Genomic DNA, 47,534 nt, shown 5'->3' on the forward strand with positions numbered 1-47,534 from the left:
CGGATGAAGAACAATGGCGGCAGGTACGCTACATGGTGTTTGATTTGCCCATGAGCCTAAACCCCTTCCATGTGCGCCAACGGGAGATCACGCAGCTGCTTACGGATCTCAACCAGCCCCACCTGCAAGCGGTGCCCCAACACAAAGTGGAAGACGCTAAGCAACTGCAAGCGCTGTTTCGTCAGCATCAGTTGCAGGGGGCAGAAGGGCTTATTCTGAAACGATACGATTCGCCTTATCTGAGCGGCCGTTCGCCGCTGATGTTAAAAATGAAAGCCTACCAAGATGCCGAAGCGGTGGTTGTGGCGCACCTGCCGGGCAAGGGCAAGTATCAAGGGCTGTTGGGGGCGTTGTTGGTTAAAGACGCCAGCGGCCGTGAATTTAAACTTGGCAGCGGCTTGAGCGATCAGCTGCGGCATCATCCCCCGGCCATCGGCAGCGTGGTGACTTACCGCTATAACGGTTTCACTGACAGCGGCCTGCCGCGTTTTGCTCGCTTCGATCGCAGCTTCTCCGTGCTGTGATCCCCATCATCTCGCCCTTGGTGGATCGCCTGGCTGGCATCAGCGAGGCGGTTTACTACACTTCGGCCGACGTTAATTTTTGGAATTTAATGACGAAAAAGTGATTCGCAATTGCGTCTGGCCGAGCAAAATTGGAGAATACCGCCGCCTACAAACTCATTCTCTGTATTCAGGAGTAATAATGTCGTCCCGTAAAGAGTTAGCTAATGCCATTCGTGCGTTGTCCATGGATGCTGTGCAAAAAGCCAAATCTGGTCACCCAGGTGCCCCTATGGGCATGGCTGATATCGCTGAAGTATTATGGCGCGATTTCTTAAAGCACAACCCTGCCAACCCAGAATGGGCAGATCGTGACCGCTTTATTTTGTCTAACGGCCACGGCTCCATGCTGATCTACTCCTTGCTGCACCTGAGCGGCTACGATCTGTCGATTGAAGATCTGAAGCAGTTCCGTCAGTTGCACTCTCGCACCCCAGGTCACCCTGAGTACGGCTACGCGCCGGGCATCGAAACCACCACTGGCCCATTAGGTCAGGGCATCACCAACGGCGTTGGTATGGCGCTGGCGGAAAAGATCCTAGGCGAGCAATTTAACCGCCCAGGCCACGATGTGGTTGATCACAACACCTACGTCTTTATGGGCGACGGTTGTTTGATGGAAGGGATCTCCCACGAAGCCTGTTCTTTGGCCGGTACCTTAGGTCTGGGCAAACTGGTGGCATTTTGGGATGACAACGGCATCTCCATCGATGGCGAAGTAGAAGGTTGGTTCTCTGACGATACCCCGAAGCGTTTTGAAGCTTACGGCTGGCACGTTATCCCTGCGGTAGACGGCCACGACGCCGATGCCATCAAGGCGGCAATTGTGGCTGCGAAAGCGGAAACCAACAAGCCAACCCTGATCTGCACCAAAACCGTGATCGGTTACGGTTCGCCAAACAAGTCTGGCTCCCACGATTGTCACGGTGCCCCACTGGGTGACGAAGAGATCGCGGCAGCCCGTGACTTCTTGGGCTGGCCACACGCCCCGTTTGACGTTCCTGCCAACGTATACGAAGCGTGGGACGGCAAAGCCAAAGGCGCGGAAGTAGAAAGCGCTTGGGACCAAAAGTTTGCGGCTTACGCGGCGGAATTCCCAGAGCTGGCGGCTGAGCTGCAGCGTCGTTTGGCCGGTGACATGCCTGCTAACTGGGAAGCGCACGTTGAAGGTTACATCGCGGATCTGCAAGCGAACGCCAACAAAGTTGCAACCCGTAAAGCATCACAAGACTGCCTGAATGCCTTTGGCCCTGTGCTGCCAGAACTGCTGGGTGGCTCTGCCGATCTGACCCCATCGAACCTGACCAACTGGTCTGGCTCTAAGTCAGTAACCGCGGAAGACGCCTCTGGTAACTACCTGCACTACGGTGTTCGTGAGTTCGGCATGAGCGCCATCATGAACGGCATCACCTTGCACGGTGGCTTTAAGGCTTACGGTGCCACCTTCCTGATGTTTATGGAATACGCGCGCAACGCAATCCGCATGGCCGCGCTGATGAAGCAACCGACCATCTTTGTGTACACCCACGATTCCATCGGTTTGGGTGAAGATGGCCCGACTCACCAGCCAGTTGAGCAGGTGGCATCCTTACGCATGACCCCGAATGCCAGCACTTGGCGCCCTTGTGATGCGGTTGAATCTGCGGTTGCATGGCGTCACGCGGTCGAGCGCAAAGATGGCCCGACCTCGCTGATCTTCTCCCGTCAGGGGTTGGCCCCAATGCCACGTGATGAGCAGACCTTGGCTAACGTAGCGAAGGGCGGTTATGTCCTGAAAGACAGCGCCGGCAAGCCAGAGCTGATCTTGATCGCGACAGGGTCTGAAGTTGAGCTGGTTATGGCAGCCGCAGAGCAGTTAGAAGCGCAAGGCAAAGCGGTACGAGTGGTATCGATGCCTGCCACTGACGTATTCGACAGCCAAGATGCCGCTTACCGTGAATCGGTACTGCCTTCTGACGTAACCTCACGGGTTGCGGTTGAAGCGTTGATTGCGGATTACTGGTACAAGTACGTTGGTTTAGACGGCCGCGTTATCGGCATGACCACCTTCGGTGAGTCAGCGCCAGCGCCAGAGCTGTTCAAGCTGTTTGGCTTTACCGTTGAAAACGTGGTTGAAACCTCGCTGCAACTGCTGGACTAACATTACGGTTCGAGCATTTGCTTGCTAAAAACACCTCAAACCTCTGGTTTGGGGTGTTTTTTTTCGCCTTGAAGATCGCCTAGCGGTATATTGTCGCCACCCCATCTTGCTGTGTTGTTGCCGTGCCTAGCCTCGATCGTTTTTTCCTCTTCTTGTTGATGCTGTTTGCTGCCGCGATTGCGGTGCCAATGCAGTGGCCATTGCCGCCGCAGATCGCCGCAATGTTACCGATGATGCCGTGGGCAGTGATGGCCGCCGCCCTGTTGTTAAGCCAGATCTACCAGCAAGGGCGAATGGGCTTTGTGGTGTTGTTGTCGATGGGGAACTTTGGCGTAGCCAGCTACCTGCAGCAGGCACTGGGGGGCAGCAACATCAATGCAGACGTGCAACTGGGGTATTGGCTGTGGGGCTTAACGGCGCCGCTCTTGCTGCTGTTATTTGCGCTACTGCCTTCGCGTTTGGTGTTTCACCCGCGGGCATGGGGTCACTGGTTGCTGCTGTTAACGGTGGTGTTTGCGGCGGGGTTACTGTGGCAACAATCGGCCCTCTTGGCGCCGCTGTCGCCGTGGCTGCAAACACGACAGTTGCCGCTGTTCTCGTGGTCGCCCGCGCCGTTGCTGTTATTAGCATTGCAGCTGATCGTAACCCTGATCTGTTGGATCCGTTATTTGCAGACGAAAAGCCACGATGGCGTGGCGGTTGCCTTAGCGCAGGTGGCGTTGCTGCTGTCGAGTTTGTGGATCGGTGAAGCCCAGCAGTTGGCGTTATTGGCTACCTGCTTAGCCTCGGCCCAGCTGTTGTTGGTGCTTGGCCTTGGCCATCAATTGGCGTTTATTGATGAGTTGACCGCCATTCCTGGCCGCCGAGCACTGAACATGGCGTTGGCCCGATTAGGGCGGCGCTATACCTTGGCGATGCTGGATATTGATCACTTCAAAAAGTTTAACGATACCCACGGTCACGATGTGGGCGATGAGGTGCTGCAAATGGTGGCCCAACGGCTGACCTTGGTAACTCATGGCGGCAAGGTGTATCGCTATGGCGGCGAGGAGTTCACGGTGCTGTTTTCCGGCAAGCAACCGGCGCAAGTAAAGGCAGCCCTAGAGGCGGTGCGACAAGACATCGCCGATTACCCTTTTGTGGTGCGCAGTGCCAAACGTAAGGGGGCGGATCTGCAGCAGGGAAGGGGGCAGCGTGGTGAGGGCGGCGGCAAAACCGTCCAGGTGACCATCAGCCTTGGGGTGGCCAATCGCACCAGCAACCGCACCGACACGGATGCGGTGCTAAAAGCGGCAGATAAGGCGTTATACGTCGCGAAGAAGGCGGGGCGAAACTGTTTGCGGATCGCCCCCAAAGCGCAAGATTAGCTGCGGCTGCCTAACTTTACTTGGCTGTCGTCGATAAACCACAACGCTTCGTTGCGACGACGACCAATGATTAAGGCTTGCTCGGCGGCAAACAGAAACGCTTTCCAGTTGCGTAACAAGGTGCCGTAGCGGGTTTCAATGATGTGTTCGGCGTCGTAACAGACATACACAACGGTTTGCGGATCCCAATTGAGGTGTTCAGCCAGTGCCGTAGGCAGCTGTTGCTCGTCGCTGTCAAAGGCAAGCTCCCAGTTTGCTTGGCCGCTCCAGCGTTTGCTGTCACTCAGCCAATCCGATGCTTCTAATCGCTCTAGATCCACCGCTTCACGGCTGATGTCCCGTTGCCATACTTGGTTGGCAAAATTGGTGGTCATCGGCTTAATGGTGGCTTGGTCGGCCTCGCTGATGGCCATGTCGGCACGCTGGTAAACCCAGTGCAGCGGGTAGTCTTGCAGATCGATGTAGTTCATCTAAAAACGGCTCTAGAAAGTGAGGCGCCTACTTTAGCAGATTGAAAACCGCTTCTCAGTGTTTGCTGCAGTCAGTATGCTTACGGGCTACGCAATAATTAGGAGTAACTATGGCAATCTGGAAGCAAACGATCGATTTAGCCAGCTTGAACCGTCTTGGTGACGGCTCGTTGGTGCAGCATCTTGGCATGGAAGTGATCGGCTTTGATGATAACTCGATGTCGATGAGCATGCCGGTAGACAGCCGCACTCATCAACCGTTCGGATTGTTGCATGGTGGTGCCAGTGTGGCGCTGGCGGAAAGCGTCGGCTCGATTGCGGCTAACTATTGTGTCCCAGAGGGCTACTATTGTGTGGGCCTTGATATTAATGCCAACCATGTGCGCGCCGTGCGTAGCGGCACCGTGATTGCCACGGCCACGGCTACCCACATTGGGGCCACCACTCAGGTGTGGCAAATCGACATCAAAGATCAACGCGAGCGATTGGTGTGCACCAGTCGCCTAACCATGGCGGTATTGCGCCATAAAGGAACCAAGTGAAACTGTCCTTTTCCCAAGGCACGTTAATTGCCAACCCCCACGAGTTGATGGTGCGATTAGAAGGGCCCGCTCGGATCAGCTTTCAGGCGGCGGCTGACAACATTCAGCTGGTCGGCATTGCCAATGTGGTGACGGGCTTTGGTGGCGGCGTGAGCTGGTCGTTGCAACTGGATGATGAAAGCCAATTAACGGCATTGGCGCAAGAACTTGGGCTTGAGATCAAAGCGGCAAGGTAGTGGCCTGCATGGGCATTCGCCAGCAAAGCAAACGGCAGCCATTCGGCTGCCGTTGCTGGTTTAGACGGTCGTGATGGGGCGTTAATCTTTCTTAACGCGCACCATTTTGACCATGTTCTCGGCCACTTCCATCACTTCGATGGTGTGACCCTGCACCTGCAAGCTGGTGCCTGGCGCGGGGATATCCTCAAGCTGCTCTAGGATTAAGCCGTTTAAGGTTTTCGGGCCATCGGTCGGTAAGGCCCACGAGGTTTCGCGGTTGAAATCGCGCAGGGTGATCGAGGCATCCACTTTTAAGACGCCGCTGCCCTCTTCGGTGATGTCTTCACTTGGCGGCGTTTGCAAGCCGGTAGTGAAGTCGCCCACGATCTCTTCCAGAATGTCTTCTAAGGTCACCAACCCTTGAATGTCACCGTATTCATCCACCACCACGCCCATGCGTTCTTTCGCGCTTTGGAACTTCAGCAGTTGTACGTTCAGCGGGGTGCCCTCAGGGATAAAGTACAGCTCCTCCACCGCCCGCAGCAGGGTCGATTTGTCCAGCTCACCCTGTTCCCGGGTCATCAGTCGCAACACATCAGACAGGTGCATCATCCCCACCACATCATCGATGTTGTCGCGGTACAGCAGTACGCGGCTATGGGGGCTGCGGGTTAACTGCTTGAGGATGCTTTTGTAGTCGTTGTTGATGTCGATGGCGTACAGCTCGGCGCGGGGGATCATAATGTCTTCCACCGTCACCTTCTCCAGATCCAAAATCGACACCAGCATCTCGCGGTGACGACGGGGGATCATCGCGCCCGCTTCATGCACCACGCTACGCAGTTCTTCGGCTGAAAGGTTATCGCCACTGCCGTGTTGGGTTTTTACCCCAAACAGCATCAAGATGGCGTTGCTGAACATGTTCACTAGCCACACAAAGGGGTAGAACAGGGTCATCAACGGACGCAGGATGATGGAGTTCGGGAACGCCAGTTTTTCAGGGTGTAGGGCCGCTAAGGTTTTGGGGGTCACTTCGGCAAAAATCAGCACGACCATGGTCAGAGCACCGGTCGCGATGGCGATGCCCCAGTCGCCAAACAGGCGCTGACCCACCACGGTGGCGATGGCCGACGCCAAAATATTCACTAAGTTGTTGCCGATCAGGATCAGGCCAATCAGTCGATCTGGGCGTTGCAGCAGGGCATCGGCACGCTTAGCCCCAGGATGGCCGTTTTGGGCCATATGCCGCAAACGGTAACGATTCAGCGACATCATCGCGGTTTCGGTACCGGAGAAAAAGGCAGAGATTAAGATAAGTAGGGTGAGAGTCAGCAGTAGTGTGCTGGTGGATATGTCGTCCAATTAAGGGATCTCTTAATACTGATAGAGCGCTAATGAAACGGTGCGCGGCCCCTGCTGTCAAGCAAAAGCAGGGGCCGCTACGACTTAAGTTAAAATCAGCTCTTTAACTACGCGGCTACCGAAGTAGGCCAAGGTCAGCAATCCGGCACCGGTAAAGGTGTAGCCAACGGCGGTGCGAACTCGCACACCACGCAGGTGATGCTGTGCCAGCATCGCGGCGTAGACCAGCCATGCCAGCATCGACAAGATGGCCTTATGGCCGCGGCCATCGCCTAAGAAGTTATCTAAGAAGCCCCAACCGGTGAGCAACGCCACGGTCAGCAGCGTAAAGCCAATCCAGATAAAGTGGTACAGCTGCTTTTCTACCGTTAATAGCGGTGGCATTGGGCTGTTGAGCATTAACTGACGATCTTTGAGCTTGCGGTTGATGCTTTGCAGTTGCAATGCGTACAGCGCCGCTAGCAATAAGACTGCGTAAGCCAGCAACGAGATCAAGACGTGCGACCATACCGCCGGCTTGGTTTCAAAGTTGGTGATGTACTCAGGGGGAAGCAACCACAACCCCGCCACCGACAGCGCTGCCAATGAGTACACCGCTGGCGCAATGATGATCACCTTCAGTCGTGGCAACATCACCGTTACCGACAGCGTGATCAGCCAGATCAGCAATGATGAGGTGTTGGTTAGGCTGAAGTTCTGTCCTTGCTGCACAAAGATGGCGTCGGTCAGTACCAAGCCGTGCAGGGCGACAGCAACCCCAGCCACTATGGTGGATTTAACCCGATCTGGCCCGTCTGGGTGCAGTAGGCGGGAAGCCACCAACGACAAAACCACGACGTATCCTAGGATCGCCGGAATGGACAGAAACTCCATGATTTCCCTTAAATTGAACAATAGTGCGTGTTGAACTGAGGGGACGCACACAACCTCGTGCTGGTTAGCATACCACGGGGCTTTGGCTGCGGGCAGCGCCCACCATCGCCCAGTTGTGATCCAAGTGGCATTGTCATGGTTTCAGTTGGCCACTGCATATAATGTGCTGCACGGGAGCCGGTGCGCTTCGATTGGTTTAGTGCGCGGGGATCGCTATAATGGCGGCCTATTTCGAATTTAAGTGGTAAAGCAAGGCGATGTTTAACAACCTATCCGAGCGTTTAAACCAGACGCTAAAAAACATCAGCGGTCGCGGTCGTCTAACCGAAGACAATATTAAGGACACCCTACGCGAAGTGCGTATGGCGCTGTTGGAAGCGGATGTTGCCTTGCCAGTTGTGCGCGAATTTATCAAAAGCGTGCGCGAGCGTGCGGTTGGCGCAGAAGTAAATAAGAGCCTGTCTCCCGGCCAAGTGTTCGTCAAAATCGTCCAGTCAGAGCTGGAAAAGGCGATGGGCGAAGCCAACGAAGCATTAGATCTTTCCTGTCAGCCACCGGCCGTGGTGATGATGGCGGGTCTGCAAGGTGCCGGTAAAACCACCTCGGTGGCAAAACTGGCCAAGCACCTAAAAGAGAAACACAAGAAAAAGGTGTTGGTGGTTTCGGCCGACGTATACCGTCCAGCGGCGATCAAGCAGCTGGAGACCTTGGCCGGTGAAGTGGGCGTTGAGTTCCACCCGTCTGACATCTCGCAAAAGCCGGTTGCTATTGCGAATGGCGCCATCGACTTCGCTAAGAAGCAGTTTTTCGATGTGGTGATTGTCGATACCGCCGGCCGCTTGCACGTTGATAGCGACATGATGGACGAGATCATCGCGTTGCACGCGGCGATCAACCCAGTAGAAACCCTGTTTACCGTTGATTCCATGACCGGTCAGGATGCGGCTAACACGGCCAAAGCATTTAACGATGCGCTGCCATTAACCGGGGTGATCCTGACCAAGGTGGATGGGGATGCCCGTGGTGGTGCCGCGCTGTCGATTCGCCACATTACTGGCAAGCCAATTAAGTTCTTGGGTGTGGGTGAAAAGACCGACGCCTTAGAACCGTTCCACCCGGATCGCGTTGCCTCCCGCATTTTAGGCATGGGCGACGTGTTGTCGTTGATTGAGCAAGTCGAAGCCAAGGTTGATAAAGACCAAGCGCAGAAACTGGCGAAGAAGATCCAAAAAGGCCAAGGCTTTGACCTCACCGATTTTCGCGATCAGCTGCAACAGATGAAGAACATGGGTGGCATGATGGGCATGCTGGATAAGTTGCCCGGCATGAGCAACCTGCCGCCAGAGGCGTTAGCGCAGGTGCAAGACGATAAGCTGACCAAACAGATGGAAGCGATCATCAACTCAATGACCCCCAAAGAGCGTACGCGCCCAGAGATCATCAAAGGTGGCCGGAAGAAGCGCATTGCCGCAGGCTCGGGTACCAGCATCCAAGAGGTCAACAAGCTGCTGAAGCAGTTTACCCAGATGCAAAAGATGATGAAGAAGATGAAAGGCGGCGGCATGAAGAAAATGATGCGTGGCATGGGCGGCATGATGCCACCAGGCATGAAGATGCCGCGCTAACGGATCCTCTGCCAAAAACGACAACTATAATTGCGTTTTTTGGCCATTAAATCGCCCGCGACCTTGCATTGAGCTTAAGTTCAGGTAGAATCGCGGGGCTTTCTACCTTGGGGCCATTTTGGCCCCAATTTTATTCACCATTAGAGGATGTAAACCGTATGGTAACCATTCGTTTGGCTCGTGGCGGCGCAAAAAAGCGTCCATTCTACTCAGTAGTAGTAGCGGATTCCCGTAACGCTCGTGACGGCCGTTTCATTGAAAAAGTGGGTTTCTTCAACCCTGTAGCTCAAGGTCAATCTGAGAAGCTGCGTTTAGACCTGGACCGTGTTGAGCACTGGATCGGTCAAGGCGCGTCAGTTTCTGACCGTGTAGCTACCCTGATCAAAGACGCTCGCAAAGCGACTGCTTAATCAGGTAGTAGGTAGGGCAACTGATGACCAACACTCGTGAAATGATCGTAGTCGGCAAGCTTGGCTCCGCCTACGGGATCCGCGGTTGGCTGAAAGTAACGGCCTTTACCGACGAGCAAGAAGGTATTTTTGCTTACTCACCTTGGGTTATTGATATCCAAGGCACCAAGCGTGAAATCAAGGTGCTGGAATGGCGCCGACACGGCAGCGGTGTAGTGTGTCGCTTAGATGGGGTCGATGACCGCAACGACGCAGAACGCTTAACCAACGCAGAGATTTCCATTGGTACTGAACAGCTGCAAACACTGCCAGAGGACGAGTTCTATTGGCGTGATCTGGTTGGCTGTGAAGTGGTAAACACCCAAGGCTACAACATGGGCGCAGTTTCTGGCTTGCTGGAAACCGGTTCCAATGATGTGCTGGAAGTGAAAGCCAAGAGTAACGATGCCTTTGGCAAACGTGAACGTTTGATTCCGTTTGTCACTGGTCAATTCGTCCTTGAGGTCGATTTGGCTGGAAAACAAATTAAAGTCGATTGGGACCCAAGTTTCTGAGCAGGAGCTTCCTATGTGGTTAGGGGTAGTAACCCTTTTTCCCGAGATGTTTCGTGCTATCACAGACTTCGGGGTAACCGGTCGAGCCGTTAAAAACGGCATTCTTTCGGTGCAAACGTGGAATCCTCGTGATTTCACCCATGATAAACATCGCACAGTGGACGATCGCCCTTACGGTGGTGGCCCCGGCATGTTGATGATGGTGCAACCGTTGCGCGACGCCATCCACGCCGCCAAAGCGGCTGGTGGGGAAGGCACAAAGGTGATCTACTTATCCCCTCAGGGGCGTCGTATGACGCAAGCTGGGGTGGAGCAGTTGGCCACCAATGAGCGCATGGTGTTGGTGTGTGGTCGATACGAAGGTGTTGACGAACGCATCATCCAAGCGGAAGTGGATGAGGAGTGGTCCATTGGTGACTACGTCTTAAGTGGCGGTGAACTGCCGGCGATGAACCTAATTGATGCGGTGTCCCGTTTGGTGCCCGGCGTCTTAGGCAAAGCGGCCTCGGCAGAGCAAGATTCGTTTTCGGACGGCTTGTTGGACTGTCCCCACTACACCCGACCAGAAATTCTGGAAGGGCAGCAAGTACCGGAAGTATTGCTTAGCGGCAATCATGAACTAGTTCGAAAGTGGCGCCTCAAGCAGTCCCTAGGACGCACTTGGGAGCGACGCCCAGAACTCTTAAATAACCTAGCTCTGACTGACGAGCAAGCTAAATTGCTTGCCGAGTTTGTAACCGAGAAAAACGGTTAAGCGTTAGAGTTTTCAGTATATCTAGGATGAGTATATTATGAGCAATATCATCAAGCAGCTTGAACAAGAGCAGATGAAGAGCGACTTGCCAGCCTTTGGCCCTGGTGACACCGTCGTTGTTCAGGTACGTGTAACCGAAGGCGACAAGACTCGTCTGCAGGCTTTCGAAGGCGTTGTAATCGCCAAGCGTAACCGCGGTCTGCACTCTGCGTTCACTGTTCGTAAGATTTCCAATGGTGAAGGTGTTGAGCGTGCGTTCCAAGCACACTCTCCACTGGTAGAAAGCATCGCTGTTAAACGTCGCGGTCGCGTACGTCGTGCGAAACTGTACTACTTGCGTGAGCGCAGTGGTAAGTCTGCACGTATCCGTGAGCGTCTGAACTAAGATCAGTTTCTGATCTGACGTTACAGTCTTAAACAGGCCCGCCATTTGGCGGGCCTGTTTTTGTTTCATTGATGGATAAATTGTTTATTTCAACGCTTATTGGCTGATTTTGCAGTCAACGGGCTGTTTACATAAGTTGCTTGGCTTGGCACTCTGATTGCAGACCGTGATATTACGGCGTGATCTTAGATTCGAGGCAGTTATGCAACAGGACCGCATTAACAATATCCACATCGACTCAGAACGAGTTCTTACTTCCCCTAGCCAGCTGAAAGCTCAGCTGCCGCTGTCCGACACTGCCCGTCACTATATTCTCGACGCTCGCCAAACGGTGAGTGACATTGTGCAAAAGCGCGATCCGCGTTTGCTGGTGATCACTGGCCCTTGTTCCATCCACGACATCGATGCCGCGAAAGAGTACGCGCTGAAGCTGAAAAAACTGCACGATGAACTGCAGGGCAGCTTCTACTTGGTGATGCGGGTCTACTTTGAAAAACCGCGTACCACCGTGGGGTGGAAAGGGCTGATCAACGATCCCGACATGAACGGCTCTTTTGATGTGGAGAAGGGCTTACGCCAAGCCCGTGAATTGCTGCTGTGGTTGGCCGAGTTAGGGTTGCCGGTGGCGACCGAAGCGCTGGATCCCATCAGCCCGCAATACTTGGGCGAGCTGTTTTGCTGGTCGGCCATTGGCGCTCGTACCACGGAATCGCAAACCCACCGCGAGATGGCGTCAGGCTTGTCGATGCCGGTGGGCTTTAAAAATGGCACCGACGGCAAACTGGACGTGGCGATTAATGCGCTGCAGGCCGCGTCTCACAGTCACCGCTTTATGGGGATAAACAACGATGGTCAGGTGGCGCTGCTGACCACCGGCGGCAACCCCGATGGCCACGTGATCCTGCGCGGTGGTAAGCAACCAAACTACGATTCAGTGAATGTGGCGTTAAGCGAACAAGCACTGCATAAAGCTGGGCTGAACGCCCGTTTGGTGGTGGACTGCAGCCACGGCAACTCCAGCAAAGATCACGCCCGTCAGCCCTTGGTGGCGCAAAATGTGTTCCATCAGATTTTGGATGGCAACACCTCGATCATCGGCTTGATGCTGGAAAGCCACTTATTTGAAGGCAACCAAAGCGCCAACGGCGACAGCTTGCAATATGGGGTGTCGATCACCGATGCCTGCATCGATTGGGACGCCACCGAGTCGTTACTGCGGGTTGGGGCCGAAGCCTTAGCGCCAACCTTGCCAACCCGATTTGCGGAGGCCTAATGGCAGAGCCAAGCAGTACCGCGCTTGAAGCGTTGCGCGATCAAATCGACCAAGCGGATCAAGAGCTGTTGCAAGTGTTACGTCGTCGCCTCGATTTGGTGGCGCAAGTGGGCACCATTAAACACCAAGAAGGCTTGCCGATTTACGCTCCGAAGCGCGAAGCCACCATGCTGGCCAAGCGCCGCAGTGAAGCTGAAGCGATGGGGGTGTCGCCGCAACTGATTGAAGATCTGCTACGCAGAATGATGCGTGAATCCTATGTGTCCGAAAAGGACGTGGGCTTTAAGCGCATCAATCCGGAGCTGGGGCCGGTGGTGATCATCGGTGGCGGTGGCAAATTGGGGGGCTTATTTGCTCATCTGTTTGAGTTATCCGGTTACGAAGTGCGGATCTTTGAACAGCAAGATTGGGGCAACGCCGACGCGATTTTAGCCGGAGCGGGGGTGGTGTTGGTGAGTGTACCTATCGACGTGACCGAACAAATCATTGCTCAGCTGCCTCCGCTGCCAAGCGATTGTTTGCTGGTGGATCTGACCTCCATCAAGCAAGCGCCCCTAGCGGCCATGTTAAAGGCGCACAGCGGCCCAGTGATGGGATTGCACCCAATGTTTGGCCCGGATGTGGCGAGCCTGGCGAAGCAAGTTGTGGTGGTGTGCCATGGCCGTGGTGCTGAAAAGTATCAGTGGTTGTTAGAGCAGATCACCATTTGGGGGGCGCGCTTACACGAAGCCAGCGCCACCGAGCATGACCAAGCGATGCAGCTGGTGCAGGCGATGCGTCACTTCACCGCCTTTGTGTATGGCATGCACCTCAAGCGTGAGCATGCAGACATCGAACAACTGCTGCAGTTTTCGTCGCCAATTTATCGCTTGGAGCTGGCGATGGTGGGGCGCCTGTTTGCCCAGGATGCCAGCCTCTATGCCGACATCATCTTTAGCCAGCCCGATTCGCTGGTGCGAGCACGGCACTACCTAGAGCGCTATCAACAAGCGTTGGAGATGTTAGAAAGTGGCGATAAAGAGGGGTTTAACCGCACCTTTGCCAATGTGGCCAACTGGTTTGGTGATTTCGCTCAGCAGTTCCAGCACGAGAGTGCCAACATGCTGATGATGGCCAACGACAGCCGCAGCGGTTAATTCCGCGTCTTTATTGCTGCCGTTACCGTGATTAATGCCGTTCAGTCTGGGCGTCAGCACGCTTCGCGGTAATGAAAAAAACGGCCACCGATTGGTGGCCGTTTGTGATGGTGCGGCAGGTGCGGCTGGGGTTATTCGGCGTAGAGCGCTTTCATGAATTCACCGTAGTCGCGTTCGCTGAACTGCTGTTCACCCAGCTGGATCAGCACCCCGGACACGCCCATTGCTTGCGCGGCTTGCGCCAGCTGCGCTTGGGTGTGGGCGTCGTCTTCGGCTCGGCCTGGTTCAATCACAATCGGCAGATGAGTGAGCTGACGCAGTTTGGCGATTTGGTGCAGATCCACCCCCTCTTGATGGCGCTCTGCCAGTAGCATTACCTGTTGATTCCCCGCTTGCAGGATCTGCTCGGCGGCGGCCAACCATTGCTGGATGCTGGTGCCGTAGCCTTGGGTTAGCAACACCGGCCGTGCTTGGCTGCCCAGGGCATGCAGCAGCGTTTGGTTGTGCATCTGAGCCGCTGCAACCACCAGCAGCTGCACATGGGTGCCCAGTTGAGGCAGCTGGCTGACTTGGTTAATGCGCTGCGCCACAGGCAAGCTTTGGCTGGCTTCTGGGTGTTCGCTCAGCAGCAGGTGGCCGCCTTGTTCTTTGATCAGCCGTTCCGCTTGAGCAACGGCTTGGTTGCAGTGGGCTATGACCTGCAAGCTACCGTGACCAAATTGGCTGGAGCCGATGCGGATCTGACTGTCGGCATGTTTATGCTGGCGGCTGTACAGCGGCGCTTGCTGCTGATCGCTGGGCGCAGGATTAACGCGGGGATCGTCTGCCAGCTGTTCGGCGCTGAGCTCGGTTGGCAATATGGTGTCGCTGGGGTAGCAACCAAGCACCTTGATGAAACGGGTGATTTTGGTGAGTTGTCGCAGCGCTTGGCGCATCGGCTCGGCGTCTTGGTTGGCGGCGATGTCGAGGTAAAACATCTCTTCCCACGGATTGCCATGGATCGGCCGTGATGCCAGCTTGGTCATGGTTAACCCGTGCTGTTTGAGTACCAGCAACGCTTCCACCAAGGCACCCGCTTGCTGACTGGTGGCCATCAATAAAGTGGTTTTGGCGGGCACTTGCAGTGGCACGGTAACGGGTTTGCGTGCCACCACAATAAAGCGGCTTTCGTTGCGATCTTGATTGGCCAAGCCCTGTTCAACGGCATTGAGACCGTAGAAACTGCCGCCCCGGGCGCTGCCAATGGCGGCGGCATTGGGCTGCTGGCTGGCGCGAGCCATCGCTTCGGCGCTGCTGGCACAATATTGCTGATCCCAGTCTTTGCTGGCGAGATAGCCACTGCACTGGGCATGCACCTGGGGGTGAGCAAACACGGTGCGAACCTGATCAGACTGGCCGCCATCGGGCAGTAACAAGCAATGAGCGATGGTTTCGGTGGTTTCCCCCACCAAGGACAGGTTGGTGCTTTGCAGCAGATCGAACACTTCATTGATGGCACCGGAAGAGGTGTTCTCTACCGGTAATATTCCATAATCCGCTTGGCCATCTTCCACTGCCGCGATGATCTCATCGAAGCTGGATAGGCCCATTTCGATCAGTTGCCGATCGCGGCGTTCAAAGTAGTGATAGGCGGCGATGTGACTGTAAGAACCTTTTGCCCCTAGGTAGGCCACTTTCACGGATTCGGGTTGTTCGGGGTTGATGCGTTCTTGGAACCAAGCTTGTTGCCGCAATACGGAATCTTCGATGATGGCGTGGAACAGCCGTGATACGTATTGGCCATCCAGCCCTAAGGCGCGGCCTTGCTGCACTAAGCGGCCTAACAAGGCACTTTCTCGGTCGGGATCGCGCACGGGGCTGATGGCATCGGCCTTGGTTTGCGCTACTTGTAAGCTCAGTTCACGCCGCTGTGCCAGCAACTGCAATAGCTGTTGATCCAAGGCGGTGATCTGCGCGCGGATCGGCTCTAATGGGTTGGAATGCTGCATCGACGCTCCGTTACAAAAAAGCCTCCCGGTTGGGAGGCTTTCGATGATGAGTTGGGCTTACGCCACGCCATCGCCTCCGAGAGTTCGGATCAGCATAAAGCGGCTAAATCGGCGTGGTTGGGTAAGTTGCATACTAGGCAAAGTATTATTGCGTTGGCTTGCTGTCAAGATGTAAAAACACCCGCCGCAGCGGGTGTTTATGACTAACGAGTCTGAGGCTTATTCGACGATGTCGGCTTCCATTACCGCGGCGGTACGATCGTGGCGGCGGCTGGTTTCTTTATCAATCTGCTTATTCACTTGGCGCTCTAGGCGCTGCCCCAACTGTGTGATGGCGGTGTACAGATCCTCGCTATGTGCTTTGGCAAACAGATGGCCAACACTGCTGTTGGTGGTCGCTTCTACGTGGAACTCTTGCCCTTCCTGAGTAATGATAATGTGCGGCCCAATAAGGTCGATGTCGTGACGTGCTAATTTGTCGAAACAAGCGTCGATACGCTCTTTCATGGTTTCGGTTACAGCGACAGCTTTACTGGTGATCTCAATACGCATACTGTGTCTCCTTCGCGACCTTTCTGTTTTCTTCAACTCCAGACTAACGCCGTAAGGCACCGACAAAAAGTGATTCTTGTCACATTACAGTGCGGTTGGACGATTAAACAACGAACAGTGAGTGATGGCGTATAAATGCGGTGTTTGGTCTTGATATTCGTTCATTTTCAGCTGATATTGGATGGGATAACCGCGGCAGTATTGACACCATTTAGGGAGAAATCGAGTGTCTATTCGCGTTTGGGATCCGGTTGTGCGGATCTGTCATTGGGGCATGTCTGTGCTCTTACCCCTGTGCTGGTTCAGCGCCGAACAAGGCGAGATGGAGTGGCACCAAACCTTTGCTTATCTCTTGGCTGCGCTGCTGTTAACCCGACTTTGTTGGGCATTGGTGGGCAGCGAAACCGCCCGATTTACTCATTTTGTTCGGTCTCCGGTGCAGGTCTTTCGCTATCTGCGCCACTGGCGCACCCCGCGCCAAGCGCACCTGGGTCATAACCCTGCCGGCGGCTACATGGTGCTGTTGTTGTGGGGGTTGTTGTTGTTGCAATGGGGCAGCGGTCTCTTCAGCAGTGATGACATCCTGACCGAAGGCCCTCTGTTTGCCAGCGTCAGCGGTGCCGTATCTTCGGCACTGACTTGGTGGCACCATCTTGGTTTTAACCTCCTGCTCGGGGCCATTTCGCTGCATCTGCTGGCGATATTGCTGTACCGCTGGCGCGGGGTGGCCTTAGTGCCAGCGATGTTGCATGGCAAGCGAGAGCTGGCCACGGCACAGCCGCACCAAGCCTCGTTATGGCTGGCGTTTGGGCTGTTGCTGGGGTGGTTGCTGGGGTTTGGCTATTGGTTGATTTGGCCGCTGTGGTAGATGCCTTGCGGTAATCAATAAAGGGCCTTAGAACAAGGCCCTTGGTATGACGGTTATTCCGCCTTGAATTGGTCGTGGCACCCTTTGCAGTTTTTGCCAACGGCCCCAAACGCTTTGCCTAAGGCTTTGAGATCATCCTCTTTACTGGCAACCGCCAATGCGGTGGTTGCTTGCTGAAATTTGTTGGCGATGGCGTCAAACTCGCTGCGATGGGTCCAGATCTCCGGCAGGGCATCGGTGCTGCCATCGTCGGCGCCGCGCACATGAAAGCCGTTAAATGGAATGGGAGCCAGTAAGGCTAAATGCTGGGCTCGTTCGATAAACACCTGTTTATCCATCGGCTTCTTCTTCTTTAGCATGGCCGCCATGTCGGCGAAATTCTCTTTGATCAAACCAAATGCGGCTTGACGGTATTCGATGGCGTCTTGGCCATCGTCAAACGCGCCTTTGGCCTGTGCGCCGCTGATGCACAGCATCAGTACGCTTGCTACTGCCCACGATTTCATAGTGTTGTTCCCTGTAATGAATACTCAGATCTGCGCCATTGCTCAGCGCGATGTTGCGCTCAGATATTAACGTTGTTGCGACAATGAAAACCAGCGCCATTTTTGTGTGATTAGTCTCTCATTTCAGTTTGTTGTGGTTGTTTGTCGAAGACTGTAATGCTGTACTGGCTCAGCATTACAGCGATGGAGCAACGCAATGACAGAACAACGATGGCAAGACGTCTTACAACTGCTTGGTCAGCAGAAAGCGACGGATCAGCTCGATCAAGTGTTGGGGCTGCTGCTGAGCCACGATGAACGCCAATCCTTAGGCGGCCGACTGGCGGTGATCCGTGCTTTGCTGGATGGCGAGCTGAGCCAACGGCAGATCTCGGCGCAGTTGGAAGTGAGCATTGCCACCATTACCCGCGCATCAAACAACCTAAAAACCATGACTGACGCGGAGCGAGATGAACTTGCTGCGCGGCTACAACGCTAAAATATTTATCAAGTCGGAGTGACGTAATGTCTGACACCACAGCCACATTGAGTGCAGCTCAATCTCAAAAGAAGCCCGGAATTTTAGGCGGCGCGATGATCGTTGCCGGCACCGCCATCGGCGCAGGCATGTTTGCTCTGCCGGTGTACAGCGCGGGCATGTGGTTTAGTGTCTCTATCGCCATGTTGGTGTTTTGCTGCTTCTGTGCCTACAGCTCTGGCCTGTACCTGGCTGAATCCAGCCTTAATTACCGCGATGGCGCCAGTTTTACCACCATTGCCGCGGACACCTTAGGGCCAATCGGTAAATTGATCGCCACCGGCTCAGTGGCTTTTGTTAGCTTCATTTTGTGCTACGCCTACATCTCTGGTGGCAGCTCGGTGGTTGCCCAAACTGCCGCCAGCGTTGACATCGAGATCTCTCACAGCGCCGCGGCCATCATCTTTGCGGTGGTGTTCTCGGCGGTGGTGTTAGCCGGTTCGCGCATGGTCGATCGTGTTGCCACCATTATGCTTGGTGGCATGGTACTGACCTTCTTTAGCTCTACCGGCATGATGGTGGGTACGGTAAACACTGCCAGCCTGTTTCCGGCCATCGATCTGAGCGAGAGCGGCTCCTACGTGTGGATTGCGATCCCAATGTTGGTGACCAGCTTTGGTTACCACGGCACCGTCCCGTCGCTGGTGAAGCACTACCAAAAAGACATCAGCCGTGTGCGCCAAGCGCTGCTGTTAGGGACTGGATTAACGCTGCTGGTGTACATCGTGTGGCAGCTCACCATCATGGGTAACGTGTCCCGTGATCAGTTTGGCGAGATTGTGGCCCAAGGCGGTAATGTGGCTACCCTGATCAGCGCTGTGGGTCAGTCCACCGATGTTTCTGGGGTCGAGTCTATCCTGATGATGTTTGGTAACCTGGCACTGGCCAGTTCCTTTATCGGAGTGGCACTGGGTCTGCTTGATTTAGTGAAAGACACCCTGTCGCTGGACGACAGCATGAAGGGCACATTAACAGCCGGTACCATTACCTTCTTACCACCAGCTTTGCTGGGGGCGGCACTGCCACACGGCTTTATTACCGCCATCGGTTTTGCTGCTCTGGCGGCCTCCATCTTTGTGTTGGTGCTGCCACCGCTGATGGCACGAGTGCTGCGTAAGCGTGGCCAAAGCCAAGGCTTCCAAACCGCAGGGGGCTTGTTGCGCCTGGATCTGGTGTTGGCCTTCGGGGTGTTAGCGGTCCTGGTTGAAGTGGCCAACTTGGCGGGGATGTTGCCGCAATTCAGTTAACTGATGCTTAACGAGGCAGCCATAACGTTGGCTGCCTCAATTCCTTGTAATCATCCTGCTTTGGCCGCTTACGTAAGTAAGCGGCCTTTTTTTGGTTAACGCGTTCACTCTCAAGCATTTTATTGGCGGTTGGCTGATCGCAGGCAGCCATCGCAGGCAAACGTTTACATTTTTTCGGTAACAAATCCGGCCGAAATCGCTAAGACCAACGTTTTAACTGGGTATATCGAGGCAGCGGTACGCCTTCTTTCATTGCGTTGAGTGTCGTTACGGCAAGGAGCCACTCATGTTTGACCGACATCGTTGCTATAACAATGTCAGCTATCTGCTCGCTGGGATCATGGCCTGTTTCATTGCCACGTATGTGGTGATAGACAACCTCTGGCAGGCTGATTACCCCAATGCCTTCGTGTTGATGATGCTGGCTTCTGTTGGGCTGTGGCTGGTGTATCAGCTGCTGCACCATCGTTCCAGTTTACGCAGTAAGTTAAGCTTTATTGCCGCCATTTCCTTGGTGGTGCTGGATGCGCAAGTGATCTACCCCAATGCCCAAGAGGCGCGGATCTGGATGCTGCTGTTATTGTGTACCAGCTACACCACCTTGCCGTTGCGTTGGGCTTTTCTTACCAGCTTATGCTGCTGCGGTGGTTTTTACGCGGTGGTGTGGGCACGGCCTCAACCTGAGGATCTGGCGCTGAGTGGCGGTTTTGGGCTCATGCTGTTGGCCCTGTGGGGTTCGCTGCATCTGTTTAACTACCAAACCAGCAGTTTGCTGAAGCAGTTTCGCACCCAATCGATCACCGACGATCTAACCGGTTTGCTGAAACGGGGCGAGTTAGAGCGTCGATATTTCGAGCACAACCAAGGGCGTCGTCGTGACGATGAGTGCCTGTGCTTGCTGGTGATCGATTTGGACGATTTCAAGTTAGTGAATGACCGCCATGGCCATTTGGAAGGGGATAGGGCACTGCAATGGTTGGCCCAGTGCATGTTGAATGTGGTGCGAGAAAGCGATGTGGCGGCGCGGGTGGGTGGCGATGAGTTTTGCCTGTTGTGCCCTAATTTAAGCGAGTCCCAAGGGCGACAATTGGCGTTGTCGTTGCAGCAGAAAGTGGCCCATGGGGCGTTGTTGGCCGGATTGCAGGCACCGCTGCAAATCAGTATTGGGATCGCCGCCGGCCGCTGTGGCCAATACGATTTTTCTGAGTTGTTTGCCTGTGCCGATGCGCGCTTATATCAAGCCAAGGCACAGCGCTCGGCCGCCGCGGTGGCGTAGTTTCGGTCAATTGCCCCAAAAGTTGTGCGCGGTGGCAACGGTAAAACAGCAAAGCCAGCAGAAACAAGAACGCCGCGGATCATCCGCGGCGTTTATGATTGGGGCTCTACTTGGCGCTGAGCTTACTCTGCTAAGCTGATGCCGATGTTGGATACGCCAATGTCGCGCAACTCTTTGCGTAAGCCTTTAATGGCGTCGGGCCAGACGCCATTTTGTTGCTCAACAAACTCCAGCAGCTGTTCTTGAATGTCGCGTTCTTGCGCCATCAATTCGTGCTCGAAGATGAAGTCATCTAAAGCATCGTCGTTATCGATGTCCGGCTGTTCGCTGGCTTCGATAAAGGCCGCCACGGTGGAGGAGGACAACTTAGAGATGTTAACCAGATCGGTTTCAATCTTCTGCTGCAAGGCCGTGAAGATGGTGCTGAGTGAGGTCAGCAGATCGGTCGCCGGATACACCCCGTAGAACTCGTGTTGTTCCGGATCCGGTACCAGTTCGTCCATCTGATTGATCAAACGTTCGAGGTTGAGTTTGAACTTACGGTCGTACAGCGATTGCCACAACAGATCCAAGGCGATGGCGGGCTTATCGGCATCTTCTTGTTCGGTGATCTGCGCGAACAGCTGGTAGTTAGGGAGCATGCGTTCGGTTAACGCGGCTGCCAGTAAGGTTTTCTGCCAGGTATCTAGCGCTTTGATTCGGTTGAAGAATCCAGGTTTGGCACTCATGTTTGATTCCATCAGGCCGCTAAATACGCTTTAGCGGCGGTAGTGACTTGATTCAGTTGGTCTTGCAGTTCGAGCAGCTCCGGCTCCAGATCATTGATACTGGCACCTTTCTTGAGGCTGGTCTCTAACTCAGCACACAATTTTTGTAATGCTGGCACACCAGAATAGCAGGTGGCGCCGTGAAGCTTGTGGATCCCTTGTTGCAGGGCGGCATTGTCGCCCATCAAGATGGCCTGATCCAGCCCTCGCTGGGTTTCCGGCAGAGATTCAATCAGTAAGCCCAGCATCTCTTTGGCTAACGTGCTGTTGCCGCCCGCTTGGCTTAAGGCCAACGGCCAATCAATGCTGTCGTTGCTGGCATGATTGTTCGGTTTGGCCCAGCGGGTTAAGCGCTCCCGTAGGGCTTGTTCATCAATCGGCTTGGTCAGGTAGTCGTCCATGCCCACTGCTAAGATCTCTTCGCGCTCTTGCCCCAGCATGTGGGCGGTTACCGCAATAATAGGACAGTGACGGTTTTGCGAGTCGGCCCGCACCAGTTCGGTGGTGTGCAGGCCGTCCATGTCCGGCATTTGAATGTCCATAAAGATGGCGTCGTAAGGCGCTTGTTTACACAGCGCCAAGGCATCGCGGCCACCCCCGGCCAAGTCCACCTGTTCCACCATTTCGCCGAGCAAAGTGGCAATCAATTTGAGGTTCGCGGGGTTGTCGTCCACCGCCAATACCCGCAGCGGCAGTTTGTCGCGACTTGGCTGGCTGATACTGGGCGCTGGCAGCGCAGCAGGCGCTGCATGAGACAGCAACGGCTGGCTTAGGGGCTTGAGATTAAGCGCTTGGCTTAGGCTGCGCTGGCTCAGAGGCAGCGGCAAAACATTCAAGCGGGGGCTGTTATGGCACAGCTCGAGCTGCCAATGGCTGGCTTTGCCAAGCGTGACAATCAGCGGGTTGTCGATCTGCAGTTGCTCAATCAAGGTGGTGACTTGATTCGGATCCGTCAGCAGGGAAGCGCTGAGCAGGGCATGTTGATAGCCTTCGGGGTGGGGCTGGCATTGATTCAGATCGGAGTACAGATCAACCTCCATCTGCCAGCTTTGTAGCAGGCGCTCTAGGCTTTGGCGAGTGTTGCGGCGGGGCTCGACCACCAGCACCCGCTGTTTTGCGAGCTGGTCGATGCCGAGATCGTCGCTTAACTGGAACAGCCCCTTTTCGATGCTGAGGGTAAACCAGAACGTGGATCCTTGCTGGCGCTGGGAGCTGAAGCCGATCTGACCGTCCATCTGATTAACCAAACGCTTGGTGATCACCAAGCCTAAGCCGGTGCCGCCAAAGCGACGAGTAATGGAGCTATCTGCTTGGCCAAAGGCTTGGAACAGTTTTGCTTTTTGCTGTTCGGGAATGCCGATGCCGGTGTCGGAAACTTCGCCGCGCAGCAAGATGTTATCGCCGGGTTCATCCGCCAACTCTAAGCACACCTTCACGCTGCCTTGCTCGGTAAATTTGATGGCGTTGCCAATCAAGTTGGTCAGAATCTGCTGCACTCGCATCGCGTCGCCGTTCAGGCTGTCGGGAATGGCCGGATCGATGTCGACCACCAGTTCCAGTGCCTTATCGTTGGCGGCACCCACCAGCAGCTGAACGGTTTCATCGACGGTGTCGCGCAGGGCAAAGGGGATCTTATCCAGCACCATTTTGCCCGCTTCGAGCTTGGAAAAATCAAGGATGTCGTTGATGATCGACAGCAAGTTACCGGCGCTGCGCTCGATGGTTTGCATGTAATCGCGCTGGTTATCGTGCAGCGGGGTTTTCAGCAGTTGGCGGGCAAAGCCGATGACGCCGTTAAGAGGGGTTCGCAGTTCGTGGCTCATGTTGGCCAAAAATTCCGATTTGATTCGGCTGGCTTCCAAGGCGCGCTTCTTGGCGATGTCGAGTTCCACGTTTTGGATCTCGATCTGTTCTAGGGTTTCGCGCAGATCCAAGGTGGCTTGGTCGATGTTTTGCTGCATCTCGTTGTGGTATTCCGCCAACGACGCCGCCATCGCATTGATGCCACGTTTGAGATCGTCCAGCTCGCCGATCAGATCGCCATTAAGGCGTGTGTCTAACTTGCCTTCGCGAATTTTCGCCACCGCACTCACCATAGCGGTGATCGGTTGGGTGACGTTTTTGAGCAGGCGGAAGGTAAACAGCAGGTTCAGCTGCACCCCAATTAACACGATGATGAAGGCGGCCACGCCGGAGCGGTATTGGGTCAGCAGTGCTTGGTGCTTATTCAGTTGCACCGCCAGGTAACCTAGCGGCTCGGCATCGGTGAGCGCATTGCCATACAACGACACATTACTGAGGATCGGGGTACGCATCACCACGGTATCGCCAAAAGATTCGATGTCGATCCCTTGGGGCAATTGATGGCTGTCGGTCAGTTTGAGCAGCTCGAAATCGTGATTGTAGTTGCTGCTCACAAACGCCTGATGTTCGGCGTTGAACACGGTAATGGTTTGCACCAAACCGGCATTTTGTTGATGAAGAGTGTCGACCAAACGCTTGGTGTGTTCACGATTGTTGTATTGCAGTCCGTATTCGGCGGCAATGGCCAACGGCGCGATCAGGTTGGTGCCTTGGCGCAGCAAGGTATTTTCCAGCTCAGTAAAGCGATTACTGGTAAAATAAACCGCAAGCACGGTGCCAATCAAAATGGTTGGTGCCAGCGCTAATACCATTACCCAGGTACGCAGACTGTATTTGGTCGCGGTTTTCATCTGTGGGAAAATGCACTCTTCTAAAGTGGCCGTAATACGGCCATGAATCTTGGCACATTGTAATCAATTCGAGCACCTATGGCACAGTTCTTCTCTCCCAAATCCAATAAAAAGAAACCGTTAGCACCTGCGGTAACAATCCAAACCGACAGCCTTGATCATCAAGGACAGGCGGTGGCGCACCACCAAGGCAAGGTGATTTTCATCGACGGTTTGCTGCCGGGAGAGCAGGCCAAAGTGCAGCTGAAAAAAGACAAAAGCCGCTTTGCTACCGCCACCGTGGTAAAACGCTTAAGCAGTGCCGAGCAGCGAGTTAAGCCAAGTTGCCGCCATTTTGAGCACTGCGGTGGCTGCCAGTTGCAGTACGCCAGTGGCGAGGGCCAGCGCCAATTTAAGCAGCAAGCATTGGAAAAACTGATGCAGCACCACTTGGGGCTGGACACCTTGCCGATGGCCGCGGCGATCAGCAGCGATGCTTGGCATTACCGTCGCCGCGCACGATTAGGGGCTCAGTTTCATCAGGGGCAGCTGCAACTGGGCTTTCGCCAATCCTTAAGCAACAAGCTGGTGGCGATTGAACAATGTCCGGTGTTGGCGCAGCCACTGGAGCAACTTATTGCTCCGTTGGGGCGCTGTATTGGGCCGATGGGGCTGGCGAAACAGCTCGGCCACATCGATCTGCTGCTGGCCGACGAAGGCCCAGTGGTGTTGTTACGAGTGTTGCGTAGCCCCAACGACAAAGAGCGCCAGCGCTTGCGGCAGTTGGCCCAGCAACAGCCCTGTTTGCTGTTGCTGGATGATGGTCAGCAGATGGTCGATCTAGAGGGCAAACCGCCGGTGCCGCTGCATTACCAAACGGGCCCTGAGCTGCCCAGCGTGGCGTTTTTACCCGGCGACTTCTTCCAAGTGAATGATGCGGTTAATCAGCGAATGATCGCCCAGGCGTTGCAGTGGCTGGCGCCGCAAGTGGATGAAACCGGGTTGGATCTGTTCTGTGGGGGCGGTAATTTCAGCTTGCCGTTGGCAACCCTATCCAAGCGCGTGATCGGGGTGGAAGGGATCGACACCATGACCGCCCGTGCGACCGCCCGTGCCGCGCAGCTGGGGTTGGATAATGTCGAGTTTCACAGCGCCGATCTTAATGGCGACGTAAGTGACGCCAGCTGGGCCCAAGAAGCAGTGGATTGGGTGTTGCTGGATCCGGCGCGTGCTGGTGCCGGTGGCGCCTTGAAATGGCTACCGAAATTAGCCCCTAAGCGGCTGTTGTATGTCTCCTGTTCGCCGCTGACTTTAGCGCAAGATGCAAAAGTGCTCGCCCAGCAGGGATATTCGCTGAGCAGGCTTTCTCTGGTGGATATGTTCCCGCATACTGGCCATCTAGAATCGATGGCGCTGTTCGAGCGCCGCGCCAAGTAACGGCGGTTCTAGGGCGTGAAGGAGGAGGGTCGCCACCATGGTTTCAGTAAGACACATCCACTTCGGCGATGCCGAAAATAACCTGCAACATTGGTTGCAGCGTCTGGATTTAAGCCAAGAGCAACAACAACTGTTGGTTGATACTTACCGCGAGTGCGAAGCCTTGCTTGGCGACGATGAGGCCCTGTGGTCGAATCGGTTGTATCGCGCCCGCGAAATGGTTGAGATCTTGCTGCCACTGAACATGGACATGGAAACGCTGCGCGCCTCGGTGTTTTATGTCTTTGTGGATGCAGGGTTGCTTAGCCTTGAAACCTTGGAAGAACAGCAGGGCAGCTCCACTGCTGCGCTGGTGAAGGCGGTGCAGGTGATGGACGCCATTCGCACCTTACGCAGCCACGGCAACCCCAACGGCACTCAGGTGGACAACCTCCGCCGGATGCTGTTGGCGATGGTGGAAGACGTGCGAGCGGTGGTGATTAAGCTGGCCGAAGCGGTTGTGCTGCTGCGGGAAGTGAAGAACGCCGACGAAGAAACCCGAGTGGTGTTGGCGCGGGAAGTGCGCGACATTTACGCGCCACTGGCCAACCGCTTAGGGATCGGCCAACTCAAATGGGAGCTGGAAGATCTCGCCTTCCGCTACCTGCACCCAGACACCTACATGCAGATCGCCAAGTGGCTTGATGGCAAGCGCCTTGATCGCGAAAGTTACATGGACAACTTTGTCAGCACCTTGCAGCAAAGCCTTGATAACGACGGCATCAAAGCCGAGGTGTACGGCAGGCCAAAACACATCTACAGCATCTGGCGCAAGATGCAGAAGAAAAACCTCGCCTTTGACGAACTGTTTGACGTGCGGGCGGTGCGGATCATCGCCGAGCGCCTGCAAGATTGTTACGGCGCCTTAGGGGCGGTGCATACCCTGTGGCACCACCTGCCCCGTGAATTTGACGATTACGTTGCAACGCCCAAGCCCAACGGCTACCAATCCATCCACACCGTGGTGATGGGACCAGAAGGCAAAACCGTTGAGATCCAAATTCGGACCAAGCAGATGCACGAAGACGCCGAGCTTGGGGTTGCTGCCCACTGGAAGTACAAAGAAGGCAGCACCGGTCGCAGCTCGGGCTTTGAAAACAAGATCAACTGGCTGCGTAAAATTTTGGCGTGGCAAGAGGATGTGGTTGAGTCCGGCAACTTGGTGGAAGAGATCCGCTCTCAGGTGTTTGAGGATCGGGTGTACGTGTTCACGCCCAACGGCGATGTGATTGATTTGCCTGCTGGCAGTACCGTGCTCGATTTTGCTTATTACATCCACAGCCAAGTGGGACACCGCTGCATTGGCGCCAAAATCGATGGCCGCATCTCGCCGTTTACCACCGAGGTGGAAACCGGCCAACGGGTTGAGATCATTACCGCTAAGCAGCCCAACCCAAAACGCGATTGGTTGAATCCCAACTTGGGTTACATCAACACCAGCCGTGCGCGCGCCAAAATCCACACCTGGTTTAAAGCCCAAGACAAAGACAAAAACATTGTTGCGGGGCGCGAAATGTTGGAAGTCGAACTGAATAAAAACGGTTTGAATGCCAACGACGCCGAAAGCGCCATTGAACGCTTTAACATGCACAGTTACGACGATCTGCTGGCGGCCATTGGCGGCGGCGATGTGCGCTTAACTCAGGTGATCAACCACATTCAAAGCCGCACCGCCCGCGATAACTTCGACGAAGAGCAAGCGGTGGCGGATTTGGTGGCGAAGCAAGGCCCGGCGCGCTCCAGCAAAACCAAAGGCCACGTTGAAGTAAACGGGGTTGGTAACCTGCTTACCCACATCGCCAATTGCTGCCAGCCGTTGCCCGGCGATGCGATTGAAGGCTACATCACCCAAGGCAAAGGGGTGTCGGTACACCGCCAAGGCTGTGAGCAGCTGGCCAACTTGCTGATCCAGCACCCAGAGCGTGGGGTGGAAGTGATCTGGGGCGCCAGCGACAGCGGCGGTTACAAAGTGACCGTGCGGGTGTTGGCGAACGATCGCAGTGGCTTGTTGCGCGACATCACCACGGTGCTGGCCAACGAGAAAAGCAACGTGTTGGAGATGCGCTCCAGCAGCGATCCCAAGCAGCAAAGCGCCGCCGTTGAATTGCGCTTAGAGCTGTACAACATGGAATCCTTAAGCCGCATCTTGTCGCGCCTGGGGCAGCTTGGTGGGGTGATCGAGGCGCGGCGACTGTGAGCGCCACGGTGACCTTGCCGGATGAACCGCTGGCCCGGATGCTGGCGATCATGGCGCGGCTGCGCCACCCCAAACACGGCTGCCCGTGGGATCTGGCCCAGAACTTTGCTTCTATCGTGCCGCACACCCTGGAGGAAGCTTACGAAGTGGCCGATGCCATTGAGCGCGGTAACTACGATGAGTTAGCAGGCGAGCTGGGGGATCTGCTGTTTCAAGTGGTGTTTTACGCTCAGCTTGGCCAAGAGCAAGGCCAGTTTGATTTTATCGACGTGGTTGAGCGGCTGAACGCCAAGCTAGAGCAGCGCCACCCCCATGTGTTTGCTGGCCGCGACGTGGTGGCTGGACAATGGGAGCAACTGAAAGCGCAGGAGCGAGCGCAAAACGCGCAACACGGCGCCTTGGATAATGTGCCGTTGAACCTGCCCGCGTTAGTGCGCAGCGCCAAGCTGCAAAAGCGGGCCGCTCGAGTGGGCTTCGATTGGGATAACTTGGCGCCAGTGGCGGCTAAGGTTAGCGAAGAGTTAGCCGAGGTCATGGCCGAGGTCAACCAGCCCCAAGTGCAGCCGGCGTTGGTGCAAGAAGAAGTGGGCGATCTGTTGTTTGCGGTGGTCAATCTGGCTCGGCATTTAAACGTTGAACCGGAACAGGCGTTGCGTCAGGCTAACGCCAAATTCGAACGGCGCTTTCGCGCTGTCGAGCACCATTGCCAGCAAGATAATTTGTCGATGAACAACGCCGACATGGAACAATTAGAGCATTATTGGCAGCAAGTGAAGACGGCTGAAAAGTCGTAACTTGCTCTCATGTTTAAGCTTATCCATTCGCGGCGGTCAGTTATGTCGGCGTTGGTCATCAACGCCAGTTGAAATCACTGGCGTGTGGCATCACAAAATCCGCAATGCTCAATTGCCACTATGGCCGTTTTGTCGTAAAATGTCGTCCCGTCCTATTTGTTGTTGCCAGAGGCCCATTTCTTGGTGTTTCTGAGCAGTAAAAATCCCAATTTATTCAGGTTCAGCATGACAACTAACTATATCTTCGTTACGGGCGGGGTTGTCTCCTCGTTGGGTAAAGGCATTGCCGCTGCTTCAGTAGCTGCGCTGTTAGAGGCTCGCGGCCTCAATGTCACTATGATGAAGCTGGATCCGTACATTAACGTTGATCCGGGCACCATGAGCCCAACCCAACACGGTGAAGTATTCGTGACCGAAGACGGCGCGGAAACCGATCTCGATTTGGGCCACTACGAGCGCTTCATCCGCACCAAGATGAGCAAGCGCAACAACTTTACCACCGGTAAAATCTACTCTGATGTACTGCGCAAAGAGCGCCGTGGCGACTACTTAGGCGCCACCATTCAGGTGATCCCGCACATCACCAACGCCATCAAAGAGCGCGTGATTGCCGGTGCTGAAGGCCATGATGTCGCCATTGTTGAAGTGGGCGGTACCGTGGGTGACATCGAATCGCTGCCATTCTTGGAAGCCCTGCGTCAGCTGGCGGTTGAACTGGGTCGCGAACGCGCCATGTTCATGCACCTGACCTTGGTGCCTTACTTGGCCGCTGCCGGTGAAGTGAAAACCAAGCCAACTCAGCACAGCGTGAAAGAGCTGCTGTCTATCGGCATCCAGCCAGACGTACTGGTGTGCCGCAGCGATCGCACCATCCCAGCCAACGAGCGTAAGAAGATTGCCCTGTTCTGTAACGTACAGGAACGCGCCGTTGTGTCGATGAAAGACGTTGATTCCATCTACAAGATCCCAGCGCTGCTGAAGTCCCAAGGCGTTGACGACCTGTTCGTAAAACGTTTTGGCCTGAATGCCCCAGAAGCGGATCTGTCTGAGTGGGAAAACGTGATCTACCAAGAAGCGAACCCAACCATCGATGTCACCATCGGCATGGTGGGTAAGTACGTTGAGCTGCCAGACGCGTATAAATCCGTCAACGAGGCATTGAAACACGCCGGTTTGAAAAACCGCGTTCAGGTCAACATCAAGTACATCGATTCCCAAGATGTGGAAGCCAAAGGCCAAGAAGCGCTGGAAGGCATTGATGGCATCTTGGTGCCAGGTGGTTTCGGCGAACGTGGCGTTGAAGGCAAAATTGCCGCCGCGACTTTTGCCCGTGAAAACAACCTGCCGTACTTCGGGATCTGTTTAGGCATGCAAGTGGCGCTGATCGATTTTGCCCGTAACGTTGCCGGACTCGATGGAGCTCACTCTTCCGAGTTCGATTCACAATCGAAACATCAAGTTGTGGGTTTGATCACAGAATGGCTCGATAGTGAAGGTAACATCGAAGAACGTTCTGAAACATCCGATCTCGGTGGCACTATGCGCTTAGGTGCGCAGGTATGTCACTTAGTAGAAGGCTCTAAAGCGCGTGCCCTGTACGACAACGCCACTTGCGTTGAGCGTCACCGCCACCGCTATGAAGTGAACAACAATTATCGCGACACCCTAGAACAGGCAGGTTTGCTATTCTCTGGGTTGTCCGCAGACAAGAAGTTGGTTGAGATGATCGAGATCCCAGCCCACCCGTTCTTTGTAGCGGGTCAGTTCCACCCGGAATTCACTTCAACTCCGCGTGATGGTCACCCACTGTTTGAAGGCTTTGTGAAAGCCGCCGGTGAGTTTGCCAAAGCGCAGCTGAAGTAAACGAATTGTATCAAGCCGGGCCTCATATCAGGTCCGGCTTTTTTTTGGTTTTGAAATCGTAACTTTTAAGGACGCCAACATGGCAAATATCGTAAAAATCCTGGGTCGTGAAGTAATGGACTCCCGTGGTAACCCAACTGTGGAAGCCGAAGTTCATCTGGAAGGTGGTTTCATCGGTATGGCGTGTGCGCCATCTGGTGCCTCTACTGGTACTCGCGAAGCACTGGAACTGCGTGACGGCGACAAAGCGCGTTACATGGGCAAAGGCGTACTGAAAGCCGTTGCTAACGTAAACGACCTGATTGCACCGGCACTGCTGGGCAAAGACGCCACCGCACAACGCGAACTGGATCAGATCATGATCGATCTGGACGGCACCGAGAACAAAGACAAGCTGGGCGCAAACGCCATCTTGGCTGTGTCTCTGGCTGCAGCCAAAGCAGCAGCGGCTGCGAAAGGTCTGCCACTGTACGCTCACATCGCTGAGCTGAACGGCACCCCGGGTGTTTACTCTATGCCACTGCCGATGATGAACATCTTGAACGGCGGTGAGCACGCGGACAACAACGTTGATATCCAAGAGTTCATGGTACAGCCTGTTGGCGCGGCCAACTTCCGTGAAGGTCTGCGCATGGGCGCTGAGATCTTCCATAACCTGAAAGCGGTACTGAAGTCGAAAGGCCTGAACACTGCTGTGGGCGATGAAGGCGGTTTTGCTCCTAACTTGGCGTCTAACGCTGAAGCACTGGCGGTAATCAAAATTGCTGTAGAAAAAGCCGGTTACGAGCTGGGTAAAAACGTTACCTTGGCACTGGACTGTGCGGCTTCTGAGTTCTACAAAGATGGCAAGTACGTACTGGCTGGCGAAGACAAGAGCTTCGACTCTAACGGCTTCTCCGACTACTTGGCTGAGCTGGTAGCCCAGTTCCCAATCGTATCCATCGAAGATGGCCTGGACGAATCTGACTGGGACGGTTGGGCATACAAAACCTCCATCCTGGGCGACAAGATCCAACTGGTTGGTGACGATCTGTTCGTAACCAACACCAAGATCCTGAAGCGCGGCATCGACAACGGCATCGGTAACTCCATCCTGATCAAGTTCAACCAGATCGGTTCTTTGTCTGAAACGCTGGACGCCATCAAAATGGCCAAAGATGCTGGCTTCACTGCCGTTATCTCACACCGTTCTGGTGAAACCGAAGACGCCACCATCGCCGATCTGGCGGTAGGTACTGCGGCTGGCCAGATCAAGACCGGCTCTCTGTGTCGTTCTGATCGTGTTGCTAAGTACAACCAGTTGCTGCGCATTGAAGAAGCACTGGGTGACAAAGCCCCTTACCGTGGTTTGAGCGAAGTGAACGGCCAAGGCTAATCCCTCTGCTGCACTGACCATGAAAAAAGCCGCCTTCGGGCGGCTTTTTGCTTTTCTTTTGCAGGGGCTTAGGCCAAGATCGGCTTATTGATTTTTAGGGGCGGGCACAATGCGGATCTTACTGACTATCTTGCTGGCCTTGTTTGTGTCGCTGCAGTATCGACTGTGGCTTGGCAGCAATAACCTGCCCGATAACTGGCAGTTAAAACAGAAGATCGAGCAACAGTTGGCTGGCAACACCAAGTTGGAACAGCGCAACGAACTGCTGCAGCGTGAAATCGACGATCTGGGGCGCGGCTTAGAGGCGGTGGAAGAGCGCGCTCGCAACGAATTGGGGATGATCAAAGAGAACGAGCAGTTCTTTCGGGTGATCCGCCGAAGCCCAAGCCGCGACGGCAAACCCCAACCGCAGTAATTTACCCCTCGTTCCGATCGGAGAGCACTCATGTCGCTTCAACCTAACGCCACTATTTACGCGGTGGTTCCTGCCGCTGGCGTCGGCAAACGGATGGGCGTGGCCCAGCCCAAGCAATACTTGCCGCTCTTAGGCCGCGCGATTTTGTCGCACACCTTGGGGCTACTGCTGAGCCACCCTCGCATCAACAAAGTGGTGGTGGCGCTCGGGGCTGAGGATGAATACTTTGCCGATCTGGCCGAAGCGCAGCACCCGAATTTGATCCAAGTGGTGGGCGGCGCCGAGCGGGCGGATTCGGTTCGCTTGGCGTTAGCGCCACTGCCTGAATCGGCGTGGGCGCTGGTGCATGACGCGGCGCGGCCCTGTTTAACCCACGGCGACATCGATCAACTGTTGGCCCAGTGCACAGAACAAGGCGCGATTCTGGCCACGCCGGTGCGCGATACCATGAAACGCGCCACCGCCAATGGCGCTATCGATCATACGGTTGAACGCACCGCCTTGTGGCATGCGTTGACGCCGCAGCTGTTCCCTGCCGACGCACTGTTGTCGGCATTGAACAAAGAACAACACAACAGCGGCATCACTGACGAAGCCTCGGCGATGGAGCTGCAAGGCTGGCAGCCGACGCTGGTCAGTGGCCGACCTGATAATATTAAAGTGACTCACTCAGACGATCTGCGTTTGGCAGAGCTGTTTTTGGCACAAAGGAGCGCAACATGATCCGCATTGGCCATGGATTTGATGTCCATAAGTTTGGTGGCCCAGGCCCGGTGATCATCGGCGGTATCGCCATTGATTACGAACAGGGACTGGTGGCGCATTCCGATGGCGACGTCGCCTTGCATGCCATCAGCGATGCGCTGTTAGGCGCGATGGCGTTGGGCGATATCGGTCACCATTTCCCCGATACGGATCCGGCTTTTAAAGGCGCCGACAGCCGCGTGTTGTTGCGCCACTGCTTCAAGCAAGTGCAAGCCCGTGGTTACGCCTTGGGTAACCTTGATGTCACCATCATTGCCCAAGCGCCGAAAATGGCGGCGCACATTGAGGCGATGCGCCATACCCTAGCGGCGGATCTGGATGCTTCGCTGGAGCAAATTAACGTTAAAGCCACCACCACGGAAAAGTTGGGCTTTACCGGACGCAAAGAGGGTATCGCCACAGAAGCGGTGGTACTGCTCACACAGGTACAAGAGAAATAATGACTGATTACACGCTGCCTCAGTGGCACTACCTGTACGGTAAGCCCAGCGCCAAGGGCCAAATTCGCGCCGAAGCCAGCCACTTTCAAGTGGACGAAATCTTGCCGTTTGCCCCCGACGGTGAAGGCGAAAATCACATGGTTCATGTGGAAAAAACCGGGTTAACCACCCATCAAGTGGCCGACATGCTGGCCAAGTTTGCTGGCGTACCAAGCCGTGATGTCTCTTGGGCAGGGTTGAAAGATAAGCACGGCATTACCCGCCAGTGGCTGAGCATCCGCATTCCCGGCAAGTTAGAACCGAAATGGGAAGCGCTGAACAGCGAACAGCTGACCATCTTGGCTTCGGGCCGTAACTTAAAAAAACTGCGTACCGGCGCGTTGCTGGGTAACCGCTTTAAAATTGCCATCAGCAGCATCGACAATATCGATGCCGTGTTGCCGCGACTGGCGCAGCTGCAAGCTGGGGTGCCGAACTACTACGGCGAACAGCGTTTTGGTCACGGTGGTCGCAACGTATACCGAGCAGCAGAGATGTTTGCTGGCAAGCGGGTTAAAGATCGCAACAAGCGCAGCATCTACCTGTCGGCCGCCCGCAGTTTCTTGTTCAATCATGTGCTCTCGGCTCGTCTGCAGCAGCACGGCAGCGCAGTGATGGCCGGTGATGCAATGATGCTGGCGGGATCCAACAGCTTCTTTGTCGCGCCGCAGTGGGACGCTGAATTGCAGGACCGCTTAGCACGGCAAGACATTAACCTGTCGGCGCCCTTGTGGGGCGACGGTGGTGGCGGCGCGGAAGGCGATGCCGCGGAGTTTGAAGCGGGCATTGTGGCACCGTGGCCAGAGCTGTGCTCAGGCTTAGCTAACGCCCGCATGAACCCCGAACGACGCCGTGCCTTATTGATCCCGGAACAGTTGAAATATCAACAGCAAGGGGATCTGTTATGGTTAGAATTTATTCTGCCGTCCGGTGCCTTTGCGACCAGCGTGCTACGCGAACTGGTTGAGTACAGCGATGCTCAGGCGTTGCCTCAAGATCAAGCGCAAGGAAATCCATGAAGATATTGGTCAGTAATGACGACGGCGTGCATGCGCCGGGGATCAAAGCCCTAAGTGACGCCTTGGCGACCATTGCCGAGGTGGTTACGGTGGCGCCGGATCGCAACTGCTCTGGGGCATCCAATTCGTTAACCTTGACCAGCCCTTTGCGGGTGCAACAGCTTGATAGCGGTTACTACCAAGTCAACGGAACCCCCACCGACTGCGTGTTGCTGGGCATTCGTGAATTGATGGATGGCGAACCTGAATTGGTGGTGTCGGGGATCAACGCCGGCGCGAACTTAGGGGACGACACCCTCTATTCCGGTACCGTGGCGGCGGCGATGGAAGGGCGCCACCTTGGCTTGCCTACCATAGCGGTGTCGCTGTGTGGCCGCGAGCTTAAGCACTACGACAGCGCTGCGGCGGTTGTGTGTCAGGTGGTGGCAGGGCTGCACAACCACCCGTTGCCGACCAACCAAATCCTCAACATCAATGTGCCGGATCTGCCGTTGGCGCAGATCAAAGGCATTAAGGTGACTCGTTTGGGCGCTCGCCATGCCGCGGAAGGGATGGTGCCCACGCGAGATCCCGCTGGACGACGGATCTATTGGATTGGGCCTCCGGGCGAGCAGCAAGATGCCGGTGACGGCACCGATTTCCACGCGATTGATAATGGCTATGTGTCGATCACGCCGCTGAAAGTCGACTTAACCGCGCACGATCAATTGCAGTCACTGGCGCAGTGGGTGGCGCAGTTATGAGCATCAACATTCACGGGTACAGCAGCCGCTTAGTGCAGCAGCTGCAGCAGCAAGGGATCCGCAATCCCCAAGTGCTGGAAGTGATGGCCACCATTCCGCGGCAACAGTTTGTGGATGGCGGCTTAGCCCCGCGTGCGTGGGAAAACACCGCACTGCCGATCGGCGCTGGGCAGACCATCTCTCAGCCTTACATCGTGGCGCGGATGACGGAACTGTTGCTGCATAACCTGCCTGCGGGGCCAGTGTTAGAGCTTGGCACTGGCAGCGGTTACCAAGCGGCGGTGTTGGCCAGCTTGGTGCCGCAGCTGTGTACCATTGAGCGGATCAAAAGTTTGCAGATTGTGGCACGGCGCCGCTTGAAGCAACTGGATCTGCATAACATCGCCTTTAAGTACGGCGATGGTTGGCAGGGGTGGCCAACTAAGGCGCCGTTTGCTGGGATCATCGTAACGGCGGCGGCGGCAGAAGTGCCGGTGGCGCTGTTGCAGCAGCTGCAAGAGGGAGGCCGGCTGATCATTCCGGTGGGCGAGCAACAACAGGTGCTGCGGATCATTGAACGCCAAGGCGAGCAGTTTGTTAGCCAAGATGTGGAAGCGGTGCGCTTTGTGCCCTTAGTGCCTGGGGCGACGCAGTAATTGTGATGGAGTGGATCCCGCGTTTGTTGTTGGTGGCAGCCCTGTGCAGCTTAATAGGCTGCACCGCGTCACGTCCTGCGCCGGTGGCGACCTTAGACACCACGCCGGTAAAGCGTTTGCCTAAGGGCAGCTTAACCAGCAGCAGTTACGTGGTGAAAAAGGGCGATACCCTTTATTCCATCGCCTTTGCCGCCGGTCAAGATTACCGCGGCTTAGCAAGCCGCAATGGCTTGCCGCGGGATTTCACTATATATCCAGGGCAACGGTTAAAGCTTAAAGCCAGTCCAAAAAAATCTAACGTCAGTCACCGCAGTAAAACGGTGGCCAAAACCATACCTAAAACAAGTGTAAAGCCAACCCCGAAACCCACGCCAAAGCCGCAGCCCAAGGCCACTTCGGCGACCGCAAAGTCTGCCCATAAACCAGCACAAACCACTAAGCCAAAGCCGAAACCCACGCAAAAACCGAAGGTTGATCAGCCCAAGCCGCAGCGATATGCTGGTGCATCTTCACAAACTGCTAACAAAGTGGCGTCGACATCAACGACGGTGAAGAAACCACCGGTATTACCAAGCAAAGTGGCGAAATGGCAGTGGCCAGTGCGAGGCAAAGTGATTCGCAGCTTCTCAAACGCCGAGCAAGGGAATAAAGGATTGGATATTGTCGCCGCAGAGGGAACTCCGGTTACAAGCTCCGCCGCCGGTCGGGTGGTATACGCAGGCAATGCTCTGCGTGGTTATGGCCAGTTGGTGATCATCAAACACAGCGATGATTACCTCAGTGCTTACGCCCATAACCGCCGTATTTTGGTGAAAGAAAAACAACAGGTCAGAGCCGGACAGAAGATCGCCGAAGTGGGTCACAGCGATGCCGATCGCAACATGCTGCACTTCGAGATCCGTTACCAAGGCAAGTCAGTCGACCCTAAGCGTTACTTGCCCCGCCGATAGGGGATATCAGGGAGGATCGCCGTAATTCAACCGTAAGGTATGGGATTAACTGGAGACCGACCGATGCAAACTAACCAAAAAGCGTTCGAGAGCAATGCGGCCTTGGATCTGCGCAGTAAAGAGACCAACAACGACCGTCACATCAACGCTGAAGTGGATCAGCAGGTGCAGGATGATCTGCAAAAAAACCTGGATGCCACTCAGCTCTACCTCAGTGAAATTGGCTTTTCGCCCCTGCTGACTGCCGAAGAAGAAGTGTATTACGCCCGTCGGGCGCAACGAGACTGCCCAAAATCACGCAATCGGATGATCGAATCGAACCTGCGTTTGGTGGTTAAGATCGCGCGTCGCTATAACAACCGTGGCTTGGCGCTGCTGGATCTGATTGAAGAGGGCAACTTAGGCCTTATTCGAGCAGTGGAGAAGTTTGATCCGGAGCGGGGCTTTCGTTTTTCAACTTACGCCACCTGGTGGATCCGCCAAACCATCGAGCGGGCGATCATGAACCAAACCCGCACGATTCGCCTGCCCATTCACGTAGTGAAAGAGCTGAATGTGTACCTGCGTACTTCGCGGGAGCTGGCACAAAGCCTTGATCACGAACCCACCGCCGATGAGATCGCCGCCAAGTTGGATCGGCCGGTTGAGGACGTATCGCGGATGTTGAAGCTCAATGAAAAGATCACCTCGGTTGATATCCCCATTGGTGGCGACTCGGATAAAGCTTTGCTGGATGTGATTGCCGATGAGGATCGAGTTTGCCCCGATGTGCAGGCGCAAGCGGACGACATTAAAGACTCGATTGTGCGCTGGTTGAACGATCTGAACTCGAAACAACGGGAAGTACTGGCGCGTCGGTTTGGGTTGTTGGGGTACGAGCCTTCGACCTTAGAGGACGTAGGTCGTGAAATTGGCTTAACCCGAGAGCGAGTGCGGCAGATTCAGGTGGAAGCGTTACGGCGCTTGCGGGATCAGATCAGCGGCCAAGGGTTGAGCGTGGAATCGCTGTTTAAAGAGTAACGTCAGTCACCAATAAAAGCGCCGCCTCAGCAGAGGCGGCGTTTTTTTAGGCTGTGTACCAATTAGCTGTTGAACTTATTGTGCATGACCAGCTGCGGCATAAAGATCATTGCCGGAACCGCCCGGCGGCGGGCAAGGGACGAGTCCCTTTGCAATCCCTAGCGCCTCCGAGGTGACGACGGCCCCTCGTTCTCGCAGCATTGCGTTGCAGCAACGGCCAGATGCGCCATCCATGGCTTAACTGGCCTCTGCGGCATCCTGCCTTCGGCTTTACTTCATCACTGCTGCACTCGGCGTCACTAAGTCGGCAGAAAGTTATCACCGCCAGATGATTACTTAGCCGTGACAGATACGCCGCACCGGCTTTACTGCCGCATCACAGCGTTGAGCGGTGCTAAGGCAATGGGATCCCAAAGGGAGAATCCCTTTGGGTGCCGTCGCCACTGCGACATAACCACATGAAAGCAGTGCCATCGAAGCTCGCCGCAGGCGACAATAGCTACCGCGCAGCAACGCCAACAGTTAACTAATACACAGCCTTTTTTTATGGTGATTACAGCTGCGCTTTAAGCTGATAGAGCAGATCCAGCGCTTGCCGTGGCGTCAGTGCATCGGGATCGATGCTGGCGAGCTGCTCCACCGCAGGGTGGGGCTCTGGCAGCAACGGCAACTGGCCTGCGGGCAGCGAGGCGTGGCCTTGGTCGCTGCGCTCTTGGGCTTCGAGTTGTGCGAGTCGTTGTCGCGCACTGCGTACCACCTCGGGCGGCACCCCAGCCAGTGCCGCCACTTGCAAACCGTAACTGCGACTGGCTGGCCCTTCTTGTACCGCATGCATAAAGGCGATGCTGTCGCCGTGTTCAACGGCGTCTAAGTGCACGTTATGCACCCCATCCAGCAGCTCTGGCAATTGGGTTAGCTCAAAGTAGTGGGTGGCAAAGAGGGTCAGTGCTTGCAGCTTATTGGCCAGCTGCTCTGCCGCCGCCCACGCCAGCGATAAGCCATCGTAGGTGGAGGTGCCACGGCCAATCTCATCCATCAGCACCAGCGAATTGGCGGTGGCGTTGTTGAGGATATTGGCGGTTTCGGTCATCTCAACCATGAAGGTGGAACGGCCAGAAGCCAGATCGTCACTGGCACCGATGCGGGTAAAGATCCGATCAATCGGCCCCATGACCGCCTGTTCAGCGGGCACAAACGAGCCGACATGGGCCATCAAACTGATCAGCGCGGTTTGGCGCATGTAGGTGGATTTACCGCCCATGTTCGGGCCCGTCACAATCAGCATGCGCCGCTGGGGAGCCAGTTGCACCGGGTTGGCGATAAAGGGTTCTTTCAATACCTGCTCAACCACCGGGTGACGCCCGCCATCAATGTGGATCCCCGATTCGGCCACCAGTTGAGGGCGACAGTAGTTAAGGGTTTCGGCGCGTTCCGCCAAGTTTTGCAGTACATCTAAGCTGGCACAGGCTTCGGCGCACTCTTGCAGCGCGGGTAACTCTGGCAGCAGCAGGTCGAACAACTGTTCGTACAGCCGTTTCTCTAACGTGAGCGCCGCACTTTGGCTGTTCAGCACCTTGTCTTCGTGGGCCTTCAGCTCGGCAATGATAAAACGTTCGGCGTTCTTCAAGGTTTGGCGACGAATGTAATCCGTTGGCACCAAAGCCGATTGGGCTCGGCTGACTTCAATAAAGTAGCCGTGTACGCGGTTGTAACCCACTTTCAAGGTGGCGATGCCGGTGCGGTCTTTCTCCCGTTGTTCCAGCTCTGCCAAGTAATCGGTGGCGCCTTGAGACAGCGCCCGCAGCTCATCCAGTTCGGCGTTATAGCCTGGCGCTAAGACGCCGCCATCGCGAATGATCACCGGAGGGTTGTCGATGATGGCGCGCTGCAGCAGATCGAGTTGCTGCGGAAATTCGCTGATGCGCTGAGCCAGTGCGTCAGCGTTGGGGCTGCCCAGTTCGGCCAGCAGTTGATGCAGTGCAGGCAGCTGCGCTAAGGCCGCCCGTAAACGGCTTAAGTCTCGCGGACGGGCGCTTCGCAATGCCAAGCGAGCCAACACCCGTTCCAGATCGCCAATCGGTTTGAGCTGCTCGCCCAATTCCACAAATAAGCCACTGTCTTTGATCGCCGCCACCATCGCCAAACGGGCGTTGAGCGGCTCAGGCTGACGCAGTGGCTGGTGCAGCCAGCGCCCCAGTTGGCGCGAGCCCATCGGCGTGGCGCAATCATCCAGCACCGACGCCAGCGTGTTATCGAGACCACCGGCCAGATTCTGGGTCAGCTCTAGGTTGCGGCGAGTGGCGGCATCCAACACGATGTGATGGCCATCTTGCTGCTTAATGATATTGCGAATGTGGGGCAGGGCGGTGCGCTGGGTATCTTTAACGTATTGCATCAAACAGCCGGCCGCGCAGATGGCGCGTTCGGCTTGTTCGATGCCAAAACCGGCCAGATCACGGGTACCAAACTGGTGATTCAATAGCTGCCGAGCGGTGCCCACTTCAAATTCCCATTCCGGGCGGCGGCGCAGCCCCTTTTGGTTATCCAGTAAGTGCATTGGTGCAAACTGCTCGGGGTAGAGCAATTCAACGGGATTGGTGCGCTGCAATTCGGCGGCGATGGCTTCTTCGTTGGCGAGTTCGTTGACCACAAAGCGGCCAGAGGCGATGTCCATGGTGGCGTAGCCGAATTGGCCGCGCAGCTCAAAAATGGCGGCCAGCAAGTTTTCTTGGCGCTCTTGCAGCAGGGCCTCGTCGGTAATGGTGCCCGGGGTGATGATCCGCACCACCTTGCGTTCAACCGGCCCTTTACTGGTGGCGGGATCGCCAATCTGTTCACAGATCGCGGCGGATTCGCCCCGCTGCACCAACTTCGCTAAATAGCCTTCAACACTGTGGTAAGGCACCCCGGCCATCGGAATAGGCTCGCCTTGGCTGCTGCCTCGAGCCGTTAATGAGATATCGAGCAGTTGCGACGCGCGTTTGGCGTCATCGAAAAACAGCTCGTAAAAATCGCCCATGCGATAGAACAAAAGCACGTCAGGGTGCTCCGCTTTGATCGCCAAATATTGGCGCATCATCGGCGTATGTTGTTCGGCGGCAGGCTTGGTTTTGGCCACAGGAGAACCCTCAGAAACTGGAATTTAATGCAAGGGCGCTATGATACCGGAAACTTCGATAGCTGCCATCGACGCTGAAATTTTACCTACAGGGTTGATACTGTACGGCCATACAGTATACTGGCCGCAACTTACTTATCCGGCATCGCCGCATTCGCCTACATTCGGAGCATGAAAATGGACGACAACAAAAAACGCGCGCTCAGTGCTGCACTCGGTCAAATTGAGAAGCAGTTTGGTAAAGGGTCCATCATGCGATTGGGCGATGCCACCGCGATGGACATTGAATCCGTATCAACCGGTTCATTGGGGCTGGACATTGCCCTTGGCATAGGCGGCTTGCCGTACGGCCGTGTTATCGAAATTTACGGCCCTGAGTCCTCGGGTAAAACCACCATGACCCTGCAGGTGATTGCCGAAGCGCAGAAGCAAGGCAAAACCTGTGCCTTTGTTGATGCCGAGCACGCACTGGATCCGGTCTACGCCGAGAAACTGGGCGTAAACGTTGATGAGCTGCTGGTCTCTCAGCCAGACACCGGTGAACAAGCGCTGGAGATCTGCGACATGCTGGTTCGTTCTGGTGCGGTTGACGTTCTGGTGGTCGATTCTGTGGCGGCCTTGACGCCAAAAGCAGAAATCGAAGGCGAAATGGGCGACTCCCACGTTGGTTTGCAGGCACGTCTGATGTCGCAAGCCCTGCGTAAGCTAACCGGTAACCTGAAGCGCTCTAACACCATGTGCATCTTCATTAACCAAATCCGGATGAAGATTGGCGTGATGTTTGGTAGCCCAGAAACCACCACCGGTGGTAACGCGCTGAAATTCTACTCTTCCGTTCGTTTGGACATTCGCCGCATCGGTGCCATCAAAGACGGTGACGAAGTAGTGGGCAACGAAACCCGCGTGAAAGTGGTTAAAAACAAAGTCGCGCCACCATTCAAGCAGGCTGAATTCCAGATCCTTTACGGCGCTGGTACCTCGAAGCACGGCGAGCTGATCGACTGGGGCGTGAAGCAGAAGTTGGTTGAAAAGTCTGGCGCTTGGTACAGCTACAAAGGCGAGAAGATCGGCCAAGGTAAAGCCAACTCAATCCGTTTCTTGAAAGAGAACCCAGCCATTTCGGATGAAATTGAAGCGCTGCTGCGTGAACAGCTGCTGGTCAAGGCGGCGCCAACCGAAGACGCTGAACAAGACGCCGCTGAACTGTCTTAAGATCAGTCTTTTGCGTCATCAGCAACAACAGCCAAGCCAAGATCCCTTGGCTTGTGCGGTGGGACTGTTGTCCCGCCGTGATCATAGCCGCGGTGAGCTGCATCGAAAGATGCGCGACCGCGGTTTTTCGTCGGAGCAAATCGCCGCCGCCATCGCCCGTGCCGATGACTTTGGCTACATCGACGACGAACGTTTTGCGCTGAGCTTTGTGCGCTACCGCAGCCAACGCGGCTTGGGGCCACAACGGTTGCGCGCCGACTTGCGTGAACGCCAAGTGGATAACGACCTAATTGCCGCTGCCTTGGCGCAAGAGGAGATCGATTTTTTCCAATTGTGCTTAGAAACTCGGCACCGAAAGTTTGGTGAGGCACTGCCTCAGGACTTCAAATTGAAAGCCAAACAACAGCGATATTTGGCCTATCGAGGCTTCTCGATGGATATGATCCGTTACGCCCTCTCCCCAAGCGAATAAAATCCGCTCAATTCTTTGCTCTTTTTCCGCTTAGACCCCCGCAAAGGCTGGTTTGCACCGGACGGTTGCGGATATACTTATTCGTTTAAATAAGCCGCTAAAAACTGCCGTGTAGACGCCCCCAACGTTCTGGTTATTGGGTGTCCGGCACTGTCTGACAATTCAGGATGACCGCATGCACATGACCACCGCCGAGATCCGCGAAGCGTTTCTTGAATATTTCCGTTCTCAAGGCCACGAACGCGTGGCGTCCAGTTCACTGGTTCCGCATAACGATCCAACCCTGTTGTTTACCAACGCAGGCATGAACCAGTTTAAGGATTGCTTCCTGGGTGCTGAGCAACGCAGCTACACCCGAGCGACCAGCGCCCAGCGTTGTGTTCGTGCCGGTGGTAAGCACAACGATCTGGAAAACGTGGGCTTTACCGCGCGTCACCACACCTTCTTCGAGATGCTGGGTAACTTCAGTTTTGGCGATTACTTTAAGCGTGAAGCGATCAAGTACGCGTGGGGCTTCCTGACCGAAGAGCTGCAGCTGCCAAAAGAAAAACTGTGCGTGACCGTGTACGAAACCGATGACGAAGCGTTCAAGATTTGGCACGAAGAGATCGGCGTGCCAGCGGAAGACATCATCCGCATCGGCGACAACAAAGGGGCGGCATTTGCTTCAGACAACTTCTGGCAGATGGGCGATACCGGCCCATGTGGCCCCTGTACTGAGATCTTCTACGATCACGGTGAGCAGCACTGGGGCGGCCGCCCTGGCACGCCGGAAGAAGACGGCGATCGCTTTATTGAGATCTGGAACATCGTCTTCATGCAGTTTAACCGTCAAGCCGACGGCACCATGGAGCCGCTACCGAAACCAGCCGTTGATACCGGCATGGGCATCGAGCGCGTTGCAGCCATTAAGCAAGGCGGCCACTCCAACTACGACATCGACATCTTCCAGACCCTGATCAAAGACGCCGCTGCCGTTGTTGGCACCGACGACTTAGACAACAAGTCACTGCGCGTGATTGCCGATCACATCCGCTCCTGTGCGTTTTTGATTGTGGATGGGGTGATGCCATCCAACGAAGGCCGAGGTTATGTGCTGCGCCGCATCATCCGCCGTGCGGTACGCCACGGTAACAAGCTGGGCGCCACTGACACCTTCTTCTACAAACTGGTTAGCAAGCTGGTTGAGGTGATGGGCAGCGCGGGCGAAGAACTGAAAGCGCAGCAGCCCGTGGTCGAAAAGGTGCTGCGTATCGAAGAGGAAAACTTCGCGCGCACCCTGGAGCGCGGTCTGCAGATCTTAAGTGAAGCGCTGGAGAACGTTGACGGCAAAGTGCTGGATGGCGCGACTGTATTTAAGTTGTACGACACCTACGGTTTCCCGGCGGATCTGACCAACGACGTGGCCCGTGAACGTGGCTTCGAAATTGACGAAGACGGATTTAAAGCCGAGATGGAAGCCCAGCGTCAACGCGCGCGTGAAGCCGGCAATTTCAACACCGATTACTCTAAAACCTTGGTGATCGACAGCGAAACCGCTTTTGTCGGTTACCAAGCCACCAGCGCCGCGGCCATCGTGCAGGGGATCTACGTTGATGGCGAAGCAGTAAGCCAATTGGCCGACGCCACCGAAGCGTTGCTGGTGCTGGATCAAACCCCATTTTACGCTGAGTCTGGCGGTCAAACCGGCGACAGCGGCCTGATCCGCACCGACGCCGGTCAGTTTGCGGTAAGCGACACCCAGAAGGTTGGCAATGCGATCACCCACAAAGGCAAGCTGATTGCCGGCGCCATCGCTCAAGGCGATGCGGTAACGGCCGAAGTGGATGCCGAGCGTCGTGACGCCATCCGCCTTAATCACTCAGCTACCCACCTGCTGCACAGTGCCCTGCGTAACATCCTTGGCGAGCACGTGGCGCAAAAAGGCTCGTTGGTGATGGCCGACCGTCTGCGTTTTGATTTCTCGCACCTTGAAGGCATGACTGCGGCTGAGCTGACCGCAGTTGAGGATCAAGTGAACGAACAGATCCGCGCAAACCACAGCATCAACACCGAACTGCTGGACATCGAAGCGGCCAAGCAAAAAGGCGCCATGGCGCTGTTTGGCGAAAAATACGATGACCAAGTGCGCGTATTGAGCATGGGCGATTACTCCATCGAACTGTGTGGCGGCATCCACGCCAACCGCACCGGCGACATTGGCTTTATTAAGCTGGTTTCGGAAGGCGGCATCGCCGCTGGCGTACGCCGGATTGAAGCGGTAACCGGTGCCGGCGCCATGGCCCACAGCCATGCACAGCAGCAACTGTTGAATGACACGGCGGCGCTGGTAAAAGGCGACGTTGGTTCGGTCACCAGCAAGGTAAAAGGCCTGCTGGATCGTAACCGTCAGCTGGAAAAAGAGCTGGAACAACTTAAGCAAAAGCTGGCTTCTGCCGCCTCTGCTAATTTGATCGACCAAACCATTGAGCTTGCTGGGGTGAAAGTTCTGATCAGCCAACTGGAAAATGCCGACAGCAAAGCGCTGCGTGGCATGGTTGATGATCTGAAGAACCAGATGGGCAGCGGCATTGTGCTGCTGGGCAACGTTGCCGATGGCAAAGTTGGTTTGATCGCTGGGGTAACCAAGGATCTTACCGGTAAAGTTAAAGCCGGTGAGTTGGTGAACATCGTTGCAACTGCCGTTGGCGGAAAAGGCGGCGGTCGTCCAGACATGGCCATGGCTGGTGGTAGCGATGTTGCGGCGTTGCCTGCAGCACTGCAAAACGCCCAAGCCTGGTTGTCAGACAAGCTGTAATTGGAGCCTGCGTGGCACTATATGTTCAAAAGTTCGGTGGCACTTCGGTTGGCTCGTTAGAGCGAATCGAAGCGGTCGCCGATCGCATTGCGCGCGGCGCTCGCGGCGGTGATCAGATTGTGGTGGTGTTGTCGGCGATGGCTGGCGAGACCAATCGCTTGTTGCAGTTGGCGCATCAAGTCTCGGCGGATCCCGATCCGCGCGAACTGGATATGCTCATGAGCACCGGCGAGCAGATCTCGATCTCGTTGATGGCAATGGCACTGCAAAAACGTGGTTTGAAAGCTCAGGCCTTACTGGGGGATCAGGCGCAGGTGTTAACCGACGCCCGCCACGGTAAAGCGCGGATCAAAGAGGTGGCAACGGATAAGCTTAACGGCTTGCTGGCGCAGCAAGTGATCCCCATTGTGGCGGGCTTTCAAGGCCGCACTAATGAGGGCGAACTGACCACCTTAGGGCGTGGCGGCAGCGACACCACCGCGGTGGCGATTGCGGCGGCGTTAAAAGCCGACGAATGCCAGATCTACACCGATGTCGATGGGGTTTATACCACCGATCCTCGGGTTGAACCGAAAGCGCGTAAGATGGACGCCATCACCTTTGAAGAGATGATGGAACTGTCCAGCTTAGGGGCGAAGGTTTTGCAGATCCGTTCCGTCGAGTACGCTGGCCGCTACAATGTACCTTTAAGGGTCTTGTCGAGCTTTGCGCCGGGGGAGGGCACATTGATCATGTACGATCAGGTTAATGGCAATGCGCCACTGGTGTCCGGCATCGCCTTTAACCGCGATGAAGCCAGCCTAACCTTGGTTGGGGTGCCCGATGAAGCAAGCGTAGCTGCACAAATATTGACGCCGATCAGTGACGCTGGCATTGAGGTCGATATGATTGTGCACACCACTACGGTAGCGGGTAAAGCGGACTTCACCTTTACCGTGCATCGCAATGATTTCTCTCAGGCAAAGTCGTTACTGGCACCAGTAGCCCAACGCCTTGGGGCGCAACACGTTAAGTCCGACAACAGCCTGTGTAAGGTGTCGGTCGTTGGCGTGGGCATGAAGAACCATTCTGGGGTGGCTAGCCGCATGTTCCAAACCTTGGGACAGGAGGGGATCAACGTGCAACTGATCTCCACCTCAGAAATTAAGATATCTGTCGCGATTGCTGAAAAGTACTTAGAGTTAGCTGTACGCAGTTTACACAGTGCATTCAATTTGGCCGCAGATGAGTAAATCCAACTAGGATGGCTATAGATTTAATCTGGTCTAACTTTATAATACTGTTAAAAGATTCTACCGCCGCTGCGGGATGAGTTAGATAGAGAGGAGCAAACGAATGCTGATTTTGACTCGCCGTGTGGGCGAAACGTTGATGATTGGTGACGAAGTTACCGTCACAGTGCTAGGTGTAAAAGGGAATCAAGTCCGAATCGGTGTGAACGCCCCTAAAGAAGTTTCAGTTCACCGTGAAGAGATCTACATGCGGATCCAAGCGGAAAAAGATGGCGGCAACGGACCAAGCGGCAACTTTTGATTTAAATAACCGGTGCAATCGCACCGGTTTTTTTATTTTAGGTTGAGCAACCATGGTTTTATTTGGGTTATTGCCATGGAACGCGAAAATCGGCATCTCGGATGCGGGTGCATGGTATGGCTATTTTTATGAATTATTACTAGAACGGTTGCGCTTGCCGCTGCTGTTTTGGGCAGGTTGATTGCACATTCAGCAGGTTGTTTAAAAAGCGCGCAAGCGACCATTTTAAGCCATAAAAAGGGTTTGACTTATTTTCGTCAAAACGTACTATACGTCCCGCAACGGAGAGATGGCCGAGTGGCTGAAGGCGCGCCCCTGCTAAGGGCGTATATCGTAAGGTATCGAGGGTTCGAATCCCTCTCTCTCCGCCATATTAAGAGAAGCCGCGCCGAGCGCGGCTTCTTCTTTTTAACTAGGTGTGAGCCAAAGTTGTTTTCGATGCGCCGGAAGGTGCTAAAATTCAGCGCTTGCAACTAACCTCCGAGTTACCGAGGCTAAACCGTACAATCTGCGCGCTCATAGCTCAGCTGGATAGAGTACCTGGCTACGAACCAGGCGGTCGGAGGTTCGAATCCTCCTGAGCGC

The 47,534-nt window shown here is 55.2% G+C and carries 43 protein-coding genes and 2 tRNA genes (1 of these 45 only partly in view); 36 read left to right on the plus strand and 9 right to left on the minus strand.

What is annotated here, in order from left to right:
• The 3 genes from Q0796_RS10260 to Q0796_RS10270 form a co-directional block, all read left to right on the plus strand.
• Window positions 1–524, plus strand: the 3' portion of a protein-coding gene (locus Q0796_RS10260) for a DNA ligase (RefSeq protein WP_298442608.1). The gene continues 319 nt to the left of window position 1, outside the view; the window shows 524 of its 843 coding nt (coding positions 320–843); the start codon falls outside the window, past its left edge; the stop codon is at window positions 522–524.
• A 181-nt stretch (window positions 525–705) separates the two neighbouring features.
• The gene (gene tkt, locus Q0796_RS10265) at window positions 706–2,703 is read left to right on the plus strand and encodes a transketolase (RefSeq protein WP_298442611.1); all 1,998 of its coding nucleotides are present in this window, start codon (window positions 706–708) and stop codon (window positions 2,701–2,703) included.
• A gap of 122 nt (window positions 2,704–2,825) precedes the next feature.
• Entirely contained in the window at window positions 2,826–4,070 is a 1,245-nt protein-coding gene (locus Q0796_RS10270; RefSeq protein WP_298442613.1) for a GGDEF domain-containing protein, read from the plus strand.
• Here Q0796_RS10270 and Q0796_RS10275 read toward each other — a convergent pair.
• Window positions 4,067–4,540, minus strand: coding sequence for a DUF2947 family protein (locus Q0796_RS10275; protein WP_298442616.1), 474 nt, complete (start codon window positions 4,538–4,540; stop codon window positions 4,067–4,069). The two genes, Q0796_RS10270 and Q0796_RS10275, sit on opposite strands and share 4 nt — an antisense overlap.
• 110 nt (window positions 4,541–4,650) lie before the next feature.
• Here Q0796_RS10275 and Q0796_RS10280 point away from each other — a divergent pair, with 110 nt between their 5' ends.
• On the plus strand, window positions 4,651–5,082 hold the full coding sequence (locus Q0796_RS10280; protein WP_298442618.1) for a hotdog fold thioesterase: 432 nt from the start codon (window positions 4,651–4,653) through the stop codon (window positions 5,080–5,082).
• A complete protein-coding gene (locus Q0796_RS10285) occupies window positions 5,079–5,318 on the plus strand; it encodes a DUF3389 domain-containing protein (RefSeq protein ID WP_298442620.1) in 240 nt (79 codons plus the stop codon). Before Q0796_RS10280 ends, Q0796_RS10285 begins: the two co-directional genes overlap by 4 nt.
• 81 nt (window positions 5,319–5,399) lie before the next feature.
• Here the strand turns inward: Q0796_RS10285 and Q0796_RS10290 are convergent, their stop codons facing one another.
• Window positions 5,400–6,662 carry a CNNM domain-containing protein gene (locus Q0796_RS10290; RefSeq protein ID WP_298442622.1) on the minus strand — a complete coding sequence of 421 codons (1,263 nt, stop codon included), beginning with the start codon at window positions 6,660–6,662 and terminating at the stop codon, window positions 5,400–5,402.
• 84 nt (window positions 6,663–6,746) lie between these two features.
• A complete protein-coding gene (gene ccsA, locus Q0796_RS10295) occupies window positions 6,747–7,535 on the minus strand; it encodes a cytochrome c biogenesis protein CcsA (protein WP_298442624.1) in 789 nt (262 codons plus the stop codon).
• A gap of 257 nt (window positions 7,536–7,792) precedes the next feature.
• On the opposite strand from ccsA, the gene ffh reads away from it, so the two are divergent.
• From ffh to tyrA, 7 genes are all read left to right on the plus strand, one after another.
• Window positions 7,793–9,160 carry a signal recognition particle protein gene (ffh, locus tag Q0796_RS10300; RefSeq protein WP_298442627.1) on the plus strand — a complete coding sequence of 456 codons (1,368 nt, stop codon included), beginning with the start codon at window positions 7,793–7,795 and terminating at the stop codon, window positions 9,158–9,160.
• A 158-nt stretch (window positions 9,161–9,318) separates the two neighbouring features.
• Complete coding sequence (gene rpsP / locus Q0796_RS10305; RefSeq protein ID WP_298442629.1) at window positions 9,319–9,570, plus strand: 30S ribosomal protein S16; 252 nt, start codon at window positions 9,319–9,321, stop codon at window positions 9,568–9,570.
• Between the two features lie 23 nt (window positions 9,571–9,593).
• The gene (gene rimM / locus Q0796_RS10310; protein WP_298442631.1) at window positions 9,594–10,124 is read left to right on the plus strand and encodes a ribosome maturation factor RimM; all 531 of its coding nucleotides are present in this window, start codon (window positions 9,594–9,596) and stop codon (window positions 10,122–10,124) included.
• 13 nt (window positions 10,125–10,137) lie between these two features.
• Complete coding sequence (trmD, locus tag Q0796_RS10315) at window positions 10,138–10,878, plus strand: tRNA (guanosine(37)-N1)-methyltransferase TrmD (RefSeq protein WP_298442634.1); 741 nt, start codon at window positions 10,138–10,140, stop codon at window positions 10,876–10,878.
• Between the two features lie 37 nt (window positions 10,879–10,915).
• Window positions 10,916–11,263 carry a 50S ribosomal protein L19 gene (gene rplS / locus Q0796_RS10320; protein WP_298442636.1) on the plus strand — a complete coding sequence of 116 codons (348 nt, stop codon included), beginning with the start codon at window positions 10,916–10,918 and terminating at the stop codon, window positions 11,261–11,263.
• 202 nt (window positions 11,264–11,465) lie between these two features.
• Window positions 11,466–12,536 carry a 3-deoxy-7-phosphoheptulonate synthase gene (locus tag Q0796_RS10325; RefSeq protein ID WP_298442639.1) on the plus strand — a complete coding sequence of 357 codons (1,071 nt, stop codon included), beginning with the start codon at window positions 11,466–11,468 and terminating at the stop codon, window positions 12,534–12,536.
• Window positions 12,536–13,672, plus strand: coding sequence for a bifunctional chorismate mutase/prephenate dehydrogenase (tyrA, locus tag Q0796_RS10330; RefSeq protein ID WP_298442642.1), 1,137 nt, complete (start codon window positions 12,536–12,538; stop codon window positions 13,670–13,672). Before Q0796_RS10325 ends, tyrA begins: the two co-directional genes overlap by 1 nt.
• 131 nt (window positions 13,673–13,803) lie before the next feature.
• Here tyrA and Q0796_RS10335 read toward each other — a convergent pair whose 3' ends face one another.
• A complete protein-coding gene (locus Q0796_RS10335) occupies window positions 13,804–15,660 on the minus strand; it encodes a chorismate mutase (RefSeq protein ID WP_298442644.1) in 1,857 nt (618 codons plus the stop codon).
• A gap of 219 nt (window positions 15,661–15,879) precedes the next feature.
• Window positions 15,880–16,212: a ribosome-associated translation inhibitor RaiA gene (gene raiA / locus Q0796_RS10340; protein ID WP_298442647.1), complete on the minus strand. Its 333-nt coding sequence runs from the start codon at window positions 16,210–16,212 to the stop codon at window positions 15,880–15,882.
• 226 nt (window positions 16,213–16,438) lie between these two features.
• Between raiA and Q0796_RS10345 the strand changes: the two genes are divergently transcribed.
• Window positions 16,439–17,080, plus strand: coding sequence for a cytochrome b/b6 domain-containing protein (locus Q0796_RS10345; RefSeq protein ID WP_298442650.1), 642 nt, complete (start codon window positions 16,439–16,441; stop codon window positions 17,078–17,080).
• 53 nt (window positions 17,081–17,133) lie between these two features.
• Here the strand turns inward: Q0796_RS10345 and Q0796_RS10350 are convergent, their stop codons facing one another.
• Entirely contained in the window at window positions 17,134–17,586 is a 453-nt protein-coding gene (locus Q0796_RS10350) for a cytochrome c (RefSeq protein ID WP_298442652.1), read from the minus strand.
• A gap of 196 nt (window positions 17,587–17,782) precedes the next feature.
• Between Q0796_RS10350 and trpR the strand changes: the two genes are divergently transcribed.
• From trpR to Q0796_RS10365, 3 genes are all read left to right on the plus strand, one after another.
• Complete coding sequence (gene trpR, locus Q0796_RS10355; RefSeq protein WP_298442655.1) at window positions 17,783–18,064, plus strand: trp operon repressor; 282 nt, start codon at window positions 17,783–17,785, stop codon at window positions 18,062–18,064.
• A gap of 26 nt (window positions 18,065–18,090) precedes the next feature.
• Window positions 18,091–19,350, plus strand: a complete 1,260-nt coding sequence (locus Q0796_RS10360) for an aromatic amino acid transport family protein (protein ID WP_298442656.1) — start codon at window positions 18,091–18,093, stop codon at window positions 19,348–19,350.
• Between the two features lie 286 nt (window positions 19,351–19,636).
• On the plus strand, window positions 19,637–20,626 hold the full coding sequence (locus tag Q0796_RS10365) for a GGDEF domain-containing protein (protein ID WP_298442658.1): 990 nt from the start codon (window positions 19,637–19,639) through the stop codon (window positions 20,624–20,626).
• A 122-nt stretch (window positions 20,627–20,748) separates the two neighbouring features.
• Here the strand turns inward: Q0796_RS10365 and Q0796_RS10370 are convergent, their stop codons facing one another.
• Window positions 20,749–21,354, minus strand: a complete 606-nt coding sequence (locus Q0796_RS10370; protein WP_298442661.1) for a YjaG family protein — start codon at window positions 21,352–21,354, stop codon at window positions 20,749–20,751.
• Between the two features lie 11 nt (window positions 21,355–21,365).
• Window positions 21,366–24,107 carry a two-component sensor histidine kinase BarA gene (gene barA, locus Q0796_RS10375; RefSeq protein WP_298442662.1) on the minus strand — a complete coding sequence of 914 codons (2,742 nt, stop codon included), beginning with the start codon at window positions 24,105–24,107 and terminating at the stop codon, window positions 21,366–21,368.
• A gap of 78 nt (window positions 24,108–24,185) precedes the next feature.
• On the opposite strand from barA, the gene rlmD reads away from it, so the two are divergent.
• The 13 genes from rlmD (at window position 24,186) to rpoS (ending at window position 37,817) form a co-directional block, all read left to right on the plus strand.
• Window positions 24,186–25,523 carry a 23S rRNA (uracil(1939)-C(5))-methyltransferase RlmD gene (gene rlmD, locus Q0796_RS10380; protein WP_298442664.1) on the plus strand — a complete coding sequence of 446 codons (1,338 nt, stop codon included), beginning with the start codon at window positions 24,186–24,188 and terminating at the stop codon, window positions 25,521–25,523.
• A 37-nt stretch (window positions 25,524–25,560) separates the two neighbouring features.
• On the plus strand, window positions 25,561–27,759 hold the full coding sequence (relA, locus tag Q0796_RS10385) for a GTP diphosphokinase (protein WP_298442665.1): 2,199 nt from the start codon (window positions 25,561–25,563) through the stop codon (window positions 27,757–27,759).
• A gap of 38 nt (window positions 27,760–27,797) precedes the next feature.
• Window positions 27,798–28,553 carry a nucleoside triphosphate pyrophosphohydrolase gene (gene mazG, locus Q0796_RS10390; RefSeq protein WP_298442706.1) on the plus strand — a complete coding sequence of 252 codons (756 nt, stop codon included), beginning with the start codon at window positions 27,798–27,800 and terminating at the stop codon, window positions 28,551–28,553.
• 225 nt (window positions 28,554–28,778) lie between these two features.
• Window positions 28,779–30,416: a CTP synthase gene (locus tag Q0796_RS10395; RefSeq protein WP_298442666.1), complete on the plus strand. Its 1,638-nt coding sequence runs from the start codon at window positions 28,779–28,781 to the stop codon at window positions 30,414–30,416.
• Window positions 30,417–30,495: 79 nt separating this feature from the next.
• The gene (gene eno, locus Q0796_RS10400; RefSeq protein WP_298442668.1) at window positions 30,496–31,791 is read left to right on the plus strand and encodes a phosphopyruvate hydratase; all 1,296 of its coding nucleotides are present in this window, start codon (window positions 30,496–30,498) and stop codon (window positions 31,789–31,791) included.
• Between the two features lie 109 nt (window positions 31,792–31,900).
• On the plus strand, window positions 31,901–32,206 hold the full coding sequence (gene ftsB / locus Q0796_RS10405) for a cell division protein FtsB (protein WP_298442670.1): 306 nt from the start codon (window positions 31,901–31,903) through the stop codon (window positions 32,204–32,206).
• Between the two features lie 30 nt (window positions 32,207–32,236).
• Entirely contained in the window at window positions 32,237–32,929 is a 693-nt protein-coding gene (gene ispD, locus Q0796_RS10410; protein WP_298442673.1) for a 2-C-methyl-D-erythritol 4-phosphate cytidylyltransferase, read from the plus strand.
• Entirely contained in the window at window positions 32,926–33,411 is a 486-nt protein-coding gene (ispF, locus tag Q0796_RS10415) for a 2-C-methyl-D-erythritol 2,4-cyclodiphosphate synthase (RefSeq protein WP_298442676.1), read from the plus strand. The genes ispD and ispF overlap by 4 nt, the downstream gene beginning before the upstream one ends.
• The gene (locus Q0796_RS10420) at window positions 33,411–34,469 is read left to right on the plus strand and encodes a tRNA pseudouridine(13) synthase TruD (RefSeq protein ID WP_298442678.1); all 1,059 of its coding nucleotides are present in this window, start codon (window positions 33,411–33,413) and stop codon (window positions 34,467–34,469) included. Before ispF ends, Q0796_RS10420 begins: the two co-directional genes overlap by 1 nt.
• Window positions 34,466–35,212 (plus strand): 5'/3'-nucleotidase SurE, encoded by a 747-nt coding sequence (surE, locus tag Q0796_RS10425; protein ID WP_298442680.1) that lies wholly within the window; start codon window positions 34,466–34,468, stop codon window positions 35,210–35,212. Before Q0796_RS10420 ends, surE begins: the two co-directional genes overlap by 4 nt.
• Window positions 35,209–35,847, plus strand: coding sequence for a protein-L-isoaspartate(D-aspartate) O-methyltransferase (locus Q0796_RS10430; protein WP_298442683.1), 639 nt, complete (start codon window positions 35,209–35,211; stop codon window positions 35,845–35,847). Before surE ends, Q0796_RS10430 begins: the two co-directional genes overlap by 4 nt.
• Window positions 35,848–35,852: 5 nt before the next feature.
• Entirely contained in the window at window positions 35,853–36,797 is a 945-nt protein-coding gene (locus tag Q0796_RS10435) for a peptidoglycan DD-metalloendopeptidase family protein (RefSeq protein WP_298442686.1), read from the plus strand.
• A 63-nt stretch (window positions 36,798–36,860) separates the two neighbouring features.
• A complete protein-coding gene (gene rpoS, locus Q0796_RS10440; RefSeq protein WP_298442688.1) occupies window positions 36,861–37,817 on the plus strand; it encodes an RNA polymerase sigma factor RpoS in 957 nt (318 codons plus the stop codon).
• Window positions 37,818–38,370: 553 nt separating this feature from the next.
• On the opposite strand, the gene mutS is transcribed toward rpoS, so the two are convergent.
• A complete protein-coding gene (gene mutS / locus Q0796_RS10445) occupies window positions 38,371–40,896 on the minus strand; it encodes a DNA mismatch repair protein MutS (protein ID WP_298442708.1) in 2,526 nt (841 codons plus the stop codon).
• A 216-nt stretch (window positions 40,897–41,112) separates the two neighbouring features.
• Between mutS and recA the strand changes: the two genes are divergently transcribed.
• The 7 genes from recA (at window position 41,113) to Q0796_RS10480 (ending at window position 47,534) form a co-directional block, all read left to right on the plus strand.
• Window positions 41,113–42,147, plus strand: a complete 1,035-nt coding sequence (recA, locus tag Q0796_RS10450) for a recombinase RecA (RefSeq protein WP_298442691.1) — start codon at window positions 41,113–41,115, stop codon at window positions 42,145–42,147.
• Window positions 42,148–42,157: 10 nt separating this feature from the next.
• Window positions 42,158–42,619 carry a regulatory protein RecX gene (locus Q0796_RS10455; protein ID WP_298442692.1) on the plus strand — a complete coding sequence of 154 codons (462 nt, stop codon included), beginning with the start codon at window positions 42,158–42,160 and terminating at the stop codon, window positions 42,617–42,619.
• Between the two features lie 175 nt (window positions 42,620–42,794).
• Window positions 42,795–45,416, plus strand: coding sequence for an alanine--tRNA ligase (alaS, locus tag Q0796_RS10460; protein WP_298442695.1), 2,622 nt, complete (start codon window positions 42,795–42,797; stop codon window positions 45,414–45,416).
• 11 nt (window positions 45,417–45,427) lie between these two features.
• The gene (locus Q0796_RS10465) at window positions 45,428–46,648 is read left to right on the plus strand and encodes an aspartate kinase (RefSeq protein ID WP_298442698.1); all 1,221 of its coding nucleotides are present in this window, start codon (window positions 45,428–45,430) and stop codon (window positions 46,646–46,648) included.
• Between the two features lie 103 nt (window positions 46,649–46,751).
• A complete protein-coding gene (csrA, locus tag Q0796_RS10470; RefSeq protein WP_028117052.1) occupies window positions 46,752–46,949 on the plus strand; it encodes a carbon storage regulator CsrA in 198 nt (65 codons plus the stop codon).
• Between the two features lie 283 nt (window positions 46,950–47,232).
• Window positions 47,233–47,320 (plus strand) — tRNA-Ser (locus tag Q0796_RS10475).
• Between the two features lie 141 nt (window positions 47,321–47,461).
• Window positions 47,462–47,534, plus strand: a tRNA-Arg gene (locus Q0796_RS10480).

The sequence above is a fragment of the uncultured Ferrimonas sp. genome, assembly GCF_947489035.1.
Lineage (GTDB): Bacteria > Pseudomonadota > Gammaproteobacteria > Enterobacterales > Shewanellaceae > Ferrimonas.

Bases quoted from the DNA above. Each gene is read 5' to 3' on its own strand.
- tkt (WP_298442611.1), top strand. From the start codon at position 706: ATGTCGTCCCGTAAAGAGTTAGCTAATGCCATTCGTGCGTTGTCCATG.
- Q0796_RS10275 (WP_298442616.1), bottom strand. From the start codon at position 4,540: ATGAACTACATCGATCTGCAAGACTACCCGCTGCACTGGGTTTACCAG.
- Q0796_RS10280 (WP_298442618.1), top strand. From the start codon at position 4,651: ATGGCAATCTGGAAGCAAACGATCGATTTAGCCAGCTTGAACCGTCTT.
- ccsA (WP_298442624.1), bottom strand. From the start codon at position 7,535: ATGGAGTTTCTGTCCATTCCGGCGATCCTAGGATACGTCGTGGTTTTG.
- ffh (WP_298442627.1), top strand. From the start codon at position 7,793: ATGTTTAACAACCTATCCGAGCGTTTAAACCAGACGCTAAAAAACATC.
- rpsP (WP_298442629.1), top strand. From the start codon at position 9,319: ATGGTAACCATTCGTTTGGCTCGTGGCGGCGCAAAAAAGCGTCCATTC.
- rimM (WP_298442631.1), top strand. From the start codon at position 9,594: ATGACCAACACTCGTGAAATGATCGTAGTCGGCAAGCTTGGCTCCGCC.
- trmD (WP_298442634.1), top strand. From the start codon at position 10,138: ATGTGGTTAGGGGTAGTAACCCTTTTTCCCGAGATGTTTCGTGCTATC.
- rplS (WP_298442636.1), top strand. From the start codon at position 10,916: ATGAGCAATATCATCAAGCAGCTTGAACAAGAGCAGATGAAGAGCGAC.
- Q0796_RS10325 (WP_298442639.1), top strand. From the start codon at position 11,466: ATGCAACAGGACCGCATTAACAATATCCACATCGACTCAGAACGAGTT.
- tyrA (WP_298442642.1), top strand. From the start codon at position 12,536: ATGGCAGAGCCAAGCAGTACCGCGCTTGAAGCGTTGCGCGATCAAATC.
- Q0796_RS10335 (WP_298442644.1), bottom strand. From the start codon at position 15,660: ATGCAGCATTCCAACCCATTAGAGCCGATCCGCGCGCAGATCACCGCC.
- raiA (WP_298442647.1), bottom strand. From the start codon at position 16,212: ATGCGTATTGAGATCACCAGTAAAGCTGTCGCTGTAACCGAAACCATG.
- Q0796_RS10350 (WP_298442652.1), bottom strand. From the start codon at position 17,586: ATGAAATCGTGGGCAGTAGCAAGCGTACTGATGCTGTGCATCAGCGGC.
- trpR (WP_298442655.1), top strand. From the start codon at position 17,783: ATGACAGAACAACGATGGCAAGACGTCTTACAACTGCTTGGTCAGCAG.
- Q0796_RS10360 (WP_298442656.1), top strand. From the start codon at position 18,091: ATGTCTGACACCACAGCCACATTGAGTGCAGCTCAATCTCAAAAGAAG.
- Q0796_RS10365 (WP_298442658.1), top strand. From the start codon at position 19,637: ATGTTTGACCGACATCGTTGCTATAACAATGTCAGCTATCTGCTCGCT.
- Q0796_RS10370 (WP_298442661.1), bottom strand. From the start codon at position 21,354: ATGAGTGCCAAACCTGGATTCTTCAACCGAATCAAAGCGCTAGATACC.
- barA (WP_298442662.1), bottom strand. From the start codon at position 24,107: ATGAAAACCGCGACCAAATACAGTCTGCGTACCTGGGTAATGGTATTA.
- rlmD (WP_298442664.1), top strand. From the start codon at position 24,186: ATGGCACAGTTCTTCTCTCCCAAATCCAATAAAAAGAAACCGTTAGCA.
- relA (WP_298442665.1), top strand. From the start codon at position 25,561: ATGGTTTCAGTAAGACACATCCACTTCGGCGATGCCGAAAATAACCTG.
- mazG (WP_298442706.1), top strand. From the start codon at position 27,798: ATGCTGGCGATCATGGCGCGGCTGCGCCACCCCAAACACGGCTGCCCG.
- Q0796_RS10395 (WP_298442666.1), top strand. From the start codon at position 28,779: ATGACAACTAACTATATCTTCGTTACGGGCGGGGTTGTCTCCTCGTTG.
- eno (WP_298442668.1), top strand. From the start codon at position 30,496: ATGGCAAATATCGTAAAAATCCTGGGTCGTGAAGTAATGGACTCCCGT.
- ftsB (WP_298442670.1), top strand. From the start codon at position 31,901: ATGCGGATCTTACTGACTATCTTGCTGGCCTTGTTTGTGTCGCTGCAG.
- ispD (WP_298442673.1), top strand. From the start codon at position 32,237: ATGTCGCTTCAACCTAACGCCACTATTTACGCGGTGGTTCCTGCCGCT.
- ispF (WP_298442676.1), top strand. From the start codon at position 32,926: ATGATCCGCATTGGCCATGGATTTGATGTCCATAAGTTTGGTGGCCCA.
- Q0796_RS10420 (WP_298442678.1), top strand. From the start codon at position 33,411: ATGACTGATTACACGCTGCCTCAGTGGCACTACCTGTACGGTAAGCCC.
- surE (WP_298442680.1), top strand. From the start codon at position 34,466: ATGAAGATATTGGTCAGTAATGACGACGGCGTGCATGCGCCGGGGATC.
- Q0796_RS10430 (WP_298442683.1), top strand. From the start codon at position 35,209: ATGAGCATCAACATTCACGGGTACAGCAGCCGCTTAGTGCAGCAGCTG.
- Q0796_RS10435 (WP_298442686.1), top strand. From the start codon at position 35,853: ATGGAGTGGATCCCGCGTTTGTTGTTGGTGGCAGCCCTGTGCAGCTTA.
- rpoS (WP_298442688.1), top strand. From the start codon at position 36,861: ATGCAAACTAACCAAAAAGCGTTCGAGAGCAATGCGGCCTTGGATCTG.
- mutS (WP_298442708.1), bottom strand. From the start codon at position 40,896: ATGATGCGCCAATATTTGGCGATCAAAGCGGAGCACCCTGACGTGCTT.
- recA (WP_298442691.1), top strand. From the start codon at position 41,113: ATGGACGACAACAAAAAACGCGCGCTCAGTGCTGCACTCGGTCAAATT.
- alaS (WP_298442695.1), top strand. From the start codon at position 42,795: ATGCACATGACCACCGCCGAGATCCGCGAAGCGTTTCTTGAATATTTC.
- csrA (WP_028117052.1), top strand. From the start codon at position 46,752: ATGCTGATTTTGACTCGCCGTGTGGGCGAAACGTTGATGATTGGTGAC.